Origin of the sequence: Candidatus Kuenenia sp., assembly GCF_039794105.1 — a bacterium.
In the GTDB taxonomy this organism is placed as follows: domain Bacteria; phylum Planctomycetota; class Brocadiia; order Brocadiales; family Brocadiaceae; genus Kuenenia.
In genome coordinates, this window is record NZ_JBDIWA010000026.1 from 1 (window position 1) to 48107 (window position 48107).

Annotated in this window: 33 protein-coding genes; 11 read left to right on the forward strand and 22 right to left on the reverse strand. The window is 41.6% G+C overall.

From position 1 onward, the window contains the following. On the reverse strand, positions 1-915 hold a 915-nt coding region (locus ABJL82_RS11890), incomplete at its 3' end, for a hypothetical protein (protein WP_347274906.1). Between the two features lie 391 nt (positions 916-1306). Next, the gene (locus ABJL82_RS11895) at positions 1307-2596 is read right to left on the reverse strand and encodes an outer membrane protein transport protein (RefSeq protein ID WP_347274907.1); all 1290 of its coding nucleotides are present in this window, start codon (positions 2594-2596) and stop codon (positions 1307-1309) included. Positions 2597-2825: 229 nt separating this feature from the next. Here ABJL82_RS11895 and ABJL82_RS11900 point away from each other — a divergent pair, with 229 nt between their 5' ends. Together ABJL82_RS11900 and ABJL82_RS11905 are read left to right on the forward strand one after the other, a co-directional pair. Next, positions 2826-4193 (forward strand): radical SAM protein, encoded by a 1368-nt coding sequence (locus ABJL82_RS11900; protein ID WP_347274908.1) that lies wholly within the window; start codon positions 2826-2828, stop codon positions 4191-4193. Between the two features lie 20 nt (positions 4194-4213). Then, positions 4214-5023, forward strand: coding sequence for a methyltransferase domain-containing protein (locus tag ABJL82_RS11905; RefSeq protein ID WP_347274909.1), 810 nt, complete (start codon positions 4214-4216; stop codon positions 5021-5023). 292 nt (positions 5024-5315) lie between these two features. Here the strand turns inward: ABJL82_RS11905 and ABJL82_RS11910 are convergent, their stop codons facing one another. From ABJL82_RS11910 to ABJL82_RS11925, 4 genes are all read right to left on the reverse strand, one after another. Beyond that, positions 5316-7253: an HD domain-containing phosphohydrolase gene (locus ABJL82_RS11910; protein ID WP_347274910.1), complete on the reverse strand. Its 1938-nt coding sequence runs from the start codon at positions 7251-7253 to the stop codon at positions 5316-5318. Positions 7254-7273: 20 nt separating this feature from the next. Beyond that, positions 7274-9343: a PilZ domain-containing protein gene (locus tag ABJL82_RS11915; RefSeq protein ID WP_347274911.1), complete on the reverse strand. Its 2070-nt coding sequence runs from the start codon at positions 9341-9343 to the stop codon at positions 7274-7276. Positions 9344-9545: 202 nt separating this feature from the next. Beyond that, entirely contained in the window at positions 9546-10589 is a 1044-nt protein-coding gene (gene holB, locus ABJL82_RS11920; RefSeq protein WP_347274912.1) for a DNA polymerase III subunit delta', read from the reverse strand. A gap of 67 nt (positions 10590-10656) precedes the next feature. Continuing rightward, the gene (locus tag ABJL82_RS11925) at positions 10657-10947 is read right to left on the reverse strand and encodes a lipoyl domain-containing protein (protein ID WP_347274913.1); all 291 of its coding nucleotides are present in this window, start codon (positions 10945-10947) and stop codon (positions 10657-10659) included. Between the two features lie 891 nt (positions 10948-11838). On the opposite strand from ABJL82_RS11925, the gene rny reads away from it, so the two are divergent. From rny to ABJL82_RS11955, 6 genes are read left to right on the forward strand one after another with little or no spacing between them, the layout of a single operon-like run. Then, on the forward strand, positions 11839-13395 hold the full coding sequence (gene rny / locus ABJL82_RS11930) for a ribonuclease Y (protein ID WP_347274914.1): 1557 nt from the start codon (positions 11839-11841) through the stop codon (positions 13393-13395). A 3-nt stretch (positions 13396-13398) separates the two neighbouring features. Next, positions 13399-15213 carry a tRNA uridine-5-carboxymethylaminomethyl(34) synthesis enzyme MnmG gene (gene mnmG / locus ABJL82_RS11935; protein ID WP_347274915.1) on the forward strand — a complete coding sequence of 605 codons (1815 nt, stop codon included), beginning with the start codon at positions 13399-13401 and terminating at the stop codon, positions 15211-15213. A 38-nt stretch (positions 15214-15251) separates the two neighbouring features. After that, positions 15252-17360: a nitrate reductase gene (locus ABJL82_RS11940; RefSeq protein WP_347274916.1), complete on the forward strand. Its 2109-nt coding sequence runs from the start codon at positions 15252-15254 to the stop codon at positions 17358-17360. Further along, entirely contained in the window at positions 17354-18487 is a 1134-nt protein-coding gene (locus ABJL82_RS11945; protein WP_347274917.1) for an ATP-binding protein, read from the forward strand. Before ABJL82_RS11940 ends, ABJL82_RS11945 begins: the two co-directional genes overlap by 7 nt. Before the next feature lie 49 nt (positions 18488-18536). After that, positions 18537-19280, forward strand: a complete 744-nt coding sequence (locus tag ABJL82_RS11950; RefSeq protein ID WP_347274918.1) for a response regulator — start codon at positions 18537-18539, stop codon at positions 19278-19280. 31 nt (positions 19281-19311) lie between these two features. After that, positions 19312-21387, forward strand: coding sequence for an EAL domain-containing protein (locus tag ABJL82_RS11955; RefSeq protein WP_347274919.1), 2076 nt, complete (start codon positions 19312-19314; stop codon positions 21385-21387). Positions 21388-21802: 415 nt separating this feature from the next. Here the strand turns inward: ABJL82_RS11955 and ABJL82_RS11960 are convergent, their stop codons facing one another. The 3 genes from ABJL82_RS11960 to ABJL82_RS11970 all read right to left on the reverse strand — a co-directional run bounded on the left by ABJL82_RS11960 (position 21803) and on the right by ABJL82_RS11970 (position 24501). Then, positions 21803-22012, reverse strand: a complete 210-nt coding sequence (locus ABJL82_RS11960) for a DUF2283 domain-containing protein (RefSeq protein WP_347274920.1) — start codon at positions 22010-22012, stop codon at positions 21803-21805. A 526-nt stretch (positions 22013-22538) separates the two neighbouring features. Further along, on the reverse strand, positions 22539-23087 hold the full coding sequence (locus ABJL82_RS11965; protein WP_347274921.1) for a cyclic nucleotide-binding domain-containing protein: 549 nt from the start codon (positions 23085-23087) through the stop codon (positions 22539-22541). A 469-nt stretch (positions 23088-23556) separates the two neighbouring features. After that, positions 23557-24501, reverse strand: a complete 945-nt coding sequence (locus ABJL82_RS11970) for a histone deacetylase (RefSeq protein WP_347274922.1) — start codon at positions 24499-24501, stop codon at positions 23557-23559. A 336-nt stretch (positions 24502-24837) separates the two neighbouring features. Between ABJL82_RS11970 and shc the strand changes: the two genes are divergently transcribed. Further along, complete coding sequence (gene shc / locus ABJL82_RS11975; protein ID WP_347274923.1) at positions 24838-26913, forward strand: squalene--hopene cyclase; 2076 nt, start codon at positions 24838-24840, stop codon at positions 26911-26913. A 101-nt stretch (positions 26914-27014) separates the two neighbouring features. Here shc and hpnH read toward each other — a convergent pair whose 3' ends face one another. After that, entirely contained in the window at positions 27015-28010 is a 996-nt protein-coding gene (hpnH, locus tag ABJL82_RS11980) for an adenosyl-hopene transferase HpnH (RefSeq protein ID WP_347274924.1), read from the reverse strand. A gap of 216 nt (positions 28011-28226) precedes the next feature. Then, the gene (locus tag ABJL82_RS11985) at positions 28227-28760 is read right to left on the reverse strand and encodes a cyclic nucleotide-binding domain-containing protein (protein WP_347274925.1); all 534 of its coding nucleotides are present in this window, start codon (positions 28758-28760) and stop codon (positions 28227-28229) included. Positions 28761-29013: 253 nt separating this feature from the next. On the opposite strand from ABJL82_RS11985, the gene ABJL82_RS11990 reads away from it, so the two are divergent. Both ABJL82_RS11990 and ABJL82_RS11995 read left to right on the forward strand, forming a co-directional pair. After that, positions 29014-29634: a peptidoglycan recognition family protein gene (locus tag ABJL82_RS11990; RefSeq protein ID WP_347274926.1), complete on the forward strand. Its 621-nt coding sequence runs from the start codon at positions 29014-29016 to the stop codon at positions 29632-29634. 274 nt (positions 29635-29908) lie between these two features. Next, on the forward strand, positions 29909-30589 hold the full coding sequence (locus tag ABJL82_RS11995) for a rhomboid family intramembrane serine protease (protein ID WP_347274927.1): 681 nt from the start codon (positions 29909-29911) through the stop codon (positions 30587-30589). A 94-nt stretch (positions 30590-30683) separates the two neighbouring features. On the opposite strand, the gene ABJL82_RS12000 is transcribed toward ABJL82_RS11995, so the two are convergent. The 11 genes from ABJL82_RS12000 to ABJL82_RS12050 form a co-directional block, all read right to left on the reverse strand. Continuing rightward, positions 30684-31442 (reverse strand): ZIP family metal transporter, encoded by a 759-nt coding sequence (locus ABJL82_RS12000; RefSeq protein WP_347274928.1) that lies wholly within the window; start codon positions 31440-31442, stop codon positions 30684-30686. Positions 31443-31662: 220 nt separating this feature from the next. Further along, positions 31663-32994: a chemotaxis protein CheW gene (locus ABJL82_RS12005; protein WP_347274929.1), complete on the reverse strand. Its 1332-nt coding sequence runs from the start codon at positions 32992-32994 to the stop codon at positions 31663-31665. 290 nt (positions 32995-33284) lie between these two features. Then, positions 33285-34397 (reverse strand): lysylphosphatidylglycerol synthase transmembrane domain-containing protein, encoded by a 1113-nt coding sequence (locus tag ABJL82_RS12010; RefSeq protein ID WP_347274930.1) that lies wholly within the window; start codon positions 34395-34397, stop codon positions 33285-33287. A gap of 185 nt (positions 34398-34582) precedes the next feature. Further along, a complete protein-coding gene (uvrA, locus tag ABJL82_RS12015; RefSeq protein ID WP_347274931.1) occupies positions 34583-37408 on the reverse strand; it encodes an excinuclease ABC subunit UvrA in 2826 nt (941 codons plus the stop codon). A 457-nt stretch (positions 37409-37865) separates the two neighbouring features. Then, on the reverse strand, positions 37866-39503 hold the full coding sequence (locus ABJL82_RS12020) for a multiheme c-type cytochrome (RefSeq protein WP_347274932.1): 1638 nt from the start codon (positions 39501-39503) through the stop codon (positions 37866-37868). 52 nt (positions 39504-39555) lie between these two features. Further along, the gene (locus ABJL82_RS12025) at positions 39556-40338 is read right to left on the reverse strand and encodes a c-type cytochrome (protein ID WP_347274933.1); all 783 of its coding nucleotides are present in this window, start codon (positions 40336-40338) and stop codon (positions 39556-39558) included. 90 nt (positions 40339-40428) lie between these two features. Then, the gene (locus ABJL82_RS12030; RefSeq protein WP_347274934.1) at positions 40429-41157 is read right to left on the reverse strand and encodes a hypothetical protein; all 729 of its coding nucleotides are present in this window, start codon (positions 41155-41157) and stop codon (positions 40429-40431) included. A 411-nt stretch (positions 41158-41568) separates the two neighbouring features. Next, the gene (locus ABJL82_RS12035) at positions 41569-43677 is read right to left on the reverse strand and encodes a M1 family aminopeptidase (RefSeq protein ID WP_347274935.1); all 2109 of its coding nucleotides are present in this window, start codon (positions 43675-43677) and stop codon (positions 41569-41571) included. A gap of 254 nt (positions 43678-43931) precedes the next feature. Next, positions 43932-44813, reverse strand: coding sequence for a succinate--CoA ligase subunit alpha (sucD, locus tag ABJL82_RS12040; RefSeq protein ID WP_347274936.1), 882 nt, complete (start codon positions 44811-44813; stop codon positions 43932-43934). Further along, a complete protein-coding gene (gene sucC, locus ABJL82_RS12045; protein WP_347274937.1) occupies positions 44794-45972 on the reverse strand; it encodes an ADP-forming succinate--CoA ligase subunit beta in 1179 nt (392 codons plus the stop codon). Before sucC ends, sucD begins: the two co-directional genes overlap by 20 nt. Before the next feature lie 430 nt (positions 45973-46402). Continuing rightward, positions 46403-47779: a 2-isopropylmalate synthase gene (locus ABJL82_RS12050; protein ID WP_347274938.1), complete on the reverse strand. Its 1377-nt coding sequence runs from the start codon at positions 47777-47779 to the stop codon at positions 46403-46405. Between the last annotated feature and the right edge of the window lie 328 nt (positions 47780-48107).

Genomic DNA, 48107 nt, shown 5'->3' on the forward strand with positions numbered 1-48107 from the left:
AATAAAAAAATCTGCAGAATCCTTGTCTTTTTGCACATCATCAGCAAAATGTTTAATAAATGACGTTTCAGGCTTTACATTAAAGAATATCCCTATAAGAAAGAATGAAACAACCAGTATTAAGAATGGATACCTTTCGGTAGATCGTTTTATAAAAATGAAAAAGAGAAACGGTACTACCCCGCCAATAAGCGCTACAAAACATGCCCTGGTATTGGTAAGCCAAAAGGCGATGTATATGATTACCGATACTACATAAAAACTCCAGATGACATATCGATTGTTAATAAAAATACCATTTTTGTCCTCTTTTCCTTTAAAGCCGATAAAAAATAAAGAAACGGCCACTGGTAGTACCATAACAAGCTGCGCTGCAAAGAACACTGGATTTCCAAATGTTGAAAACACCCGGGGGCCGCTGCTGCTCCATGTAAAATAATCCACACCGCATCGCTGAAAAATCCCGTAAATTGAAGAGATTACCGCACAACCGGCCATAGATATAAGAAGCACATAAAGCCTTGTGCGCGTAGTGATGAAATGTATTGTGACGTAAAAGAGGAATATATAGCAGAGTGTGGCCGCCAGCCCTTCGAAACGCTTGTAGGTACCGAAAAGGCTCATAACCGGATTTATCGATACCGTTGTTGCAATGATAAAGATTGCTATATAGGCAAGAATAGGCGTGTTTATCGAAACATGCGAAAACGAAAAATCATGTTTGACTGTTAGTAAGATTGTCCAGATTACGAGCGTAGCTATTGAAAAAAAATATAAAGCAGCGACCTTGCTAAGGTCAAAAACGCTGTAGAGGCGTATATCAAAAAATAGGGGAATAATGGCAACCGCTGCAAGCAATAAACCTATTATTGCTTTCTCGCAGTAGTTTGATATGTATTTGGATATAGCAATCATTTTACTATGTTTCTTTCAAAAGGTTAAATACGAGGCATACAAAATACTACTGATTTTTTGTCTTTTTGCAACAAATTATAAAAAACCGGCTTAAATCGCGAAACTATTTCACTTCGACTCTATCCGGTGCCTCTTTGTTTTTGGAATGGTTTTAAGGTTCTTGCATTTTGCAGGCATGGGAGGTATCCCATTTCTGAATTAATCATTGGTAAGTTTGTGATTAATTTTTTAATCTGTGCAATCTGTGTAATCTGTGGTTCCCTTTTCGTACTTCGTACTTCGTATTTCGTATTTCGTATTTCGTATTTTTTATTTTGTGCTTGTTTGGTTCTGGCTATGCCAGATTAGGAATGAGGGTGCTATATAAATAAATGCCTTCCATAATCTACAATCAAAAATTATATACCAGGCTGATACCAATCAAGTGGAGATCATTATCATACTTTCCGTTGGCGCTGGTGGCACTATTTACTAAGGAGTCAGAGGGATTGTCATCCAGGGAATTGTTTTTACTCCTGCCTTCGAGCCGCTGATAACCATATGCTATGTCTATTCTGAATTGTTTGAATTTAATATTTGTTCCGAGGGTAATAAGATGTGTATTGGCATCGGGGACAATGGGATCAAAAGTCTTGTCAGGCACAGGGTTTCCACTGTACAGGTAACCTGCAAGTAATGCAAATGTTTTATTTATCTGATATTTGGCGCCAAGATTTACTGAATAGGTGTCTTTCCAATCTTTTTCGGTAACGGATGTTTTACTGCCGGCAACCGGCTGATCGAGATTTATCTTTAATTCGTCAAAGGAAGACCAACCTTCCCATCTCAAACCAATTTCCAGCGTAAGACGGTCGATGCCTTTATAGGTAATTCCCACATGAGCCTGTGGCGGAAGTGTCAGGTCTGCATTGCCTCCGGTATTTTGAAATAGTGTGCTGATTACTGAAGGGGTGCCGTTGGGAAGGTCAAAATCGGCGTCGCCATCAATATCAACCTCGATTTTGCTGCGGTACGATGTACCGATGGAAATATCTTCGTTAATGTCGTAGATAAAGCCAAGATTATATCCAACGCCATCACCATCTCCGTCAAATTGTTGTCCGGCGTCGGATAGCCCGTAGGGAGACAGATTTATCTGTTTCTCTAAAGTAGTATCGAGCAGCACGTAGTTAACTCCTGCCGCGAATGCGATATTTGACATTATCTGATACGAAACCACAGGGTTGAAATTAAAGGTTTGTAATTCTGAATTGGTAGCTATGTACCTTCCTTCCCATTCATCACCCCAGTCAATTCCCAATCCAAAAGAGTTAAAGACGCCCAGTCCGGCGCTAACCTTATCATTGAACTTATGGGTGATAAAAACCGTGGAAGGGAAAAACACGTCATCTTCAGTACCAGAGGTCTTTCCAGTTGCATCACTTTTAAATTCATTAGAAGGCAAAAGCACGGTCGTTCCCGATTCTATCTGTGTCCCGGCGAGGTTATTAATCAATGCCGGATTAAAAAAGATAGCCGACGGGCTATCAGCGTTGGCAATTACGGCATTTGCCTGTCCGAGGGCAGTAGCCCCCTGGGTAAAGATCGCGAAGCCGGAACCATAAGCGTTTGGAATGATACAAATGACAAGCAATACACAGAGAGGAACAGTTAGTCCCCTCCATAACCCTTTTCGACCCATAGTAAACATTCTCCAGTTTGAGATAAGATATGAAATGCAAAGGTTTAAGTGTGATAACGTGCCTATATAATCAAATCTAAATATTTTTATCAATCAAAAAAAAATTAACACGAAAACTGCCCTTTTGTTAAAGTTTATTGCGGAGTATTAATACTTTGCAAAAACCTGTTCAATGAATCATAACAAAATTATGATTCAAATTAAGTGGTATTTAGGGTACAAATAACGCATGAAAAAACTTTTATTAATAAATCCAGTGGGCCGCAGAAGTGGTTATCTCCTGAGCAAATTTTCAACCTTTCCCCCATTAGGCCTGGCCTATGTAGCCGCAGTAACCCCCTCAGATTGGAATGTTAAAATTGTAGATGAAAACTTCGATAAGTTTGTGTTTGAAGAAGCGGACCTGGTAGGTATCACGGCCTTTACTACTACGATTAGCCGTGCTTACGAAATTGCGCGTATGTACCGTGAACGAAAAATAAAGGTGGTTATGGGGGGAATACATGTCTCCATGCTTCCGGACGAGGCGCTACAGTACGTTGATGCGGTATTAATTGGTGAGGCGGAAGGTATATGGGAAAGGGTGATTAACGATTTTGAAAATAATCGTCTATCCTCAAAATATGTCGGTGTTCAAATTGACTTAACCACATTTAAAATCACTCCCCGCAACGGCCTCCTGCACCCGAACTATTTCTGGCATTCTGTCCAGACTTCCCGTGGATGCCCCTTTAATTGTTACTTCTGCTCTGTATCTAAGCATCTTGGTAAAGCATATCGCCAACGTAAGCCTCATGATGTACTTAATGAACTGGAGGAGATAAAGGGGAAATATATAGCCTTTGTGGACGACAACCTGATTGGTTATAGCCCGGAGAGTAAAAATCGGGCTATGGAATTATTTAAGGGTATGATACAGCGGAGACTAGATAAGAGGTGGTGGATGCAGACTTCTATTAACGCAGCAGATGATGAGAGGGTGATTGAGCTGGCAGCCCAATCCGGATGTATGTATGTGTTTATCGGTTTTGAGACTATCAGCCAGGGGATGCTAAAAGACATGAAAAAGGGGATTAATCTAAAGATCGGGGTGGAGAATTATAAAAAAGTAGTGGATTGTTTTCATAAGTACGGAATAGGGGTATTGGGGGCATTTATAATTGGCAATGATAATGAATCTCCTCTATACTACAAAGAATTAGCTGATTTCTTAGTCCAATCGGGAATTGATATTGTTCAGATCACCTTGATTACTCCTCTTCCCGGCACGCAGTTGATGGAGCAACTGCAAGGGGGAGGCAGATTAATTTATCAAAACTTCCCGCAGGATTGGGACAAATACCGATTCTCTTATCTTGTACATCAGCCACAAGGGGTGGGGATAGATACCATATATATAGGCAACAATTATATCAAGAATCGAATATATTCTTTTCCCACATTCCAGTATCGCCTTCTGAAATCATTTCTTAAATTAAAGAACATGAGAAATTTCTACGCCATTTACAAGTCTAATAAGGCAGGCAAAAAGAGCTGGCTAAATTCACACTATTACCAAAAATATCCATCCGTTTTTAAATCTGATTCTGAATTCTAATAACCTGGGAGTTTAAAGACATGCAAGGCAAAGAATACTTAATGGAAAATGATGAAGAGGCTTTGCGTCTGGACATAAAAACAGATACCGGAGTTGTTGAGAAACAGGCGCTCTGGGCGGGTATAGAGACAGGGATGCGTGTAGCTGATATCGGCTGTGGTTCAGGAAAAACAACATCTATACTTCATAAATTGGTTCAGCCTGATGGTGTGGCAATAGGCGTGGATGGCTCGGAAAAAAGAATTGAATATGCTCAAGAACGTTACGGCGTCAAAAGAATAGAATTTATATGTAAAGATATACCGGAACCTCTCAACGACCTGGGGGTGTTTGACTTTGTATGGGTCCGCTTTATTCTGGAATACTATCGTTTGAATAGTTTCGATATCGTTAAGAACATATCCAAAATTGTAAAACCTGGGGGTATTTTATGCCTGATTGATCTTGACCATAATTGCTTAAACCATTTTGGTCTTTCTCCAAGGCTGGAAATGACTCTCTTCGCTATAATGAAATATTTAGAAGAAAAGGCAAATTTTGACCCTTACATGGGGAGAAAGCTTTATTCTTTCCTGTATGATCTTGGCTATGAGGATATAAACATAGATGTTGCCTCTCATCACCTTATATTTGGGGAATTAAAGGATACCGACGCCTTCAACTGGATGAAAAAATTTGAAGTTGTCTCAGGAAAGATAAATTTCCATTTTAAAGAATATGAGGGGGGGTATGGAGAATTTTTGGGTGAGTTTAATGAATTTTTTACCAATCCCAGAAGATTTACTTACACGCCGGTAATTTGTTGCCGTGGGCGTAAGCCTAAGGCTTAGTCAAATTGCCAATCATGTTTTTTGAAAGACTAAAGTATAACAAGGTTTTTCATTATGCCGTTAACCCACCCCTGCCCTTCCCAGCAGGGGAATTTGAGAAGAGCCATCTTGGGAGAGGATTAAAGGGGGGGGAAAGTCTTTTGGTGTTTCTCTTTTAAAACCTAAGATGGCATAGCCAGAACCAAACAAGCACAAAGCACGAAATACGAAACAAATTCTAATGACAACTGGAAATTGTTATTTGTAGTGCGACGAACCTCGTCGCACTACATTGTTGGAATTTTTCAAAATACTAAATTGTTACTGTTTTTTGATTGTTATTTACCCTGTTATAATAACTAATAAATGCCTCTATAACATTTTTGTCAAAATGTATTTTACCTTCCTCGTTTAAAAGCTGAAACGCTATATCAATGGGCATCGGGTCCCGGTAATGACGTTTTGATGTGATCGCTTCAAAAAAGTCAGCCACGGCGATTATTTTGGCTCCCAGTGGAATATCTTCTCCCTTGAGGCCTTTTGGATAGCCGCTTCCATCGATCTTTTCATGATGACACTCTGCAATGTAGGGAACCTCCTTATAAATGCCCTCAAAGTTTATCTGTTCCAGTATTTTCCTGGTTTTTGTCGTATGCGTTTCTATTTCCTTACGCTCTTCGATGTCCAGTTTCCCCTCTTTCTTTAAGACAGCGTCTTTGATGCCTATCTTGCCATAATCATGCAGCAGCGCCGCCACCCTGATCATTTCGCAATAATCCTTTGGCATATTTAATTCATTGCAGATGCCCAGGGCATACTCTGTAACCTTTTCAGAATGTCCGGCCGTCAGGGAATCGCGGGCATCAATACTGGCTGCCAGTACCAGGAGTATGGACTTGAATTGTCGTTCCCTGGCCTCGATAAGAGTGGCATTATGAATGCTTATCCCGATTTCGGGTGCGATACCCATTAATAAACTTATATCGCTCTGGCACAACGGCCTCTTTGTCTTTACATTATCTACGGCAAGGATTCCCAGCGACTTTTTCTCGTAAATTATGGGGCAACAGATAAATGATTTGGTCCCCATTTTTTTAGCCAAATTCAAACTGTGTGGAGAAAGGGTAGTCTCTATTTCAATAATATCATTTATCAAAAAGGGTTTTTGTTCACGAAAGGAGACAACAAACACCCCTTTTGATTCTGGTCTGCTTAAATTGAAACGGGTATTCTTCAGCATACTTAACAATTCATCTGTATATCCAAAACCTGCGCGAAAAATTAGTCTGGTTCTATCCTGATTTGCTAAAAGGACTAAACCACGGTCATAATCGAGTCGTTTCTCAAAAATCTGCACGACGTTTGACAGAATGCCATCAATATCCATTTGCTTGCTGATGGCAAGTCCAATTTCATTTATCATTAGGGCATTATTATAATTTACATTAACCTGCTCCAGGAGCTTATCAGACGAATCTCTGAGGTTGTCTATGGCTGCATTTAATTCCTTTTTTTCGATGATTCCAACGTAGAGGGTTAATAACAAAACAACAAAAACGGAAAATGGGAAAACTGTTATCGGCGTTATCGACGGATGTATGAAATAAGAACAAAGGCACGCTGCTGCAAAAAATATGATTGCGTAATTTCTTATTTTTTTCCAGAAAGATGACGGCGATTCTTTCCATGAAACGATATAACGGCAAACACCTCCGCCTTTAAAAAGACATTCAGGATGTTCTACCCCTGGCAATCTATAATTAAATACCATGGCAATAGCCTCAAAAAAACCAATTCTGTTTTCACATTGGAATGGTTTTTCGCTGACGCCCTCGTTCGGAACAACCGTAATTTCTACCTTATTGGTTCCTCTTTTTGTTGATTTATAGATTGCCGATTTAGTGAAATTATGGGCGTACTTCCCTGCTATCTCATAAGCTTTTGCCGGACCAACAAGACCAAGGACATATTGTCTCATTATTCCTATCGCTTCTGGTGATGCCGCATACCTGCCTGCTTCACGGGCAATATTTTTATTTCCCGTTAGTTTTACCAGCCTTTCGTAAAAGAGGTCTACCTGCTCCTGCGTAAACCAGTGGCCTTCGTCAGTAACCTGGTAAGGTTCCATTCCGGCATAATTTAAAAGTTCACCTACATTTATATAACTGTAGTTTCTTTTAATAAGCTTAATATAAGTATCTATTATCCGGCTGTTATATAAAGGTCTATTGTTTAACTTTGGCGTTTTCATAGATGTTTAGATTAAGGATTTTAACCGAAATTTGCACTATTCTTAAATCTATCCTTTTGAACGCGACTAAATAAACCCTCCATGAACTCGAAGTACTTGTCCGTATACTGCATATTCAGCGCCCACAAATTATATACCTTATCATATGGTATTGACTGGTCTTCGGCATAGCTGACAGGATAAAGGAGTACCGGAATTTTTTCCTGCTCATAGTAGTTTGATAACTTATACAGGCAGGAATAAAGGGCATCACGGTGAACATCTTCAGACTCCAGCACTATAATATGAATACAATTGGTCAGGTCTGACATGTTCAACCCTGTCTCAGAGATGTTTAACATGATAAAAGCCTTAAGGATACCCTCTTTCTTAAGAGAGAAGAGTCTCCGTTCCCTCTTAAAACCAAGCCGTTGATATTCTTTACTGAGTTTGTCACTACCAAGCATACTTTGCTCCAAATCCAGGGCGTGTATCATAAGACCGCCGGATGTATAGTCATAAAAGCTTTCAAGCTCCGTAAGATCTCCTGGTTGCGCTTTCGTAAGCGACCACAAAGCTGGCATTTCTATTTGATTTGCATTTTTATGATGATGAAAATAGGCAAAAGGATCGATGGAAGACCCCTTCGGGTTATGTATCGATTCCGTAACCCCGCCAAATACCCGATGAGGAAACCGGTTGTCTGGTCTGAAGTAACAAATAACATAGTTCATATGTGTTGAATAGAGGCGGTGGAAATCGTTTATATACCGCTCAACCTGGTTCAACACAACAAGGCCAGCCATGCTGTCACTCGACCTGCTCGCGGCATGGTGGTGAAGCAACCACGTATTCTCATAAAAACGGAGTATAGATATATGTCCATGAATTATCCCATTACTCTGATAGATGAAATGCCTTGCTATACCAGGATTTTTAATGTACAGCTTATCATACGTTTCTTTAAACCGTTCCTTATTAGTATGCATAAGGGCATATTTCTCTGGATATACAAAACCCGTCTCAAAAAAGAACTTCCACAGGGCGTCCAGATCCACCCAGCTACAGGCGTAGGTTTTTTTGTTCGCTACATGATGCAGAATGCCTGAAAGCCTTCCCTGGTCATGAATGTCCATATCCAGAAAAGCAATACCACACTTTACAGACATTGCGCTGCCTTTGGTTCTGGAGGTATTCCTGTAAACAACCTGAGCCTTGCACTTGAGCTTAAAACCATCTGCAAATTCTATAAAAAGTTCAGGCACAATTATACCCGGCAGAAGTATGGAATTGTAGTAATACTCCTTCACAGATAAACCCGAACCTGCCAGATCCTCAACCTCCAGATTGACCATCTTACTGGTTAAGGGATGCAGGAAGATGATATTGGGTGAAGGTATCAATTTGTGCCTTGAACTACGGTATTTTTTAGGTTTAAACCTGCGCATCTGTTTGTCAATGGATTCTAGTGTGAATGACCTGGTTTTCTGTCCATCGGTTTGTCTGATGATTCTGCATGTTCCTGAATAAAAGGTATTCAGTTCGTTTTTAAAAACTATATAGACCGGGCATTCAGGATTCACCCAATAGAAGGATTGAGGCGGTACTGCCGATACTTCTACGCAGAATGAAACGGCGCCAAAAGCCAAAAGACGCCCGGAAAAAACTGCACCGTTTTGAATGAAATCAACCTGAACGCCTTCGCATGAATACCTTTTTACCCGCTGATGTCCGAGTTCATAACAGGTATCAGGAAGAGAGAAACGTATTCCTTCCTCGCTTATAGCCATTACATCCGTTTTAATACGAATAAGTTTTTCTCCCTCAGTAAGAAAAATATCGAGGAATTCATAGGAATTAAGTTTCAGTCCTTTTGGTCGAAGCCAAAGGCAGTCGAAACTATCGTCAAGGCATGGTTGCGGCCTGGCTTGAAGGGATATGATATTGTTGTATTTCAAATGCTTGAAATTTATAAGGATGGCGCCGGACTGGAAGTGAATATAGTTCAAAATGTTGATCAAATGTTTTTTGCTGACCGTCTTCCAGTCTCCAGGTTGACTGTCCATGCGGATGTTTTGAGTTAATTGGATAATCTCTTGAAGGCTAACCACTTTTCACCTCAATCCCATGTTGTCCCGGTTCAGTAATTGCGAATGAGTACCAGCGTTTTGCATTTTGTTTAAGAAAGGAATGTTTGCTTATTTCCCTTCAGAAAAAGACTTGTCTGTATGATGTCGCATAACATCGGCAGGGTGGATAATGGGGTGCGTAATTATTCTTTTCCCGCTGGCTAAATTGTTATCAATAACGTAATTATCGCGCAAACGAGGCCTTAGGGTCCGATTGAAGGTAAAGTATCTCGGTAATCATATTTTCAATCAACAAATTTATATTGGCATTATAGTCGAGATACTTTAAAGAAGTTTTTATTCTCTCTAAAATCTTAAACAGGGTCTTTTCTGGCAGAGATTTACTTTTCACTATCAAGGCATCCTTCCAGTCATCGTAATAGAGTAGAAAATGTGCCCCGCCTGCTTTACAAATAAGTATGTCCCGGTAATACATCAAAAACAGCAAAAAGAGTTCTTTTACATGCGATCTTTTTTCCTCCAACACTTCCATGTCCTGTATATTCCATTCATTTAATAGCTCTTTGGAAAAGGTCAGATTATCCTTCAAACTTACCTCAAAAAGTTTTTCTGCAAGCCAATGTTTCTTCTCCAAAGCGTTCGCTTCCATAAACATTGCAGCTCTTTTAAGGCTGCCTCCGGAGATTAAAGCAAGTTGTCCGGCCAGTTGTTTATCTAATTGGAACCGGTCAGTGAGTATATCCTCCATTGCTTTTAGTGATAGCGGAGAGAACCTCACTACCTGGCATCTTGACTTTATCGTTTCACTGACAGATTCCAAAGAAGTTACTATTAATAATATAATGGCATATAATGGCGGTTCTTCTAATGTTTTCAGCAAGCAGTTAGAGGCTTCTTCATTCATCTTGTCCGCATCTTCGACAATGACAATTTTGTGCTTTGATTCTAAAGGTTTTACAAAAAGAATTTCCTGTAGATATTTTAATTGTTCTAATTTAATTACCCGATGGTTTTTCTCTGGTAACAGAAAAAAGATATCCGTGAAATTATCAGCATCAATCCTTTTACATATATTGCAATTGTCGCACGCGCCGTCGATTTTGCCCGATTGACAAAATATCTTCTTTGACAACTCCCTTGCAAACAACATCTTGCCAATCCCTTCCTGACCGGCAAAGATGTAAGCATGCGCTAAACGTTCATTTTGAAGGGCATTTTTAAATAAAGATAAAACCTGCTCCTGACCAATTATTTTCGCAAAAGACATAAAACCCTTAAATGAAGGCAAAGAAATTGAAAATTATCTATTGTCCATTATCCATTTACCGCCGCACCTATTCTTCTTCGTCTTCATCCTCGTCCTCCTCTTCGTCTTCGTCCTCCTCCTCTTCCGTCTCAAGTGTTGCTAAGATATCACCTACTTTTACCACATCACCTTCTTGTACATGAATTTCAACTAACCTTCCGGTAATTGGGGCATTTATGTTGAAAGTCGTCTTATCCGTAATCATTTCAACAAGATCTTCACCTTCTTCAACCGCCTCATCTTCATCCACATACCAAAAAGAAACTGTTGCCTCATCTCCATTACCCTCTATTTCCGGCAACTCCACATCAACTTTCATAGTTATTCTCCTAAAAATCGTGAGACAAAAAATACTTTTAAAAATCAGTTTAATTCCTAAGGGAAGGCGATTATACTGAACAGCGAAAAGCTTGTCAAGCGTCAAAGACCGTACCGGAAAATCGCAAAAATACTATCTTTACCAACCTTCCCTGCAACACTTAAACCGTTTAATATTAGATATATAATTAGCTTGACTTGACAAAAAAGATAAATTAATATTGCAGCTTGAATTATTAATGTATGATGCGAATATACAAAATTGAGTTACACCTTGCCCCTATAATTACGTTTTCGCAAAGAATTTTATATTTTTTCTTAAAAGAATGTTCATTTTCAGTTAGTAGCATATTCATTGATTATTTCTTATTTAAAAATAGTTGAACGATTGAAAGGCTTCATCACTAAGGGTTATTTTTATTTGTCATACAATATATTATTGTAGGAATCAGGGGGATATGAAAAGCGACTTTCTTATTAATCTGAAAGTTTTATCTGATTTTTGATTGGGATTTCTCTAATGTTATTGTTAACAAAACGGTCCGCATCCAATATGATATTTATGGATCCAAAAGAAAAAATATACAGACAACAAAATCTGGCAAAATTAATCCCTCACGTTAATTTGCCGGAAATGCATTTTGGTAAGTATTTTCTCATAATGTTTGTCACTGTTGCATTATTTTATCAAAATATAGAACATAACATTACATAGTATCCCGCTTTTTCATTCCTCATTAGGTCCCGGTAGCATATCCTTAGGTCTTGCCGTTCTCCGGCAAGGGCTTTTCGACCTTCAGAAGTAGTTTTTCCCATAGTTTGGTACGACCACTATTACGTTTTCATTTTTTCCCCGGAGGATGGGCGCGATATATCTGCTCATAAAAATATAATGCAAATCTATCAGTTTCCTTGTTATCTCCTTTTTCCTGTTTGTATCGCCATAGGCTATTTTATCTGCATTGTGGTAATTAGAAAAAAACAGGCTGCAAAGGAAAAGAAGGTTCAGCAACTTATTGAAGATTCAAAGAGAGAGGCTGAAAAAATAAAAAAAGAAGCCGAACTCTCGGCAAAAGCCGAATTGTTTCAACGCAGAGAAGCAATAGAAAAAGAAATGCAAGAAACAAAAATCGAGCTGAGACAACAAGAAAGAAGGTTAAGCAAAAGAGAAGACAACCTTGAACGAAAAATCGAGTTATTAACAAAAAAGGAAAAACATCTTGATACGCTGTCCGCTAATTTAGGTATTAAAGAAAAAAAGCTGGATGAAAAGAAAATAGAGCTGGAAAAAATCATAGAAGAAGAGAATAACACGCTTCTTAAAATTTCCAATATGTCAAGGGATGAAGCGGAAAAACTATTGCTGACGAGGTTGGAAAAAGAACTTGATATCAAATGCGCCGAATTAATCTCGAAGAAGGTAGAAGAGGCAAAGGAAAATGCGGAACAAACGGCATTATCATTAATTACCACATCCATTCAACGGTGCGCCTCTTCCCATACCGCAGAAAACATTGTCAGCTCAATTGAACTGCCCAACAACGAAATGAAGGGACGTATTATCGGAAGAGAAGGTAGAAACATCCGCGCCTTCGAAAAAGCAACGGGTATCGACGTTATCGTAGATGATACTCCCGGAGTAATTGTCCTCTCCGGTTTTGATTGTGTACGCAGGGAAATTGCCCGGCAATCTATGGAAAAATTGATCGTTGACGGAAGAATCCACCCCGCCCATATTGAAGAAATCGTAAAAGAAACGGAAAAGGAAATAGAACAAGTCATCATGGAAACAGGAAAACAGACATGCTTCGACCTTGGCGTTCACCACATCCATCCGGAATTAATAAGACTTGTCGGAAGGCTGAAATACAGAACCAGTTACGGGCAAAATCAACTAAAACATTCAATAGAGGTTGCGAATCTCATGGGCATCCTTGCTGGAGAATTGAAACTAGATGTAGCCCTTGCTAAAAGATGTGGACTTTTGCACGATATTGGAAAGGCAACCGGGTCTGAATCAGAAGGGACACATGCTATCGTAGGCGCTGATCTTGCAAAGCGTTATGATGAAAGGAATGAAGTGATTAACGCAATTGGCGGACATCATGAGGAAAGGCCTGTTGAATCTGTTTACACTGTTTTGGTAAGCGCAGCAGATGCGATTTCTGCAGGAAGGCCAGGCGCAAGAAGAGAAACGTTGGAAAAATATATCAAGCGCCTTGAAAAACTTGAGGGAATTGCAACCTCTTTCAACGGCGTAGAAAGCGCTTATGCCATTCAGGCAGGAAGAGAAGTCCGCATCATGGTTTGTCCGGACAAAGTAAACGACAAGGCTGCGGCAAAGATGTGTTACGACATTGCAAACGAAATAGAAAAGCAATTAGAATATCCGGGAGAGGTTGTTGTTACCGTTATTCGGGAAACACGCTTTGTAGAGCGCGCGAAATAACATATGCATACGGAGTTTGATGTTATTGTTGTTGGCGCGGGACATGCCGGATGCGAAGCCGCTTTAGCCTCGGCGCGCATGGGACTGAATACCGCCCTTCTCTCAATAAACCTCGATACAGTCGCACAAATGTCCTGCAATCCTGCAATTGGGGGTATTGCCAAGGGGCAGCTCGTGAGAGAAATCGACGCATTGGGCGGAGAAATGGCGCAGGTGATTGATGCAACGGGTATTCAGTTTCGCATGCTCAACACAAAAAAAGGCCCCGCAGTGCATTCACCACGCGCCCAGGCCGATAAAAAAGCATATCAGGCAGCCATGAAAAAAAGATTGGAGCGCCAGGATAATCTTTTTTTGAAGCAGGAAATTGCAGACAGCCTTATTGTCATAGACAATAAGGTCGCCGGCGTTGCCGGCCAGAGTGGTTTACAATACAAATCAAAGGCGGTGATCCTTACCACAGGCACATTTCTAAAGGGCATAATCCACATCGGAAACTACATAACGAGCGGCGGCAGGATTGGAGAACTCTCTTCCGAAAGACTATCCGGTTCCCTGCGCGATCTTGGGCTTGAAATACAAAGACTTAAAACCGGCACTTCTCCCCGTCTTAACGGGCGCACTATAAACTACAAAAATCTTAAACCACAACATGGCGACGAAAATCCGCGGCCATTTTCATTTTCAACAAAAACATTATCCGGTGCACAAGTACCCTGTTACATAACCTACACAAACCAGACCACACATGAAATTGTCATGTCCAACCTTAATCGCGCCCCGCTTTATACCGGTCAAATTAGTACAACCGGCCCAAGGTATTGCCCGTCGCTGGAAGATAAAATCGTGCGTTTTCCGGACAAACTGCAGCATCAAATATTTCTGGAACCGGAGGGACTCGATACGCTGGAAATATACTGTAACGGCATTTCCACAAGTATGCCTCATGACGTGCAGGAAAGAATAGTACATTCCATTGAAGGGCTGGAAGCGGCGGAAATCGTTCGATATGGCTATGCGATAGAATATGATTTCGTGCCGCCTACACAACTAAAAGTATCCCTGGAAACAAAGGCGGTGGAGAACCTTTATCTTGCCGGACAAATCAACGGCACTTCCGGTTACGAAGAAGCTGCTGCACAGGGAATAATGGCCGGGATTAATGCCGCCCTGAAAATACAGGGAAAGGAGCCGTTTATTCTTGACCGTTCGGAAGCATATATCGGAGTACTCATTGACGATCTTGTTACAAAAGGCACCGAGGAGCCATACAGGCTGTTTACTTCCCGCGCAGAATACCGCCTGCTTTTGCGTCAGGACAACGCAGACAGACGACTGATGAAATACGGACACAAATACGGACTCATCTCAGATCAGCAATGGAGTACATTACAGGAAAAAGAACGCCTCATTGCGGAAACCCTTGCATACCTGAACCATAAAATGGATGGGCAAGACACGTTAGCAAAAATACTCAGCCGCCCGGAACAAACGTTTGATCAAGTTCTCAAAATAGACGCCGAACTTGCAGAAAAAAACGTGCCTGGAGATGTGCAGGAACAGGTGGAGATTGAAATAAAATATAAGGGATATATAGAGCGCCAATACAGCCAAATAGAGAAATTCAAAAAGATGGAAGGCTACAGGATTCCGGATTGGCTGGACTATTCACACATTACAGAATTAAGAAGAGAAGCGCGCCAAAAACTTTCACAGATACGCCCATTATCTTTAGGACAAGCCTCACGCATTTCGGGGGTATCGCCGGCAGATATCTCAATCCTTATGATCTACCTCGCAAAAAAAGCAAGAACGTAATCATTGAGATAAATAAAAACAAGGGAGACCGTTTTACTATGCCAATTCAATGGCACAAAACAACATGCCCGTATTGCGGCTTCGGCTGCGGTTTGATGGCCGGAGTGGAAGACGGGAAAATTGTTGAAATCAAAGGTATGCCAGGCCATCCTGCCAACGATGGCATGATATGTACCCTTCCCTCCAACTCTGTACCCGTATTCTACGCGGAGGATAGGCTGACAAAGCCAATGATCAGGCGGGACGGAAAGCGCTCCCATGTTTCCTGGGAAGAAGCAATCGCCCATGTCGCCTCCCGGTTTAAAAAAATCATAGAAACGCATGGTCCTGGAGCAATTGCCATTCACAGCGGAGCAACATGTATGACGGAGGAGTATTATCTCATGAATAAACTGATAAAAGGATGCATTGGCTCCAACAATATCGAGTCCAGCACCCGTCTATGTATGGCAAGTTCTGCAATGGGCTTTATATCGACTATAGGCGCAGACGCCCCTCCTGCATGCTATGCGGATATAGAACAGGCGGATTTGTTCTTCATTGCCGGCAATAATATGGCCATCTCTGTGCCTGCCCTGTTCGCAAGGGTAGCAAGGTCGAAAGGAAAGAACGGCGCAAAGGTTATTGTCGTTGACCCGCGCAGGTCGGAAACTACCGGCATAGCGGATATTCATCTTCAGATTAGGCCAGGAACGGACGTAGCGCTGAATAACTCCATAGCCCATGTTTTATTGAAAGAAGGGTATGTCAACGAAGAAAAGGTGGAGGAATATGCCTCGGGAATCAAAGATCTTAAGGAACTTTCAGAGGATTGCCCCCCTTCAAGAGCGGCAGAAATCACCGGATGCCCCGAACAGCTTATTATTGATGCAGCGCGAATGATTGGCCGGTCTAAGGCAATGCTTGTTTTCTGGTTCCAGGGATATAACCACTCCACGCAGGCGGTATTTAAAAATAACACATTGCATAATTTATGGCTTCTGACAAATAATTTTTGCAAACCGGGCGCAGGGCCGTTGTCAATCACCGGGGAATGCAATGCGCTCGGCTGCCGCTGGGTTGGCGGATTATCGCATCTTTTGCCAGGCATGCGGATGGTTGCAAACCCACAGCATCGGCAGGAAGTAGCCGATTTTTGGGGTATTCCTGCAGAAAAACTCCATCCGGTTCCAGGCAGGTCCATAATAGATATCGTCAGCGGCCTTCATTCGGGCGACGTGCGCGCCCTCTGGGTCATTGCCGCAAATCCCGCCGCATCGCTGCCTAATACAAAGTGGATTTTAGAAGGGTTATCGAAGGCGGAATTGCTTGTTGTTCAGGATATTTTTCACCCCACCGAAACCACCCGGCTTGCGGACGTAGTATTGCCCGCCGCCCAGTGGTGCGAAAAGGCAGGCACGTATATTTCTTCAGAGAGGCGCATCGAACTGGCGGACAAAATAATCGACCCGCCTGGAGAAGCGAAGCCGGACTGCGAAATATTGTGGCTTGTTGCGCGTGCGATGGGATTTGAAAAGGAATTTCCTTACTCTTCTCCGGAAGAAGTCTTCGGGGAGTTTAAACAAATAACAAGTGGCCGCATTTGCGATATGAGCGGAGTGACGTATGAAAGATTACGCGGGAATACGGGTATTCAACTGCCATGCCCGGATGTGAATCATCCGGGAACGCCTCGCCTGTTCACGGACAGATATTTCCCCAGAGCCGATGGGCGCGCCGCCCTGCTGCCGCGCGAATACCTCCCTCCAAAAGAAACTATTAACGAAATATATCCCTTTGTTCTTATCACCGGACGCCAGCAATGGCATTTTAACACCGGCACCCGGACAAAACGTATTCCCTATTTACACCAACGCGCACCGGATAACTTCGTCGAGATTCATCCGCACGATGCCGCACAACTACGCATACAAAACGGAGATGAAGTTGAAGTTTCCTCTTCACGCGGCACGACAAAAGGCTTCGCTCAGATTTCCGGCCGTGTGCTTCAGGGAAATATTTTTATGCCAATACATTACGGCGGCGCTATAAACAATAAAGATGCCAGATTAGCTAATCTTGTAACAAACAATGTCTGTGACATCCATTCAAAACAGCCCGAATATAAATTCAGCGCCGTCAACTTAACGAAATCTCTGCCATGTTGACCACAACACAGAACACAATGCCTGACCGTCTCGTTAAAAATGAACTTGAAGCGGCAAAACGGACAATCCGGTTCTTTGAGGCAATTTTACGTTCCACGAACAACGGCGTAATAGTCACTGACGCAGCGAAAAATATTATTGTAGCCAATGATGTGTTTTGTGTTTTTTTTGGCAATACCCTGAGAAACGTAATAGAAACCAATCTGTTTGTATGGCTCGAACAGCTCGACGGCAAAGCCGGCGAGCAATGGGCGGCGCTGGCGGAGAATGTATGCCGGAACGGCTTCAGCCAGGATGTGTGCTTTCAGAAAACAACGCCGGATGGCGTCAGGTATTTCAGCGTCAATGCCTCTCTTGTAGAAAATCCGGATACGATGGAGCAGGGTATCATTGTTAGCATCTGGCGCGATATTACCTTGCAAAGGCAGATGGAAAACGAAATTATTTCTTCAGAACGGCTTGCCGTATTGGGCAAAGTTTCCGGCAGTATTGCCCACGAAATCAAGAACCCACTCGGAGTAATCGACAGTTCCGCGTATTACCTTGGGCTAAAACTGAAAGACGCTGATGAAAAAATAAAGACGCATATCGACCGTATAAAGTCACAGGTAAAAAAGGCTGCGGGGATAATACAGAATCTCGTCGATGTGGCAAAAATGAAGGAACCCTATACGAAAACAGCAGGGATACATGAGATTATTGAAAATGTGCTTACAACATTGAACCTGCCACAAACCATTGCTGTCAAAAAGAAAATAGAAGATGCCCTTGTTGCCAAGGCAGACAAAGAACAGTTAGAAATGGTCTTCAGAAATATCATTGCAAATGCCGTTCAGGCAATGGGAGAATGCGGAATATTGTCAATATCCGGCCAGGAAAAACATCTTGAGAAAAACAGATTTATAGAAATACGCATTCAGGATACAGGGCCTGGCATTATGCCGGAAGACAGGGAAAGGATATTTGAACCGCTTTTCAGCACAAAAACTACAGGTATCGGCTTTGGTTTGACTATTTGCAAAATGATTATTGAACGCCATGGAGGAACAATTACTGTGGAGTCAGAAAAGGGGAAAGGTGCGGCTTTTATTCTGCAATTGCCCGTGACACATGAAGAGACAGCGTAGCTATTCCCTATATGGATCATTCAACAGTTTTTCAAAAAGGGAGAAATAAATGTTGCATGGAAACACACTGGAAAAAACACTTCATATTCTTATTGTGGACGATAATGTAGACTTTTGCACGAATTGCATTGATATTTTTGAGTCAAAAGGCTATTTGGCAACTGCAGTTCATGATGGATTTGACGCAATAGAGGCAGTGAAGAAAAACTCATTTGATCTTGTTTTGATGGATATAAAAATGCCTGTCATGAACGGCGTTGATACATACAAAACGCTCAAACAGATTAATCCACGGCTGCCGGTAATTATGATATCCGCTTATGCCGTTGAGGAACTTCTTGTAAATGCTCTAAGGGAAGGTGCTTTTGCCATTTTCCACAAACCCATCAACTTCGGAAAGCTTTTTTCAACCATTAAACACACCCAGAAAAATGGAGCGTTCATTATGGTCGTTGACGATGACAACGATATTTGCGAAAGCCTGTCAGACCTTCTCCATGAAAAAGGCTACAGGGTAAAAACGGCAAATGACGGCAGCATTGCCGTGCAAATGTCCCGGGAAAATCTTTTTGACGTCATACTCCTGGATATGAAACTGCCCACCATGAACGGTCTGGACGCCTACCTTGCCATAAGGGATATCCGCCCTTCAGTAGTCGTGATTTTAATAACAGGATATCGGAACGAATTAAGAAACCTTGTTGATAGGGCACTGCAGAGAAACGCCTGTGTTTGTCTGGATAAACCTTTGGATATTGACCGGCTGCTGGATATTATACAGGAAAAAACCTGACCCGGGCGAGTCAGAAGGAAAATGAGATATAATGACAAAACCATTTAACATACTCCTCGTTGATGACAACAAAGAGCTTGGGGAAAACATCAGGGACATCCTTGAGATACACGGCTACGCCGCCGAAAGAGTTTCTCTTGGCAACGACGCTCTTCTCTCCGCCCAAAACAAGCATTTTGATTTAGCACTTGTTGATATTGAGCTTCCCGATATTAAAGGCACAGAACTTGTCGGAAAATTAGCGAGCATTTCGCCTTCCACGCAATACATATACATAACCGGCCATGCAACGCTCGACAGCACAATCGAAGCTATCAAGCAAAAAGACGTGATCTCTTACGAGGTAAAACCCCTCGATATAGACCGCATGCTGCTCACCATCCAGCAGGCAAAAATAAGAATACAAACAGAAACGGAACTGCACAAATCTGAAGAAAGATACCGGAGACTGATAGAAGGCCTTCAGGATAATTATTTCTTCTTCACACGGGACGCCAGCGGTGTTTTTACATATATCAGCCCTTCCATCAAAAACATCCTCGGCTATACTCCTGAAGAGTTTTACACCCGCTGCCGCGAATATCTGACCAGCCATCCGGTAAACAACGATGCCGCCCAATGCCTGGCGCTGAGCGTAAAGGGGATCAAGCAGCCGCCTTATGAAATTGAAATGTACCACAAAAACGGCGCAACACGAACGCTGCAGATGCAGGAAGCGCCCGTATTCGACAGCAGTAAAAACGTCATTTCCATAGAAGGCATTGCCAGAGACATTACCGAGATAAAAATTTCTCAATCGCAGCTTGTATTTTTAGCAGATCACGACCCTCTTACCTGCCTGTTTAATCGCAGGCGTTTTAAGGAAGAACTCGAACTACGCCTTCTGGAAGCGCAGAGAAACCATATCAAAGGAGCACTTTTATTTCTGGATTTGGATAATTTCAAATATGTTAATGATACCCTTGGCCATCAGTACGGGGATGAATTGCTTATAAAATTAGCTTGTATACTGAGAGAAAGGCTGCGGCAGACAGATATTCTAGCCAGGCTTGGAGGGGATGAGTTTGCCGTAATATTGCCTAATACCGAAGAAGAACAGGCACAGCAAATTTCAAAACAACTTGTGGAATTGACAAGAAACTGCCTTGCGCTTGACAGTCTGAATCCACTGCATATCACCGTCAGCATTGGCATTGCTATGTTTCCCGTACACGGTGATACTGCGGAAACACTGCTCGCCAACGCTGATATGGCAATGTATCAGGCAAAAGACGAAGGGCGAAACCGCGACTGTATTTTCTCGCTGGAACATAAAATACACATCGAGACGCAATATGACTGGAAGCGCAGAATCAAGATAGCACTGGAACAAGACAACTTTGCATTATATTTGCAGCCGATAATAAATCTGAAAAACAACAAAATTACCGCTTACGAGGCGCTGCTCCGCCTGACGGAAAAAAACCAGGAGGTTATTCCACCTTTAAAATTCCTCCGCACCGCCGAACGATTTGGCATTATACACGAAATCGACCGATGGGTAGTTGTCAACGCAATCCGCATTGTAAAAGAACTGAAACTGCATGAAAACGGTATATTTCTTGAAATAAACCTGTCAGGCAAGGCATTTTCCGATAATGAACTATTGTCCATAATAAAAAGGGAAATCGGGGAAAATGTCCTTCGTCCCGAAATGCTAATTTTTGAAATAACAGAGACGGCAATCATAGAGAACATTGCAAAAGCACAGCATTTCATCGCAACGCTTAAGTCAATAGGATGCCGTTTTGCCCTGGATGATTTTGGGAGCGGTTTTTCATCATTTAATTATCTTAAACATTTGCCCGTGGATTATCTCAAAATAGACGGCAGTTTTATTCAACACCTTTCACAAAACTCTGTAGATCAGCATTTGGTCAAGGGAATGGTTGAGGTTGCACGCGGATTAAAAAAACTCACCATCGCCGAATTTGTTGAAACGAAAAAAACATTTCAATTACTGAAGGAAATAGGCATAGATTACGCGCAGGGCTATTATTTTGGGAAACCGCTTTCTGTATGTGAAGCATTGCAACAGTTTAGTTTTTTGCAAAACAGCAATGGTTAAAAATGTCTTTGTAATGCCGCTATGCCGTGGAAATTCGTGAATTGCCACAACACAGATTATCCCCGCTCGTTCCCAATCAGGGTTAAAAGAGACGCATGCAATGCGTCTATACCGTGAGGCGTATTGAAGAAGGGCTTGGGGGCAAAAATACAGGGCGAAATTTGGAAATAGGGACAGCGACAATATACCCAAATTTTTAAGGGGTGTTTTGTAGTGTATTCTTGTAGTCATTGAAGATATTGCCTGAAATCGATTCATCTTCAAAAACCGGCTGTTGATAGCGCCCTATTTGAGTTACATGATGTGGATAACCGGAGGCTACAGTTCTTGCAATTCGTGGTATAAAATAAACACACAACCATTTTACCTTGACTTGCCAGTGATAAACAGTTGCGGCCCCTATTTTCCCTTCTTTTTATGCGAGAACTTTTTTCTCTAGTTGTTGGTAGGATATGTCAGGCAGATGCGCTGTTGTTTTCGCATGTTCAATTGTCATGCTAACAAGATTGCCCTTTTCATCAATGTCGATATATATATTCTCTGATATCTCTCGTGTTTCTTTTACCAGCTTTTCTGTAAATTCCAGCAGAGCCGTGTCCGTATCATTAAAATATTTTATTTTCATCTTTTATATATGCCCTGTCAGGTCTTTGGCGTGTATAGAGAAAGTATTGTGTGTATTTCATTTATATTATTCCGCCTAACGACCGCAGGAAATATGGACATCGACTATTTATTGGCTTTGCCTGATCTTCCCCACGGAAGATCCCTTAACCTTCTTCCAAATAATGTCTCAAGTTTTTTCGTAAAGCCATCATAGCCATACGGTCTTCCTGTCATTTAACATCTCTTTATGTTCTCTGTGGCTTGTTCTTCCTCTTTGAGTTACATGATGTGGATAACCGGAGGCTACAGTCCTTGCAATTCGTGGCATAAAATAAACACATAACCATTTTACCCTGACTTGGTAATGATAAATAGTCGCTGTCCCTATTTTCGTCGATGAACGGGCTTCCGGATATGGAAAACCAAAGCCAAAAACAGGATGAAACCATGAAGTTTTTGTGAAGTTTATAAAAGGATTGGTGTTGATATTAAGAATCTATGCCTTGACTTGGTAACAGGGAATGTTAGTTTCGCATGTAATAAAGCTAAATACCTTCTTTAAGGCCGTCAAGTTTCCGAAGTATTTCATTCAATGTCTCCCCGCACTTGGCATAATTATTAATTATATCATCTATTAATGACTTATACACCATCTTTATACTTTCAGGCGCTTTATCAAGTTGCCCCGAAACACTTTTCAGGCTCAATGTGCTCAGATCCTTGCCCTCCATGCTATTACGGCAATAAATAAGCTGGCCTACCACACTTGATAGATCAGAAAGCAAAAAGGCGAGTTCACGCATAGATGCATGTATCTCCGGGGGGAGTTCATTAAGAGTTTTTATGAACTCTTCTTTTGATATGACCTCCGCCTTTACATCGGTAATGGCTATTGTAGACGCCAGCCTTCTTTTTTCCTCTAAACAAGAGAGTTTCCCGATAACCGCTCCTTTTCCCAGTTTCAATATAGGAACTTCCCTGCCGTTTATATTTTTTAGTAACTGTGCTTCTCCCTCCAGGATTCTGTACACATAGTAGGTAAAATGGCCTTCTTGTGCTATTGGTTCGCCTTTTTTAAAAACCGTTGTCTCCATGGTATGCCTCGCTTTCTTTGTATGTGTGTTAGTAAAAAAACAGACTGTCATAGAATGGTCTCTCTCAGACCTCTTGCGCAAATAGCGTTGTCAATGATAGCGTAACAGTTTTAAAAACGCAAATATTTTCCTTCCTGATTTTTTGGGACTTCCGTCATGTTTTAGTGAAACGTTACAGTAGTGTTAGCCCTGACAGGGTTGTTTCGTCATGACCCCATGAACGATTACAAAAAAACGGGTATGCTCTCTCGAATAAAAGGGTTATCCGGAGTTTTTTGAGTTCTTCGTAGATATATGAGTTAATATCCGGGGTTAAAGTGATAAATCCAGTTTTTTTAAAATTTCCGGGTGGGAACGTCTCCGTTAATATAAGAGTATGCACCTTTAAATCCCAGGAACATACGAAAATGGGTTAACACAAACGGGCCGCTTGGAAGGCTGACAATCTTCGCGTGGTAAGAAGTATCTTTTAACAGGATTTAATCTTCAGCAATCCTTTGAGGTGGGCTTTGATACATAAGGGTAAACCGGATAAATGATATCCTCCCTCCAAACAGGATAAAAGCTTACCGCCGCAATGTTTTTCCGCCGCTTCCACAACGATTTCGGTTAATGTATAAAAATGTTCTATCTCAAGGTTTAAACCGCCAATGGGGTCTTTTTTGTATGCATCGAAACCTGAAGAGAGAATGATGAATTCCGGCGCAAATCTGTTTACGCTGCCTTCTATTACCCCGGAAAACAATTCAATGTACTTTTGGGGGTTAGTATCCATAGACAATGGTATATTGATATTGAACCCTTTTCCTTTTCCCTCGCCTGTTTCATCTTCTGCCCCCGTTCCGGGATAGAATGGATAGCGGTGCATTGAAAAGTACATTACCGTAGGGTCATCATAAAATGCATCCTGCGTGCCATTTCCATGATGAACATCCCAGTCTATTATAAGAATCCTTTTCTGTTGGTAATTTTTCTGCAGGTATCTTGCCGCAATGGCAACATTGTTAAAAAGGCAGAATCCCATACCCCTGTCAGGGGTCGCATGGTGTCCGGGTGGGCGAACAAGGCAAAAAGCGTTTTTTGCCTCTCCCTTCATAATTAAATCTATTGCGGTGAGGGCTGCTCCTGCGGAATATAATGCGATATTGTATGAAGGACCAGACACGGCAGTATCTCCATCTAACCAGCCGCCGCCGGAATTGGCAATTTGTTGAATGGTCCGGATATACGTTTTTGGATGAATAAGGCCTATTTCTTCAGGTGACGCCGCACGGGGCTTTTCTATCGTTACGTGCGCTAAAAAATTATCGGACTCCAGATATTTAATGGTATTTTCTATCCGCCTGGCATTTTCAGGGTGCCCAATACCGGTATCATGGTCCAGGTATATATTGTCATATATCAGCAGTGTCATACATTTTCAGTTTTATAAATGGGAAAAAATATCTCTTCAGGCTTTAATGCAAAGTAATAATAAAATATGGCATGAAAAAAGTTGGTAAACCATCTTATAAAAAGCACATACCTAAAGCAAGTTTTACTTGAAATTGCGATTTAAATTTGTTATCTATAGCCACTGCCTAATCCGCACTTAATGTTTTTTAACGTGCGGTATAATTGCCCGGCTAACAGAAAAGAAGGAATGTTTCATTTATACTATATAACTTATCACCTGTTTATTTGTGTGACAGTGTAGTTTACTTGAAAATTTAATCATAATGAAATAGTACATTGGAGGTTTTCAAAAAGAATGAGAAGTTTTCTATTAAATCTATTAGAACGGTTTGAGACAACTGTACACAAATTTAATGGAAATGGAAATGGAAACGGCAATGGAAAACATCCTATTCCAGAGTTGATTAAACATGAATTGAGTTTGGAAAATACTTACTTCAGAACAACTACAGCTACAATGCAAAAAACAGAGAACCCTTTGGATGATTCGATAGACAGGGCGCAGCGATATCTCATCAATCAGCAAAATATAACGGATGGTCACTGGGTAGGGATTTTGGAGGCAGATACCACATTGACGTCCGACTACATCATGCTGATGCATTTTCTTAATAGGGTAGATTATGAAAAACAGGGTAAGGCTGTCGCATTTCTCCTGAAACAGCAACTGACCGACGGGGGTTGGAATATTTATTATGGCGGAGCAAGTGAGATCAGCGCATCGGTAAAAGCATATTTTGCACTAAAATTAGCGGGATATTCGGAAAATGAATCATTCATGAAAAAAGCGAAAGAATGCATCCTTGGCATGGGCGGAATCATGAATGCTAATTGCTTTACCAAAATTTATCTTGCCATGTTTGGCCAGGTTGATTGGCAGGCGGTGCCTGCCGTTCCGGTAGAAATGATTTTGTTCCCCGCAGGATTTTATTTTAGTATTTATGAAATATCCTACTGGTCAAGATGTATTGTCGTCCCCCTTTCTATTGCCATCGCCAGGAAACCACATGTTGCCGTAGGCGATGATTTACTGAAGGAGTTGTATCTTATCCCGCGTGAAGACGTCGTATATCGTATAGAAAGGGATCAGGATGGGTTTTGCTGGCACAACTTTTTTATTGATGCGGATAGTATCTTCCGCCGGTATGAGCAGCATCCCATTAAATTCATCCGAAGAATTGCGATGAAGATGGCTGAAAAATGGTTGCTTGAACATATGGAAAAATCGGGCGGATTAGGAGCTATTTGGCCGGCAATGATTAATTCGATTTTTGCCATGAAGTGCCTTGGTTATCCGGATAATCACCCCGCTTTGGCCGCACAGATGAAAGAGGTGGAGGCGCTGATTATCTATGAAGGCGATATGCTTTATTTGCAACCGTGCGTATCTCCCGTATGGGACACCGCATGGTCTGTTATTGCAATGCATGATTCAGGTATTCCAGGGTCTCACCCTGTTCTGCAAAAAGCAGGTAAATGGTTATTGAGCAAAGAAGTCAGGGATTTTGGTGATTGGAAATTAAAATGTAAGGTTGAGGAACCGAGCGGGTGGTATTTTCAATATGCGAATGAATTTTATCCCGATACTGATGATACCGGCGCGGTGCTCATGGCATTACAGAGGGTCTCTCTTCCGGAAGACACGCATAAAGAAAAAACACTTTTACGCGCCTTGCGATGGCTGCAGGCTATGCAATGCGATGACGGCGGATGGGGGGCATTTGACCGCAACAATAATAAAACAATTTTGAATAATATACCCTTTGCCGATTTTAATGCGCTTCTTGACCCAAGCACCAGCGATGTAACAGGCAGATGTATAGAATTTTTTGGCCGTATCGGATTTAATAAGACCTATTTAAATATCAAAAAGGCTGTTGAATTCCTGAAAAAAGAGCAGGAAGAAGACGGTTCATGGTTTGGGCGTTGGGGTTCAAATTATATTTATGGTACATGGTCTGTGATTTCCGGACTGATAGCGGTTGGTGAAGATATTAATAAGGCATACATTAAAAAGGCAATTGACTGGCTGAAGAGTGTACAGAATTCGGATGGCGGTTGGGGAGAAACAATAAAATCGTATGAGGACAGTGCATTAAAAGGAATAGGCAAAAGCACTCCTTCTCAAACAGCCTGGGCATTACTGACCCTGATTACTGCCGGCGAAATAAAATCGTCCTCCACAGAAAGAGGAATAAATTTTCTTTTGTCCACGCAAAAAGAAGACGGTAGCTGGGATGAGAAAGAATTCACGGCAACTGGTTTTCCCAAAGTCTTTTATTTGAAATACCACATGTATCGCAACTATTTTCCACTAATGGCGCTGGGAAGATATCGCCACTTTACTCATAAATTGGTAACTTCTCAATAAATTGAGGTAAACATCCCTTGCTCCCTTTACTAATGGGAAGACTGTGCACTCGGCAAATTACAGATTGCGGCCTGTTAACAAAATTTTTTATTACCATTTTTTTAACTAAGCCCCCATTTTGCCATTTCATAAATGTCTGACAAGCGTTTTCCCCCTTCCAGCACTACCGTTGGTTCGAAACCACAATGCATCATGCAGTTTTCACAGCGCGGGTCTCGTCCTTCCTGGTATTTTTCCCAATCAGTTTGTTTCATATACTCATCAAAGGTTTTATAATGTGTGTTCGTGATAAGATAACAGGGGCTTTTCCATCCTGAATAATTACGGGTAGGATTACCCCAGGGCGTACATTTCAATGTTCTTTCCCCTTTTAAAAATTTCAAATAGAGGGGCGAATTTAATATTTTGTATTTTTTTGAAATACCATAAATAAACCCAAATCGTTCTTCTATTTCCTTTTGACAGAGAAAAATTTCATTTTCATTGTGTTCGAAGCCATAACCAGGAGAAACCAGCATGCCGTCAACGCCAAGTCCCTGCAAAAATGAAAATAATTCCATAATTTCTTTTTCGCTGGTATTTTTAAAGATAGTAGTATTTGTACAGACTTTAAAGCCTGCTTTTTTTGCTTCCCTGATGGCGTTTGTCGCCCGGTCGAATATCCCTTTGCCTGCTATTTTGTCATGCGTTTCCGCAAGCCCGTCTATATGAACATTAATATTGAGATATTTGTCCGGCTTCAGTTTTTTTAAAGTATCGACTAATAATATTCCGTTGGTGCATAAATAAACGTGCCGTTTCTCCTTTATTACCCCGGAGATAATTTTGTCTATTTCCGGATGCATAAGAGGCTCTCCCCCTGTTATGGTAACCACCGGGGTCGGGCACTCATGAATTGCCTGCATACACTCCCCAACGCTTAACATTTCACGCATGGTATCATGATATTCCAGAATACGGCCACATCCTTCACAGGCAAGATTGCAGAGATGGGTTACTTCCAGCATTAATACGAGAGGAAATCTTTTTTTAAATAACAACCTGTTTTTAATCAAATATTTTGTCAAAGAAAAGCTTAAAGCCAGTGAAACCCTCATTGTTGCATGTGCTCCGTTCCATAGTAGGTTTTAAAAAGGTACGACTGTCAGGTGAAAATTCATAAGCAAAAATGCTATATTAATCAAGGTATACTGTCAAGTTTTATTTAATGTGCGAAAACTACTTCCGTTGGCTGTTTTTATCTAAAGCAATGCCGTTTTAAGAGGAAAGGGAAGATATGTAAAATGTAACAAAGAGAGAGACTCTGCACTGTTTTATGCTTGGGTTTGAGAAGATTCCTCGTTCTTACTTCCGGCAATTTTGTCCTCTTTTCGAATTCCCCTGGAATCAAACTCCGTAATCATCAATATATTATTTAAACGTTGAATGCGTTCAGCCAGCCTCATAATAATACTATCCTTGATTTTATCGCGGATACTCGGCCCTAATGAGTCAAGCATTTCTTTATTCACTTTAACCACAAGAACGGTATCATCCGCAATAATAGAAGCAGTTCTAGGGGTCTTGGTGAGAAATGATATTTCTCCAAAAAAATCGCCAGGAGACAGCCTTGCAATGGTATATAAACTTGTCCCTTTAACCACCGACACTGTGCCGGAGAGTAAGATAAAAAATGCGGAATCCTGATCTCCCTCCCGAATAAGGTATTCTCCCTTTTGGAAAATGATAAAATGCGAATTCAGACATACCATTCTATTTTTTTCCTGCATTGAGAAGTTGCTAAAGAATGGGATTCTTTCTATGATGTTTAACATCCTTTTTAAATCTACCTGGTTAATTATCTGCATCCATTCATTCCTTTAAAAAATAGGGGTACTCAGTTGGCCCCAGTTGCCGCTACATATTGTAGTGGCTTGGTCTACAACCCCTCATGGGTAGTCCTTCACACCCCAATATACTGCATCGTGGGGCTACCGGAGACAACAAAATACCCCCATATTTGTTATTTGACAAAAGGCTTTCATTTGTTATAATTCCCGCTGATTATAAGATTTACTCATTGTTGCATGCAAGTGTTAAACATTTATTAGGAGAATTATAATGCTTTTTTGGCAAAAAATGGGTATTTGCATGTTTTTCCCCCTTCTTTATTTCATGAGCGGATGTTATTCTCCACCAACCATTCCACCAACATCGACTATTATGAAACCAAGCGCAAAACTACCTGAAAAAAAATTGGACTTCTACCTGAGCAGCGACATTAAAAACCAATTGGAACGTTGTTTTGTTCGCGACTGGAAGTACATAGTTGTCCATCACAGCGCATCCGATACCGGAAGCGCTGAAGAATTTGATAAATATCACCGGCAATCGCGCGGATGGCAAAACGGTTTGGGATATCATTTTGTTATAGGAAATGGAAAGGGTTCCGGCGATGGCGAAATTGAAATGGGTAATAGATGGAAAAGGCAGATAGATGGTGCACACGCAGGGACAAAAGAATATAACCAATTTGGCGTAGGAATATGCCTGGTAGGGAATTTTAATAAAACGTATCCTACGCAAGCACAGATGAAATCGCTTTCCGCGTTAGTGGAATACATACAGGAACGGTGTCACATTCCTACTGATAATGTTCTTATGCACAGGCATTGCAAACAGACTGATTGCCCGGGACGAAATTTCCCCTATTACAAACTGCTTGCCAATACCTTTCAGTAAGCAACAAAAGAGTTTAGGGGCTTAGTGCCTCAACATCGACATAATTTTGTCGATATGTCGAAGCGTCTAAATTCTAAATTCGAATATTGAAATTCGAAACAAATACTAAATTCTAATGTTTGAATGTCCAAAACGCACAGGAAGTGCAGATTACACAATTTGAATTTGTTTCGTATTTCGTGCTTAGTATTTCGGATTTCCTTTCCGCCGCACTGTCTACGAAAAGGCTTAGTGTCTTAAGAGATGAATTTTTACCATTTCGGCCAAAAAATAAATGATACCAATCCGAGACCGAAATCCTTCCGGAACATTCCCGCTTGTCACGGTTATTATTATCCTGATAAACGTACTTGCCTTTATTTTTGAACTCTCTTTAGGAAGGAATTTAACAGATTTCCTCTTCTCCTATGGCATAGTTCCCCTCAAGATTTTCCAGTCGGCGGATATCCCGGAGGTGAATATGTCAAATACATATTTCCCTTTCCTGAGTTACATGTTCCTCCATGGCGGGTTTATCCATCTTTTGGGAAATATGTGGTATTTGTGGATTTTTGGGGACAATATCGAAGACATATTGGGGCGTTTCCGCTTCGTGGTTTTTTACTTAATTTGCGGAATTGGTTCAGCGGTGGTGCATATTTTCTTTAACCGCCAGTCAGGTGTGCCTTGTATTGGCGCAAGCGGAGCGGTTGCAGGTGTATTAGGCGCTTACATGATAAGCTATCCTCGGGCGCGTGTGCTGGTTTTGCTCCCGCTCTTGTTTATCTGGCAGTTCATTGAATTGCCGGCGTATATTGTATTGGGATTCTGGTTTTTCATACAATTTTTTAATGGTACGGCGGCCATTGCAAATACCCAGGATGGAGGCGTAGCATGGTGGGCACACATCGGGGGTTTCGTGATAGGAATCATTCTCATAAAACTGTTTCCCAGGACATATTACCGCCATTATTAACAATCATTCCGATTAAATCTTATATCATGCGGGACCAAATGCAATACTCACCAAACAACCGCTTTTCTCATTGTTTTTCTTAGCGGAAATGGCACTATTCTCCGACAAAAGACAATGCCAGCATCACCAACACCCCTAATATGAAAAATGCTAACTGGAGGATTGATTTCGTAACCTTCACCTCTCTGTGCAATTCCGGTATAAGGTCGCAACTTGCAACATAAATGAAACCGCCCGCAGCAAAAGGCACTAAAAAAGTGGTTAATCCCTCTACATAAGATCCCAGTACCAGGACGATAACCGCACCTAATATGGCGGCCAAGGCGGAAAGAAAATTGAAAAAAAGAGCCTTTATTTTACTGAATCCGCCATGTAATAAAGAACCGAAATCTCCAACCTCCTGGGGAATTTCGTGGAAGACAACTGCCATTGTTGTGGCAAAACCTATCGGAATGCTCACCATGTAGCTTGCTCCGATGATCAATCCATCAATAAAATTGTGTACGGCGTCTCCAAACAACACCATTAAAGAAAAAGGGTGGGGATGTTCTTCCGTTGCGGGTATGTGGCAGTGCCGCCAGCGGATAAATTTTTCTACGCTAAAGTAGACAACTACCCCGCATAAAACAAACAGGGAAGTGCTTAACCGAAAAGTTGAACCTGCTTTTTCAACGGCCTCCGGAAGCAGGTGTAAAAAAGCGTTGCCAAGTAAGCTTCCTGCGGAAAAACTAACAAAATAAATAAGGACTTGCTTCAGATTCGTTTCTCTAAATGATAACGTTACAACCCCTATCAATGAACATATACTGATAGCAAAAACACTGGCCAGCGTATAAAACCATACGTTAATCATTTAGTATATCTCTCTATTAATCATTAATACATTAGCAGTAATTTTTTGCATTTTTTGGCAAAATATTTAATGTTAAAATACGAAACAAGTTCTGAATTGGTCATAAGTCATTGGTAAGTTTGTGACGCATTTTTTAATCTATGCAATCTGTGGTTCCATTTTGTATTTCGTATTTTTTATTTCGTGCTTGTTTGGTTCTGGCTATGCCCGTTTAGGCTCTTTACCGGCTTGTCTTTTTAAGCAATAAACCTACAGTCATAATTTCATCATTATAGCCAAAACGTGTCGTAATCCATGGGTCTTTCGTAAAACACACAACCGTTGTTTTGTAGCGCATTTCCTGAGTTTCTGTAACGGAAACAGAGATATCTTCTCCCACAATTACCAGTGGTATGGAAAGGTACATCTCGCCGTATTTTTCAGCAATTTTTGTTTTTACGCCTCCGGCAATCATATTGAGTACTTCACCCACTGCATCTTTTACTTCAGTGGACAACGTTGTTTGTTCTTCCATCAGCATGTTTGAAGCAACTTGTAATGCAAGCTCCTTTGAACAAAACAAACTTACAATGCCATGGTATTTGCCGGTGAAGCTTATCATGCATACCACATCGCTTTTTATTTTAGTCTCATCAACCAGTGCATACTCTTTGAATTTCATATCCATCATAATCATTGTTTCAAATAATGATGTTGTCGCTTCCCTGATATCAACGGATATGTTTTTTGCAACGGCATTGAGATCTATAGGCTCATCCGCCTTGTCTGTTCCAATTGTTTGCAGTGTACAGGCGGTATCGCTTAAGATTATATCCGTTTGTTTTTCATCGATTGCGGCAGTTTCATTCTTTGCATTTTCCTTTGTGCCACTATCTTCCGGCAAAATTTCTTTTATTGTGTCAGAAATTTCCCGGCGAATTTCTTCTTTTGGTTTTTCAGCAAAAATGCCTTCTGTATTTTCTGTTTCCTGTATCAGGGGAACCTCCTTTCCGAAATCCTCGTCATCACTGTTTTCCCGGTAAAGGTCTTTTTTGTTTTCATTTATCTGGTTATTTTTTTCACCATGAGTCTGCCGTCCGTCTGCACCAAATATATTATCGATATTAAGTAATAGTTTTAATTTCCCCTTTATTTTTGCAATTCCCATAAGAAAAGCGGCGTCAATGCTGCTTTTCAATTGTAGAGAAGGCTCCATATCATCGGCGTTCACAACGAGTACCTCCGATACCATATCAACGATTATCCCTTTCAGACCATTGCGTGTCTCAACAATAATGATACATCTGTCGTCTCCGGCTACCGTTTCCCGTATTCCCAGTTTTAACTGCAAATCAATGACAGGAATAATATTACCGCGGAGATTTATTATGCCTTTTACATATTCCGGAGTTTTTGGCACAGGCGTAATTTTTACCATGCTGATAATTTCTTTTACCCTTAAAACTTCTATGCCATATTCTTCCCCGTATATTTCAAAGATAAGATACCTTGCTTCCTGTTCATATGCGTTTGAAATGTTTAATGTAGGTTTTTTTGTTAGTAATTGTTGCATACAATAAGCCGTTCTTAACGATGTAAATGCTATTTCAGTAAATTAATGGGGCTCCCGCTATTTTCTGACGGCAGGATGTTTGATAAAAAAGAATAAAATGGTACGTGTTGCCGTACGTAAAGTTTTTCGATTATGTCATAACATGCCGGTATTTTCAATTACATTCATTTTTTAATAAAGTCATCCTTGCAGGATTCGAAGTACGAAATGAAACCACAGATTTCACAGATTGCACAGATTAAAAAATTAATCACAAACTTACCAATGACCAATGACTAATTAAGATACTATTATAATTGCGGCGGAACTTTTGAAACTCCTTCTGCTTCTTCAAGCTTTCCTTCGGAAATTTCTTCTTCCAGTTTTACCACTTCGCGAAAAGCAATTCCTTCTTTCCAGAGAAAGAAAAAACCCATAATTGTGGCGGGTAGGATAGATATTGCCCACAAAATAATGGCATAACTCTGGGCTAACGTTGTTTCTATGCCAAAGATATGCAACGATTTTAAAACGGCAATGTGAAAAACGCCGATATAGCCAGGGGCTTGCGGCAATGCTACTGCAAGGGCAAGGCAAACGGCAACAAGACATGCCCCGGCAAAAGGAAGCTGCAAATCGAAGGCAAACCCCAGTATATAGATTTCTATTCCACCCATGAGCCATACAATCAGTGATAAGATAAGTATCCATATCGTCTTTAATTTATTTTCCAGTATTTTCAGGCCAAATACGAATGAATCATACATGTTGAAAATTTTATCTTTAAGTTTATGAGGAAGAAAGGAACACCACGTGGTGAGTATGTTTTTAAAAAAAAGCGGTTTTGCAACGATGAGAAAAAGCAGGATAATGGTTATGCTGCCAAAAGCGGCAAAGACTTCTGTCCATTTTTTTAATGAAGGAATTATCGATCCCCCCGTTTTTACCACATCAGTGGTTATTAATGCAAAAGATGGGCTATTATGGGAGGTATCAGGGTTGGGAAGCAGGAACAACGTTGCAACGGCAAAGAGAATGAGTCCCAGCATGTCGAAAATTCTTTCAACAACAACCGTTGCAAACGAGGTAGAGAATTTAATGTTCTCTTTTTTATAAAGGAGAAACGGCCGCAATACTTCTCCAACCCTGGCAGGAAGTATATTGTTTGCCATGAAACCAATGGAAGTAATCGATAGCAAGCTCCACGGGGAAATTGGTTTTATGTGCGACAGCAGACCCTGCCATCGAAATGCCCGCACCACATAGAGGAGAAGCGCCAATATCGTAGCGGGGATTATGAACCAATAATTTGCCTCAATTAACGCATTCTTCAAAGACGCCCATTCTATGCTTCGTATGAATAGCCATGAACAACCCAGGCTTACGATAATGCTCACAATAAATAGGATATTTTTCTTGCTCAATGTTGTTTTTGCCTTTCGTAAAATATATTTTTGTATAACTCAGAAAAAGTAGTAGCACTTTAGTTTTTTGAAAAATTCCAATAATCGCAGTGTAGGGGTGAAGCATTTGCCGTAAATTGTCATAAATGCGTTCAAGCCCAAACGGGGCAAATGCTTCGCCCCTACTTTTTCAAAAAATTAAAGTGTTACAAAAAGTATGGTTTTAAGTATGCACCCGTATGGCTTGCTGTTATTTTAGAAATCTTCTCCGGCGTTCCGCATCCTATTACATATCCCCCTTCATTGCCCCCTTCAGGGCCAAGGTCGATAATATAATCGGAGGATTTAATAATATCAAGGTTATGTTCCACCACGATGAGAGAATGTCCCGCCTGGAGCAATCTTTGAAAACAATTCAGTAATTTCTGAATGTCATCCATGTGCAGGCCGATGGTTGGTTCGTCAAAGACAAAGAGCATTGACTCCATATTTTCCTGCGATATATACGTGGATACCTTGAGACGTTGCGCTTCGCCCCCCGACAAGGTTGTTGCGGGCTGACCCAATTTTAAATAGCCGAGCCCGGTTTCCTGCAAACACTTCAGTGCCTTTGTGATATTCGCAGATGCGCGAAAAAATTCAATTGCTTCATCCACCGTTATGCTCAGGACTTCATGGATATTTTTATTTTTATATTTCACTTCGAGTACTTTTTTGTTAAACCGCTTTCCGCCGCATTTCTCACATGTGACAAAGATATCAGCAAGAAATTGCATATCAACCTTTACATATCCCGCGCCTTCGCAAAACTCACATCTTCCGCCGGTAATATTAAAAGAGAATGAACCGATTGTCAATTTGCGCGCTTTTGCCTCCCTCGTGAAGACAAAAAGTTTTCTTATTTCATCGAATATTTTTATATACGTTACGGGATTAGAACGCGGTGTGCGCCCAATAGGGGATTGATCAACGAGAAGGATGTCATTGATAAACCGCTCACCTTCAATGGCCGCATGTTTTCCTACAAACCCGGAATAAATTCCCAGCTTCTTTTTCAATGCACCGTAAAGAGTATCCTGTACGAGCGTACTCTTTCCCGATCCTGAAACGCCCGTCACACAGACTAGCATATTAAGCGGAAATGTGACATCGATATTTTTTAAATTATTTTGTGACGCGCCTTTTAAAACGATAGCCCTTCTGGAAGGCTTTCTCCGGGAAGAAGGTATTTTTATCGCCTTTTCTCCTTTTAAATACTGTCCGGTAAGAGAACAGTTATTTGCGGGCAATTGTGCAAAGGCGCCATGATAAACAAGCCTACCTCCGTTTTCACCGGCGCCGGGCCCTAAATCAATAATCATATCTGAGGTCTTTATAACTTCCGCATCATGCTCCACCACCACAACGGTATTTCCAATGTCCCTTAACCGCTTCAGTATATGGATCAGCCGGTCAGTATCCCTGGGATGGAGCCCTACGCTCGGTTCATCCAGTATGTACAATGTGTTTACCAGAGAAGACCCTAATGATGTGGTAAGATTCACCCTTTGGGCCTCTCCGCCTGATAACGTACGCGTCATACGGTCCAGGGTAAGATATCCAAGGCCGACCTTGATCATATAGCCAAGACGTTTTGTTATCTCCTGCAAGATTAAGTGCGCAATATTTCTTTCATAGTCAGAAAGCTGCAGCTTTTGAAAGAACATGTGCGCCTGTTCAATGGTCATAGTGCAAACTTCCGCAATACTTCTCTGCTGAATTACTATGGTAAGCGCCTCTTTTTTCAATCGGGCGCCTTCGCAGGTGCGACACACATTATAACCCCTGTATTTGCTAAGGATAACACGAACGTGTATCTTGTATTTTCTGCCTTCCAGCCAGTTGAAAAATTCGTTAATACCGCAAAAATCCTTTGTTCCTTCAAAAAGCAGATTCAACTGTTTTTTTGTCAATTTCCGGAAAGGAACATCCAGGGGAATGTCGTATTTTGAGGCGGCAGATTCAAGTTCTTCATACAACTCCCTGTATGCGGGGGTATTCCAGGGAACTATCGCACCCTGTTCAAGAGATTTCTCTTTATCTGGAATAACGGCATCCATATCTATGTCTATCGTGTGACCGAATCCCTGGCATTTGGGGCATGCCCCTATTGGATTATTAAAGGAAAATAAGGCAGGGGACGGCTCGGGGTATTCAATGGCGCAATAACTGCAAAAAAACTTTTTGCTATATTTCATTTCAACCCATGGTGAATCCTGAATACGCACAAGATCATCTGTTGATGGTTTTATCGCTTCACTGGAAAGTGCATCGTTAGTATAAAAGATGCTCAAGTGCCCTGAACCCATACGGTATGAGGTTTCCAGAGAATCGATAAGGCGGTCTTTTATTGTGTCTTTTACAACCAGCCGGTCGATAATTCCGTACACGGTCTTCGCGGCACGGATGTCAAAACTGTTTTGCTCGTTCGTGACGTCAACGATATCGTTATCTGCCAGGATTCTCACTATGCCGCGTTCTTTCAGGAGATTTATTTGTTCCTCACCCGAAATTTTTTGGCTGATATTGAGTGGAAATGTGACGAGAAATTTCGTGCCCTCCGGCAAGGAGAGGATAAATTCTACAATATGCGAAACAGTGTCAATCCGTACCTCTCGCTTGCAGCTTTTACAATACGTCTTTCCAATGCGGGCATAGAGCAACCGCAGGTAATCGTTGATTTCTGTTGCGGTGCCTACAGTTGAACGGCGGTTTTTTACAGGATTTTTCTGCTGAATGGCGATTGCAGGCAGGATACCTTCTATGTGATCGACATCGGGCTTATCCATTTTTTCCAGAAATTGCCGCGCGTAAGCAGAAAAAGATTCCACGTACCTTCTTTGTCCCTCTGCAAAAAGGGTATCAAATGCAAGGCTGGACTTGCCAGAACCGCTCACACCCGTAATGACAACTAATTTGTTATGTGGAATTTCAACGTCAATATTTTTTAAATTATGTACACGTATACCGCAAGCAACAATAGAGTGTTTCATTTTTTGTAAGTTCTTGTATATTTGTTAAAAAAGCAATTATCACTACAGCGACATTTTATTCTTACGTCCTGCACAAGAATATGATAAGTTTTCCCCCATCAGGTGTGGGTAAAATCCGTCAAGCAGTAGGGTGGATTAAGCAACAGAGAATCCACCTTTCCATGTCAATTATTAGTGGATTCGGTGCGAAAAAACCGCTCCTTAATCCCCCTAAACGTTTGAAACTCCAATGGTGTATTAACCCTGACAGGGTTCCAAACCCTGTCAGGGTAGTTTCTTTCGTTTTCAGATGAAGTATACAAAAAAATGCCGCAATATCTGAAATAAAAATACCGCTGTAGGGGGTATAAGCATCTTGAGTATATTACAATTTTCTATTCTTTGTTCGCATCTAACAAAAAAAGCCCATGATATTATACATATCATGGGCTTTTTATTTTTGTATGCAGTCGCTTTTTTATTTGGCGATTGTCTTTTCAATACCGGCTACTCTGCGTATGCGAGCAGCTTCTGCCTGTATCCTTGTCATTTCCATCATCATAGGAGCCTGTCCCCACCACCATGAAACATCCTGCTGCATGTGTGCAGTTCCTTTGTACCCCTGTAGTTTATACCAGAACCATAATCTGTTGTACATATTTTCGATGTCAGACGGATTATCCTGCATTTGCAAGAACATACCATAGACGCCAAGGATAGGTCCTACAACAGGGAATTTACCCTGGAGCGTCTTAAATGCATTATAAACCGGTTCGCCAAGGAAATCCGCACTAAGTTCTTTAACAATCCCATCGCTTAACGGATAGGGATCTCTGTTCGCTGCTTCAGGATATAAAAGACCATCAGCAATCAGGTCTTCAACGATTTTTTGCGCCTGATCAGCAAGGGTGTGCGCCTGAAACATAAATTGATCCAATGATTTCAGGTAGGTATCCGCAAAACGGTCGCTATGGCACTTAGCGCAAACCTCTAACCAATACGACCTCTTGGCAACATTTTCCTCTGAGTAAATATCGATCTTATCTGCGATGATCTTAATTCCGTAAGGATAGTCCTTGAGCGAAGAGGTATACTCTAAGTTAGAAGGCGGAACCGTCCCCATACGCCAAATACCCTTCATAACAGGATTATGAATAAATCTGCCATGTTTTTCGTACATGTGACAGTACTGGCATGTAGGTGTTCGGTAATCCTTTCCGGGACGAACTTCTACGAGTGGCTTTGTAAAGTCGTAATGTTCTTCCTCTTTTTCATAAATCTTGCCATGTTTTGATTCACCATAGGATTCTGCATCCGGATGATCAGGACCCATATGGCACGTCATACAGGCTTCTGGCTGCCTGCCCTCTACAGCGCTGAACTTGTGCCTGGTATGACAAACATCGCACTTTTCAGCCCCGGAATGGCACATATCACAACCATGTTGTCCATATAAATAGCCCCTTCTCGCAGCCTCTGCATACCAGGGAACGATGGTATTCGCCTCCCATGATTGTAAGTGGTTTGGGCGGCCAACCTCTCTTTCCCTAAGGAATTCATCAAACTGCTGCCTATGGCATCCGCCACATACTTCTCCGGTAGGCATCCTTATCTGATTCTTTTCCGTATCGGCATGGCAATCAAAACAGTGTACCTCGTCGAGAACCCTGCCAATATTTTTTTCAATCTGGGCGGTCTTGCTTGAGAGATAAGGAGTACTCTTTGGATGTTTATGTCCCGAGCTTCTCCAATCCGCTACTATGCCTGGGGTGGCTTCCTCGTGACATATAACGCACAAATCCCTTCTCTCCTGTTCAATGAAAATGGAATGGTCCAGATTTTCCATTGGTTCATAATGTCTGTTCGGCTGCCAGTACATATCCAGCATCTGGGCCTTAAAGTACTTGGTAAATGGCCCCGAACCCTCACTCAGCCCAACATTGTCTTTGTAAACTGCCTGGTACCAGGCAGGCGTATCCTTATACAAGTCTGGCGGTGGAATCTCTTCGGTTTTTTGTTCTGTAGCCCAGACTACATTTGACTGGCCCGAAGTCCATTCCACTATAGCGGGCAACATCACAGCAAACGCAACCATGCCCAATAATATCTTTTTCATTTCAAAACACCTCCGTATGGTCAACATTTAAAGACAGAAAACTATTAATTTTTTATTTTCCACATTCCTCTGGTTGAACGAGGGACATTACATAATGGGTTAAATACCATCTTTCGTCATCGCTAAGTTCTTTCGCGAAAGAAGGCATTGGTGTTCCGTTCAAGCCAGTAGTAAATCTCAGATAAACATCAGTTGGCGAATTGCCGCCTTTAAACTTACCAGTAGTAAAATCGAATGGTTTTATCGGAAATCCAAAATCGTCTTCCTGTTCCGATGCGCTTGGGCCGTCTCCGCGACCTTCAACACCATGACACTTCCAGCATTCTAATTTTTCCTCATATATCTTTTTCCCTGCCAAAATGGTCCTTTCTGTCGGTCTCAACGGCAGGCCAACATCAACGGAAGGTTCCGGTTCGCGATACTCGAAGGCTTCTGAAAAACTCTTGAGTACCGGCACTACGGAAGCGCGTTGCGCCTCAGTTAAAATATCCCAGGGAATCATGGTAGAATTTGGCACACCATATGAGATTGTCTTGTAAATATCTTCATCTGTAGGAAGCGAACCGCTTGGCGTCGTCCTGAACTTATAAGCCCCCAGTGTAAAATTGCGAGGCTTGGGGAGCATCGACCTTGAAAGTGGTCCATCTCCACCGCCCTCTTCACCATGGCAAGGGGCACAATACTTCTTGTAAACATTTTTTCCTTCTTCAGTAACTTCTTTGGGAATTTCAATTGCTGATGCAGTATTAGGGCGCATGCCAACAGTCAGCACTGCACAGGAAAATACTGCGGCGCTCAGAAAGCCAAATGTATAAAATAAACCCTTAGGTTTCATATCAGCAAATCCTCCTTTCCGGTTGCGAATGTAAAAAAAACCTAATTAAAAATCATCCGTCATTGTTACAATGTTCATTTCCCATTAATTCTACTCATAAACAAATTCTGTACTTTCTGTTTTTCTCGCCCGTATCATTACCTCCTTTTCTCGTTTTCCTAATTCTTCATGCCATACCCTAAATACATAGGCGCCTTCAGGAATATCGCATATTTCAAAATATCCGTTCCTATCCGTTACATCAAAATAAGGATGTCCAAAAACAACAATCCAGGCATATTCCTGGTGTATATCACAAGACAGTTTTACCGTCTCAGGATGATCAAATTTTTTCGATATTCTTTGTTTATACGACATGCCAAGATTAAAGGGTTGATTTCTCATTGATTTGGTATGAATGTTGTGCATTTCCTCATCACCGTTCAGCAAATCAACCGTTGTGCCGGCGAGTATTGCCGTTACACGGGGAACGAATACCCCTTTTTGCTGATCTATGATGGGATGAATTGGCGGGACTACCCCCTTTTTCCCCCGTTCAATATTTGAAATAGAAATGATGGCATTTTTCACACCGTTGTTTACCTTGTTCACCTCGAGCTTTTCAGAAATAACCTGGGAAGTTTTCGGCAATTCCCACCCTGCATATAAGTCTATTGAGGGCATCCCGGCATCCCCCCCACGGATTACATGTCCGGTAATGCATCCCCCTTCTTGCACCTCTACCACGGCATAATGCTCACCTGCCAGCATCTCTTCTGAACAAAAATGAGTACAATAAAAAACCCACGCAAAAATACACAAAGATAGTGTTAGTTTCATTCTGCCCCACCGCTTTCCAAAAAGTTTAATAATCCTTTGTAAACGGACAAAAACCGTTCCCTCACCGGACAAAAAAAAAGGAAAGTTGAAATATCCCATAAGTTGCCGATTTTAAACATATTAAACCAGACAAATATGCCTCATTCATACGTCGTTCCCTCAAAAGCAATTTCAAGTATGAAATGATATTTTCAAAAATACAAATCCCATTAAACACCCTTTGCAATATATCTTCGCAAGAAGAGTCTAATTTAATAGTAAAACCCGAAATGTTAAATATGAAATATCCAAACCCCGGTTTTTTTATTAGAATTTTGTATTTTGAAATTTGTTTCGTATTTCGTATTTCGTACTTCGAATTTCGTATTTTTTATTTCGTACTTGTTTGGTCTGCCTATGCCAGCTATCGAATCAATGAAGGATTCTTTGCAGCGGGCTATCCCCGATGCTAACGACCTCTTTTACCCTGTTATTTCCATCAGAAAAAACAAGATAACTGTATTTCCCATAATGTTGAATTTTGTATCCCGCTTTATTTACCGCTTCGGGGCTAAATCCCGCAAACAAAGCAATCCCTTTTTCCTTATGAGAAGGATGCTTTATTGTTACCAGAAAGGCGTCCTTTTTATCGCCGTACATAACGGTATCAGCGCCAAAGGCATCTTTTGTGAGCGATAATTCCACTGGTAAATTATTTTGAACGAGTTTGCTTATTTTGTTTTCTTCCACTCCACCCAGGATAAACAAGCTTGTTTGCGCTATTTCCGCTTCGGTAATTTCGGTATCCGCCTTGATAGAATCCCGTTCATTCGCCAGGATATGCGCCAGTTTCTTATATTCCGCCTTCATGGAATCTTCACAATTCGACGGATAGAGGATAATTTTACTGTCTCCCATTACAAGGTCTATCGTAGGAGGAATCTCATCCGCATGCAAGCGCCGGAAGACCTCGGTGTAAGGATCTATCGCAATGTTTTCAGGGCGGGATTTTACCTCCAGTGAAATAAGGTCAGAAGCGTTTTTTATTTCAGCGGTCGTATGAAAAATGCCATCCTCCAGTTGTAAGTAGACAGGCAGATGAAGACGATACGGTTCGTTCGTTTTTTGCAGGATTTCAGCCTTTACAACCCACGCATTTCCTTCCTTATTAACAGTCGTTTTACCCAATTCGATAACGGGGGCGCCTTTTTTGTTCACCCACTGATCAAAAAACCACGCCAATTCCAGCCCGCTCACTTTTTCAAATACCTTTTCAATATCCTCCCAATTCGCACGCTGCCACAGCATATTTTTATAAAAATCTTTGAGCGCCTGGTAAAAAACTTCATCACCCAACATTTTCCTCAGCATATGGAAAACCATAGCCGTCTTTCCATATCCAATAGCCTGCGTTGCCTTGTCGCTTCTGCCTAGAAACATTTTCAGAGGGAAATCGTTCTGCGTGGTAACATAATGGGTATATTTTCTGCAAATCTCGTTACGATAAGTCGTTGCGGTAGCGTCCCCTTTTATTTCCTTATAATAGTAATCCGCCATATAGGCCGTGAGCCCCTCGCACCAGTTCCCCCGGCTATCATCAACAAAAACAGAGTTTCCCCACCAGTTATGCAAAACTTCGTGTCCTAATGAAATGTCAACAATAAAGGGGAGCTTCACTACTTCACTGCCCAGCAGGGTAAATGACGGCATACCATAACCTGTTTGAAAGAAGTTTTCAACTATGGCAAATTTTTTATACGGGTATTTTCCAATTAAATCATGGTATATATCCAGGTATCGTTTTGTTGCATCCAAATATGTATCAACCAAGGGCTGTTCTTCCGGATAAAAATAAGCGTAAATATCAATATCATTATACCGCACTGCCGTCACTTTATATTTCCCCGCCACAAGGCTGCACCCCTCGGACACACTGTCCTCCTCCCACGTTATAGAAACTTTATTATCTTCTGTTTTTTTACTCACAAGAATCCCCTGGGTTACGGCCTCATATTCTTTCGGCATAACGACGGTAACCTTGAATGTTGCCAGTGAATCAGACATATCGGGATACCATCTGTACGCGGGACTCAAATAAACGCCATATTCTCCAATAATGCCGGAGGTAGCGCCAATGTCTTCTCCACTGAAGGAGCCGGGGAGAGCAGGAAGAATTCCTTCATATTTGATGTCAAAACAAATAGTTTCCTTGTTTTTTACCGTTGCCGGGACGGTGATCTTCATTGTTTGAGCATTTCCCGCTTTTCCCGGCTTAAATGCCAGATCCTTACCGGAAGACGCTATTGACGTCACCTTAAACGACTTGTTGATGAGAAACAGCACCTCATTGCTCTCGCCCTTTTGCACACACACATGATCCTCCGCTATGAGTTTATTTTCATTCAGAGAGAATTCGACCTCAATGACGTGGCTTTTAATGTTGCTACTTACCCCTATGGCATGCACATCCAGGGATATTACACTCAACAAAACAGAGAGAAGAGGCACTATTCGATACATTGACCTCATAATCAAAAACATGTTTTCCACAATAATCCTTTATAAAAACCTTTGTATTATAGTACACGTGGCTACTGTAGCAAATGTCTCAACAATTATCAAGGGAACAGAAAAAATACCGGAGAGATTTACGATTTACTAGTTACCATTTTTTTTATCTGTGCAATCTGTGGTTTCTTTTTTTACGATTTACGATTTTGGGCTTTGGTGAGCGAAGTGGCGCTTCGCTCTTAACGAAGCAATCGCAGTGAATTACTCCGGTAATAAAAGACAATCTATTTCCCGGCGTCTTTTAAAATGTTCGATACGGTTATGCCAATATCCACAGGGTTATCCACCATAAAGGCGCCCGCATCCTGCAACGCTGCGACCTTTGTAACGGCCTTGCCTTTATCACCGGCAATGATTGCTCCGGCATGTCCCATACGCTTGCCATGCGGCGCTGACCTGCCGGCAATAAAGCCGATAACCGGCTTTGTAATTTCATTCTTTATATACTCAGCGGCCTCTTCTTCCATACTTCCGCCTATTTCGCCAATAAGCACAATCGCCGATGTTTCTTCATCATGCTGAAACATCTTAAGGATATCGACAAAATGCGTTCCTATGATGGGGTCGCCTCCTATCCCTACACATGTTGATTGCCCAATACCTTGTTGCGTAAGTTGCCATACAACCTCATACGTGAGGGTACCGCTGCGCGAAACAACTCCAACGCTGCCTTTTTTATGAATGTATCCCGGCATAATACCGATTTTACAAGCGCCCGGCGTAATAATGCCGGGGCAATTAGGGCCTATAAGCCTTGACTTTCCGGCGGCAAGGTATTTTACCACCCTTAACATATCCAGTGTAGGTATTCCCTCCGTAATACATACCACCAATGCTATCTCCGCATCCACTGCTTCCATAATAGCGTCTGCGGCAAAAGGGGCCGGAACGTATATTACAGAGGCATTTGCCCCCGTTTTATTAACAGCCTCGAGCATGCTTCCGAACACAGGAATTCCATTATGTATGATACCGCCTTTACCGGGAGTTACCCCTGCAACCAGTTTAGTCCCATACTCCAGCATCTGCATTGCATGAAAACTTCCCGTTTGTCCAGTTATACCCTGGCATACAACCTTTGTTTCCTTATTGATTAATATACTCACCTTTCGACGCCTTTACCGCAAAATGTGCAGCATCCTTCATATTCCCGGCAGAAATAATTTTTAACCCGGAGTCGTCAAGGATTTCTCTGGCCAAATCCACATTAGTCCCTTCCAGTCTTACGATAAATGGAATATGAATATCCGCTTCTTTGACGACCCTTATGACGCCTTCGGCGATCACATCGCATTTCATTATGCCGCCGAAAATATTGATGAAGACGGTTTTTACTTTTCTGTCGGACAAAATTATTTTAAACGCCTGCGTCACCTGTTCCAGAGACGCATTGCCGCCGACATCGAGAAAATTTGCCGGTTCCCCCCCGCAAAGTTTAATACTATCCATGGTGGCCATTGCAAGGCCTGCGCCATTTACAAGACACCCGATATCTCCATCAAGGTGTATATAACTCAGCCCGTACTTCTTTGCCAATGCTTCATCAGGTGGAATATCCTGTCCCTCAAAAATGTGTTCTAACTCCGGATGGCGAAAAATGGCGTTATCGTCTAACTCCATTTTGGCGTCAAGCACAACCAGTTCATTATTCTCTGTGAGCACCAAAGGGTTGATTTCCAGCAACGAACAATCCTTATTTATAAAGACAGAGAATAGTTTTTCCATCAGCTCGTTTACCTTCCCCGACAATTTCGCCGGAATCATTAATCTTTCCGTAATGCGGCGCAACTGAAATGGCAGCAGCCCGAAAAACAGGTCAACAGGTTCTTTGAAAATTTTTTCGGGCGTCTTTTTCGCGACCTCTTCTATAGCAACACCGCCTTCAGCGCTCACTATTAACAAAAGGGATTGTAAGGAACGATCAATCGTTATGGCAAGATAGAACTCCTTTTGAATCGAAACAGCTTCTTCCAGAAGAACATGTTTAATTTCAAAGGATTCCTGGTTGGTTTGATATGTTGAAAGCCTTGAGCCGAGCATGTTTGAGATACATGCTGCGGCTTCTTCGGATGAATTGACTAATCGGACTCCGCCGCTCTTTCCCCGCCCGCCGGCAAGTATTTGCGCCTTTACCACACACCTACCGCCGCCGATTTCTTTATATGCCGTTCGGGCGTCGCCGGCAACTGACACCACCCGCCCACGGGGAACGCAGATGCTATACGTCTTTAATATGTCCTTTGCCTGAAATTCATATACTCTCAAAGTATTCTTTCAAAAATCGTAACGCTTTAGTTTTTTGAAAAATAAAAATGTCAGGGGCTTTAGTACCTTATCAGTGATTTCTTAGCATTTTTTGGCAAAATATTTAATGATGAAATCCGAAATGCTAAATACGAAATCCGAAGCAAATTCTAATGACAAAGCATAAAATTCAAAACGAATCCAAAACATCCATGTCAGCGTACTATCACGCACAGGCAGGCAACAATACAAAGCACGAAATACGAAAGATGCGCTTGTTTAGAATTTCAAATCATTTTGTCATTAGAATTTGTTTCGAATTTCGTGCTTCGTGCTTGTTTGGTTTTTGCTATGTCAGCTTAGGTATGTAGGGTAAAACACTGCCTACCGGAAATTGGGCGCCGATTGTACGCCGTGAAATTTATCATGGCAGACATTACCATGCCTTATGCTACCTGCCAGCAACAACGTCTTTGAGGTGAATATTTACCAGTTCAACCATTTCTTTCTCGGAAATAGAAGTAATCCTGTCCTTGGCATATTGTTCATCGATCCACTCCTTGATCTTTACCACGCCCGGATGATCCTTAGCGATTTTCTTATCTCCCTGCAATTTATAATAAATATCAATCCACTGAACGATCCCTGCAATTCCTGACTTATCTGTGATAGAAACACCTACAGGCCTTTTCAACAACTTGGTGGTATCGAAAATATTATAGATTTCCTCATTTTTTAATAAACCGTCCGAATGTATGCCCGCTCTGGTCACATTGAATCCAGAGCCTACCAAAGGCTGATTTGGCGGGATCTGATATCCAATCTCATTCCGATAGTAGTCCGCAATGTCAGTAATTACCGTAGTATCAATTTCGTCATCGTTGCCCCGTAACGCAAGATATTCAATAACCAGGGCTTCTACCGGCGTGTTCCCAGTACGTTCCCCCAAACCCAGCAATGCCCCATTAATAGCGCTACACCCAAAAAGCCAGGAGGCAGTTGCGTTGCTCATCGCCAAATACAAATCATTATGTCCGTGCCACTCCAGGCATTCGGAAGGGACATCCGCAAAGTGCGTCAACCCGTATATAATTCCGGGAACACTGCGCGGCGGCGCTGCACCGGGGTAGCTTACCCCCACTCCCATGGTATCACAAGCGCGAATTTTTATGGGGATACCGCTTTCCCTTGACAGCTTCATGAGTTCCTTTGCGAATGGTATTACAAACCCATAAAGGTCTGCCCTTGTTATATCTTCAAAATGACATCTTGGAATCATGCCTTCTTCCAGGGCGGCGCGTACGATATCCAGATACATTTCCAACGCCTGTTTTCGCGTCTTCTTTAATTTTAAATAAATATGGTAATCAGAAGAGGAACACAAAATACCCGTTTCCTTAAGCCCCATTTCTTTCGCCAGTTTGAAATCGCTTTTTACCGCACGAATCCAGCCTGTTATCTCCGGATATTTATACCCTCTCTCCATACATTTTCGTACGGCTTCCTTATCCTTTTCATTATACAGAAAAAATTCACACTGCCGGATAAGCCCTCTTTTGCCGCCAAGCTTGTGCATCATATCGAACAAATCCACTATTTGTTTCACCGTATAAGGCGGCATTGACTGCTGGCCATCCCGGAATGTAGTATCGGTAATCCAGATTTCTTCAGGCATATTCATTGGATTAAGCCGGTAATTGAATGGTATCTTAGGCACTTTATCGTACGGGAATATATCGCGAAAAAGATTCGGTTCTTCCGAATCTTTCAATTCAAAATGATGTTCTTCGGGTTCTAAAGTATTACGTTGTTTGTTTAATCGGAGCATCTTTAATTTCCTTTGTGTTTAAGTTTCCCAATACACCTCATTAAGTAACGAGTCAAAAGCTGTTAAATTCTATATGTATCATTTTTGCAAGTCAAGCTAAATGATTGCTCAATAAACAATATTGGCAAAATAACATTGGTTTTTTTTACGGAACGGCATGGTATTATAAAAAACAGCATCGTCATTTCTCTTAAAAATACCCAGCATTGTCCGGTTAGATATTTGCGTAATTTAAATTAAAAAAATTTTTCATTAGGGAACAGTTTTTTGCTTGATATTTAAGATAATATGGCTCAAAAAATTTTTATAACACTTTAACTATAAAGGA

What these genes read in the sequence shown, in the direction of transcription:
- ABJL82_RS11895 (WP_347274907.1), bottom strand. Translation starts at nt 2,596, where the DNA reads ATGGGTCGAAAAGGGTTATGGAGGGGACTAACTGTTCCTCTCTGTGTA.
- ABJL82_RS11900 (WP_347274908.1), top strand. Translation starts at nt 2,826, where the DNA reads ATGAAAAAACTTTTATTAATAAATCCAGTGGGCCGCAGAAGTGGTTAT.
- ABJL82_RS11905 (WP_347274909.1), top strand. Translation starts at nt 4,214, where the DNA reads ATGCAAGGCAAAGAATACTTAATGGAAAATGATGAAGAGGCTTTGCGT.
- ABJL82_RS11910 (WP_347274910.1), bottom strand. Translation starts at nt 7,253, where the DNA reads ATGAAAACGCCAAAGTTAAACAATAGACCTTTATATAACAGCCGGATA.
- holB (WP_347274912.1), bottom strand. Translation starts at nt 10,589, where the DNA reads ATGTCTTTTGCGAAAATAATTGGTCAGGAGCAGGTTTTATCTTTATTT.
- ABJL82_RS11925 (WP_347274913.1), bottom strand. Translation starts at nt 10,947, where the DNA reads ATGAAAGTTGATGTGGAGTTGCCGGAAATAGAGGGTAATGGAGATGAG.
- rny (WP_347274914.1), top strand. Translation starts at nt 11,839, where the DNA reads ATGCAAATCTATCAGTTTCCTTGTTATCTCCTTTTTCCTGTTTGTATC.
- mnmG (WP_347274915.1), top strand. Translation starts at nt 13,399, where the DNA reads ATGCATACGGAGTTTGATGTTATTGTTGTTGGCGCGGGACATGCCGGA.
- ABJL82_RS11940 (WP_347274916.1), top strand. Translation starts at nt 15,252, where the DNA reads ATGCCAATTCAATGGCACAAAACAACATGCCCGTATTGCGGCTTCGGC.
- ABJL82_RS11945 (WP_347274917.1), top strand. Translation starts at nt 17,354, where the DNA reads ATGTTGACCACAACACAGAACACAATGCCTGACCGTCTCGTTAAAAAT.
- ABJL82_RS11950 (WP_347274918.1), top strand. Translation starts at nt 18,537, where the DNA reads ATGTTGCATGGAAACACACTGGAAAAAACACTTCATATTCTTATTGTG.
- ABJL82_RS11955 (WP_347274919.1), top strand. Translation starts at nt 19,312, where the DNA reads ATGACAAAACCATTTAACATACTCCTCGTTGATGACAACAAAGAGCTT.
- ABJL82_RS11960 (WP_347274920.1), bottom strand. Translation starts at nt 22,012, where the DNA reads ATGAAAATAAAATATTTTAATGATACGGACACGGCTCTGCTGGAATTT.
- ABJL82_RS11965 (WP_347274921.1), bottom strand. Translation starts at nt 23,087, where the DNA reads ATGGAGACAACGGTTTTTAAAAAAGGCGAACCAATAGCACAAGAAGGC.
- ABJL82_RS11970 (WP_347274922.1), bottom strand. Translation starts at nt 24,501, where the DNA reads ATGACACTGCTGATATATGACAATATATACCTGGACCATGATACCGGT.
- shc (WP_347274923.1), top strand. Translation starts at nt 24,838, where the DNA reads ATGAGAAGTTTTCTATTAAATCTATTAGAACGGTTTGAGACAACTGTA.
- hpnH (WP_347274924.1), bottom strand. Translation starts at nt 28,010, where the DNA reads ATGAGGGTTTCACTGGCTTTAAGCTTTTCTTTGACAAAATATTTGATT.
- ABJL82_RS11985 (WP_347274925.1), bottom strand. Translation starts at nt 28,760, where the DNA reads ATGCAGATAATTAACCAGGTAGATTTAAAAAGGATGTTAAACATCATA.
- ABJL82_RS11990 (WP_347274926.1), top strand. Translation starts at nt 29,014, where the DNA reads ATGCTTTTTTGGCAAAAAATGGGTATTTGCATGTTTTTCCCCCTTCTT.
- ABJL82_RS11995 (WP_347274927.1), top strand. Translation starts at nt 29,909, where the DNA reads ATGATACCAATCCGAGACCGAAATCCTTCCGGAACATTCCCGCTTGTC.
- ABJL82_RS12000 (WP_347274928.1), bottom strand. Translation starts at nt 31,442, where the DNA reads ATGATTAACGTATGGTTTTATACGCTGGCCAGTGTTTTTGCTATCAGT.
- ABJL82_RS12005 (WP_347274929.1), bottom strand. Translation starts at nt 32,994, where the DNA reads ATGCAACAATTACTAACAAAAAAACCTACATTAAACATTTCAAACGCA.
- uvrA (WP_347274931.1), bottom strand. Translation starts at nt 37,408, where the DNA reads ATGAAACACTCTATTGTTGCTTGCGGTATACGTGTACATAATTTAAAA.
- ABJL82_RS12020 (WP_347274932.1), bottom strand. Translation starts at nt 39,503, where the DNA reads ATGAAAAAGATATTATTGGGCATGGTTGCGTTTGCTGTGATGTTGCCC.
- ABJL82_RS12025 (WP_347274933.1), bottom strand. Translation starts at nt 40,338, where the DNA reads ATGAAACCTAAGGGTTTATTTTATACATTTGGCTTTCTGAGCGCCGCA.
- ABJL82_RS12030 (WP_347274934.1), bottom strand. Translation starts at nt 41,157, where the DNA reads ATGAAACTAACACTATCTTTGTGTATTTTTGCGTGGGTTTTTTATTGT.
- ABJL82_RS12035 (WP_347274935.1), bottom strand. Translation starts at nt 43,677, where the DNA reads ATGTTTTTGATTATGAGGTCAATGTATCGAATAGTGCCTCTTCTCTCT.
- ABJL82_RS12050 (WP_347274938.1), bottom strand. Translation starts at nt 47,779, where the DNA reads ATGCTCCGATTAAACAAACAACGTAATACTTTAGAACCCGAAGAACAT.